Source organism: Microbacterium songi, assembly GCF_042747925.1.
In the GTDB taxonomy this organism is placed as follows: domain Bacteria; phylum Actinomycetota; class Actinomycetes; order Actinomycetales; family Microbacteriaceae; genus Microbacterium.
The window spans coordinates 1-57,289 of the sequence record NZ_JBHZIE010000013.1; the positions used below are offsets into that span (position 1 = coordinate 1).

Consider the following 57,289-nt stretch of genomic DNA (forward strand, 5'->3'; position numbering starts at 1 on the left):
TACAAACGCCCCATCACCATCCCCCCCACCACCACCCGCTACATCCGCATCACCCAAACCAGCACCACCACACACTGGTGGAACATCAACAACATCACCCTCCACACCAGCTACTAACCCCCACAGCGAGAGTGTCCACTGGCCGCGGGTCCGACGTGCGAGCCGGTCGGGCGCAATTTCTAGCTGGGTGTCAGGCGGGTGAATTCGTGTCGGCCGGGGCCGACGCGGTGCTGCTCGCCCTGGGGGAGACGGACCTCGGCGACCGTGTTCGCGGGCACTGTCACCGTGTAGTGAACTTCTGTACCCGTTCGCTTCCAGGCGCTGCTGACTTCCCCATAGGGACTTGCGAACGTCGCCCGCGCCGACGTCAGCGTTCCTCCCGGCACCGGTGCGATGAGGAACTGATTCTCACCGTCGACGCGGATGCCTGCGACGGTGTCGAAGAGCCATTGGCAGACCGCTCCGGGTGAGTAGTGATTGTGGCTCTCCTTGCCTTCCCAGTCCTCCCAGACCGTGGTCGCACCGGCCTTCACCTCCGCGAGCCAGCTGGGTGCATCGGTGTTCTCGATCATTCGGTACGCGACGTCGGCGCGGCCCGCGTCCGTCAGGGCCGGCAGGACGAACGGGGTGGACAGGAACCCCGTGCCGATGCGGTACCCGCGGGCTTGCACCGCATCCACCAGCCGTTCTTCGAGACGTTCCGCGGTGGCGCCGTCGACGAGCCCGAGAGCCAGCGGTCGCACGAGTTTCGCCTGGCGATCACTGTCGATCGCACCGCCGCTGACGAAGAGGTGGTTGTAGGCCCGCTTCGCCCCGTCCGCGTACTCGCGGTAGAGCGCAGCATCCTCGCTCTCGTCGAGGGTGGTAGCGATCTCGGCGAGATGCGCCATCGTGTAATGCAGGTACGCGGTGGCCTCTTCCGCTCGGGACGGGCGCGACCGTGCAGACACCTCGTCACGGATGTCTTCGGGCTCGAGCCACTCCCCGAGGTGGAAGCCCTTCTCGTAGACGTACTCATCGAAGGGGTTGGATGCTGCGGCGGCACGGTTCTTGTGGCCGGTGCGGTCGATCATGAATCGCGCGTATGCGCGCATCATCGGATAGAACTCCCGGATGATGTCCTCATCGCCGTAGCGTTTCCAGAACCGGTACGGCACGAGCACCATGGCGTCCGCCCACCCCACCGAGCCGCCCGTGGCGTCGTACATCATGGCGATGCCGTTGTAGGGCACGACCGCCGACACTTTGCCGGACTTCGCCTGGGCGTCTCGAAGGTCGCGGAGCCATTTTCGGTAGAAACTCGCGACGTCCATCAGGTACGCGGCCGTGTCGAAGAAGACCTGCGCGTCGCCGGTCCACCCGAGTCGCTCGCGCGTGGGGCAGTCGGTGGGAACGTCGAGGAAGTTGCCCTTCATGCTCCACCGCGTGTTCTCGAGGAAACGATTGAGGTCGAGGTTCGAGCACTCGAAGTCGCCGACCTGCTCCATGTCGGAGTACACGGCGATCGCTCGGAAATCCGCGGGGTCGACGTCGATGTCAGTCTCGATCAGCGCGTACCGGAAGCCGAAGACGGCGAACGCGGTCTGGTAGGTGGTCTCGCCTTCCACGCAGACCACCTCGACCTCCTGCTTCGGGGTCGGCTGCAGTTCCCCACGGAGCAGGCCGGGCTTCTGCGTCATCAGCAGCACTTCGCTCACGCGCCCGAATTCTCTGACGGGCTTCTGCACCTGAAAGTTGGACTGGGTGAATTCACCGCGCTCGTCGAGGATCTCGCCCATGCGGAGGTGGATCCGTTGACCCGCGTGAGCGGTCACGGTGAACCCGACGAAGCCGGCGATGTTCTGGCCGAAGTCCAGGACACGCGCGCCGCTCGGGGTGGTGAGCAGACGGGGGGTGAACTCCTCCTGCTTCCGAGGAACGACGTTATCGGCCGCTGTGGGTGTGGGGCCGGCGGTGGCGAGACGAGCGCGCCCGTCGTATGTGGGAGCGAGGCGGGCGTCGAAGATCTCGCCGTCTTTGAGGTCGGCGAAGCGCAAGGGACCGTCGTTGCTCCAGGAGAAGGACTCATCGCTGGAGACCGTCTCTCGGGTGCCGTCGGCGTGCGTGATCTCGAGTTGCGCGGAGAGCGTGGTGCGACGGCCGAAGACATTGGTCGGCCCGAAGCATCCGATCGATCCTCGGTACCACCCGTCGGCGAGCCGCAGGTCGAGCGTGTTGTCTGCAGTGATCAGGTCGGTGACGTCGTAGGTCTGGTACTGCAGGCGGTGCCGGTAGTCGGTGCTGCCGGGTGCGAGCTCGACGTCGCCCACGCGGCTGCCGTTGAGGTGCGCGTCGTAGACGCCGCAGGCGGTCACGTACAGCCGGGCCCTCGTCACCTGGCCTCGGACGCGGAACCGCTTGCGGAAGCAATCCGCGGGGTAGCGGTGGTTCCTCCGGGGTGCGTAGTCCCCGGTGATCCATTGCGCGATCCAGTCACCGGGCTCGAGCAGGCCGAGCTCGAATCGCGAACTGCTCGGCGGCCCCGGGGTGTCAGTTTCATCCCACAGCGTGAGGCTCCACTCCACGAGGTCGCGACTCTGCAGCGGCGAGCCCGCGTACTCAAGGTGAAGCATGCGCGAGGACAGCACTTTCCCGCTGTCCCACACGGTCTCACCATCACGCTCGGCGACCACGCGGTAGGCGCTCTGCACCAACCCTCCTTCGCAGTTCCACGAGAAGCGCGGCGTGCGAGTACCGAGTCCGAGAGGTGCGTTCAGGTATTCGGTGCGCAGGCGGATCGCTCTCATGAGACCAGCGGCCGAAGCACAGCCGACCACGCGCGGTAGCCCGCGCCGTTGAGGTGGAGGCCATCGAGCGTGAAGTGCGAAGTCAGCGCGCCGTCGGAGTCGGCGAGCGCCGGCCACAAGTCGAGATAGGTCACGTGCTGTTCTTGAGCCAGGTGGCGGTATCGCCGGTTGAGGTCGGTGATCCGGTCGTGGAACTTGGCGTTACGCGGCATGACACTCTGCAAGAAGATTTCGGCAGCAGGAGACGCACCCCGGATCCCGTCGAGGATCTGCGTGACGCGACCGACGATGACGTCGGGGCTCACCTTCCAGCTCAGATCATTCGTGCCGATGAGGATGAACACGCGAGCGGGTGCGCCCGCGACCGCGCTGGACAGTCGCGCGAGCACACCTTCCGTGGTGTCGCCGTCGATGCCGCGGTTGGCGACCGAGACCTCGGGGAACCACTCATGCCACAGACCACCCGCGGTGATGCTGTCGCCGATGAAGACGACCTCCGCTGGTGATGGCGCCAGTTCTGCGAACTGCGATGCACGCATGTCATGCGCAGGTTGGATGAACCGTCTCACGATGAGTTTGCCGATCAGTGACATGGTCCGCTCAGCCTTCCCGCAGCGACTCGAAGTCCTCGGGACTCCATTCGTCGATCCAGTCGATGAAGGGGCGGTCCCCGTCGAACCGGATCGGCAGCCAGACGTAGTCGGCGATCGCGGTGTTCTCGCCGTTCGCCAACGCCATCATTTCGGCAAGGTCGGCACCTCCGCTGACTTCCGGCATCGGCCGGCCCTGAATCCGGGCGGCGACCGCGTCGAACACATTCGAGATGTCATCCGGCAGCTGAGGAAGCCACCGATCCGCGAGCGCGATGTAGAGATCCTTCTTCGTCGGATGCTGGAACACCGAGCTGATCTGCGAATGGAAGGAAGTGCGCGATGGGTCGCCAGAATGGGCGTCGCCGAGGACCGTCCAGGGGCCGTGGAAATCTGTGGCGCTCGCGAACTCGGAGGGGTTCGGGAAGTAGCCGGTGGTGCTCGACGTGACGAGGTAGTGCCGTCCATCGCGGGTGAAGTACGCGGGGGCCTCGCGGTTGAACGGCGGCCCCGGGTGCGGGAAATGCACGCTGTGCTCTCCGGTGACATCCGTGTAGTCGTCGGTGAGGTTGGCGCAGATCGTGTCGGTGTGCACTTTTTCGAAGTAGTAGTACGCCTTCTTCGTGGCGGGGTCCACGACGAGGTCGAAGTCTCCCGCATCCATTCCCAGCGGTCGCAGGCCGGTTCGCACGATGTCGTAGGGCCCGAGGAGGGTGTCGGCGGTGAGCACGGTGGAGGCCTGCGTGTCGTCCTTGTTCATGATCTTCAGCCAGCACACGTATTTGCCCGTGAGCTCGTTGTAGATGATGTGGGGTCGATCCATGCTCTGCGCCGGGTGCAGCGGTGAGTCGGGATCGTCGAGCACGGGCGGGATGATGAGGCCGCGGTCTTCCCAGTTCACGAGATCGGACGAGGTGTAGGCGCGCACTCCCCAGTGCCAGTTGCCGCTGCCCGGAGTCGTGTGTTCCTTGTTCTCGCCGTACCAGGTGAAGACGCCGTCCTGGTGGAAGATCGAGCCTCCGTGTGCCTGAATGCGGTTGCCGTTCGTGTCGAGCCAGGTCTGACCCGGTCGGATGGTGCGTGCGGTCATGGTGTTCTCTTTCGAAATGGTCAGAAGACCGACTCGCCGCCGTCGGAGGCCAACAGTGCTCCGCTGACGTTCACCCCGTCGTCGCTGAGAAGGAAGGTGATCGACGCGGCAAGCGCCTCGGGAAGAGCGAGCGGGGCATCGGCGATGTGCTCGTTGAGCCGGGCTTGGCCGAACTGGCTGGTGGCGCCGGGGCGCATTCCGGTGAGCGTGCCGCCGGGAGCGACCGAATTGACCCGGATGCCGAACTTCTCGTACATGTAGGCGGTGCTGCGGGTGATGCCGAGGACCGCGGTCTTGGACGCGGTGTACGCGAGGCCGGCGGATGACCCTCGGAGCGCCGCTTCGGAGGCGATGTTCACGATCGAGCCGCGTCGCGCTTCGATCATCAGGGGGATGACGGCTCGCGTGAGGCGGATGACGCCGAAGACGTTCACGTTGAAGACCCGCTCGAGCACGATGTCACTCACCTCGTGGATGGGTGAGAAGTCGTCGATGATGCCCGCGACGTTGGCCAGCGCGTCCGCGCGTCCGTGTGCGGAATCGATGATCCGGGCGATGTCTCCGGAGTTCGTGATGTCTGCGGCGACTGCGGTGATGTCGGCGTCGGGGAGCGATGAGGCGAACGCGTCGAGGCGATCCTGGAAGAGATCGACGGCGATCACGCGGCCTCCCTCACGCGCGACACGTGAGGCGACCGCCCGTCCGATTCCGGATGCTGCGCCCGTGACGATCACCGTCTTGCCGGTGAAGCGACCGGGTGTGATGACTTCGGTCCAGCCCAGACCGGTGACGGCGTCCGGTTCGGGAACCTCGCCACCGTTGACCTTGCTCTCAAGGGATTCGACGAGACCCGCGGGTGGTTCGCCCCCGGCGGAGAGGAGCCGTTCGAGGGGAATGTTCCGCATGAGTCCCAGGGCGGAATCGTCGATTCCCGCCTGGCCGGCGATTCCCGCGACGATCTGCGATCCGACCGGGTGCGCGAGCCACGCGCCGATCGTGCTGCGGGCGGAGAGAAGAGGCGTTGTATCGGTCACGAGATGGTCTCCTCGAGGTCGGCGGGTTCGGTCTGGCGCGACGGATCGACAGGCGTCGGCGTGTGGACGGGATCCTCCGGTTCGCTCTTCAGCCGGAGCGTCGCGGTGCCGTGGTGGGCGGATCGGACGGTGACGGTGACGTCACCGGACGCGATCCCACCTCGGATGATCGCGAGGGCGCGGCCGCCGGAGGTGGTGTGCTGGTCGTCTGCGAAGGACTCCTCCGTCGATGTCGCGGCGTTACCGAGCCCCGCGAGGGTTGCCGGGCCGGCGATCGACACGGTGACCTCGTCGGCGGCGCTGATGTCGACCACGCCGGCCTCGTCCGCGAGTTCGATCCAGACGTAGGCGAGGTCGTCGGGCCCGGCCATCGTCGTGGTCTCGGGCCGGAGTGTCAGAGAAGGGGTGAGCGAGCTGCGCAGCGAGCTGCGACCCGACTCGACACCCCGGACGTAGCCGACGGCGACCAGCTCACCGGGCTCGTAGGTCGTTCGGAACCTTGTCAAGAAGTCCACACGCGATCCGGCCTTCTTCCGGCCGATGGACCGGCCGTTCAGGAGCAGTTCGACCTCGTCGGCCGCCGAGTAGACCTCGATGTCGGCCGCACCGGTGAAGCCCCGCCACGACCAGCTGCTGACCGCATCCGACGTGCGCCACGGAGATCTGTTGGCTCGCTGACCCTGACGATCCATGGGCCGGACGGCGATTCCGGGTGTGTTCGAAGTTCCCCACACGGCCTGAGCGAGCAGCGCCGGCACCCCGGGGAGTCCCGTGATGTCGAATGCCCCCGGCCCGGCCACGAGCGCGGGGTACGGCTTGTTGATGCTGCCGGGGTCGTCGCCGTAGCTCCACGCACCGATGCCCGCTTCGCCGAGGTAGTCCCATCCCGTCCACATGAAATCGCCGATGACGCCGGGTACCGAGGTGACGCGCTTCCAGATGGCGGGCAGGTCGCCGGGCATCGATTCGCTGCCCACGATCACGCGCTCGGGGTAGCGCTTGCGGTCGGCCTTGTATCGCCCGAACGCGTAGTTGTACCCCGCGACGTCGACGACGGCGAACGAGTCGCGGCTCGCCTTGTCTGCTGCGGGCAGGCGTGACGCCAGTTCCATGATGCGTCCGAGCTTCGCCGTCACGAGGTTGGCGGCGGTGCTGGTCGCGTCCTTCTTCGGCCTCTTCTTGCTCTTCTTCTTCTCTCCTCCGGCGTCCCCGGCGTAGTTCTCGCTCTCGAAAGGAGAGGAACCCCGGCTGGCCATCATGTTGAGGAGCAGGTTGACCGCGAGCGTCGTCGGCCGAGCGGGGTCCTCCTGTGAGAAGAAGGCGTCGATGTTGCGCGCGGCGGTCACTCCGGTATCCGTCGCCGTCTCCGCGATCTCGTTGCCGATCGAATACATGATCACCGACGCGCGGTTGCGGTCCTTCGCAATCAAGGCCGCGGCATCCGCCCGCCACGTCTGCGCGAACCGGTCGGCGCCGTCGTGAGAGGTCTTGTGCTTCAGCCAGACGTCCGTCAGTTCATCCATCACGTAGAGGCCGAGCTCGTCGCAGGCATCAAGGAATGACCGCGACAACGGGTTGTGCGCGCTGCGCACAGCGTTGTATCCGGTCTCCTTGAGCAGTCGCGCGCGACGGCGCTCCGAGGCCGCGAACGTGGCCGCACCGAGGATGCCGTTGTCGTGGTGCACGCACGCCCCCCGCAGCAGCACGGTCTCTCCATTGACACGCAGCCCGTGGCGCGCGTCAACCTGCACCGTCCGCAGCCCGGTACGGATTCGCCTCTCATCGACCGGGTCGCCGTCGACCGACAGGTCGACCCGGACGTCGTAGAGGTCGGGATGATCCGCCGACCAGAGCTGCGTGTTCCGGATCGTCACGGGGAAGGTGATCTTCCCTCCCGCGGGCACGGAGGTCTGTTCGTGCGCGACGACGACACCGTCACGGGAGATGGTGACCGCCGCGGCCGCACCGGCCGGAACCTCTCCGTCAATGTGCACGGTGACGTCGACCGCAGCACCCGATGGTGCGATCGATCGCGTGACCACGTGCACGCCATCGCGGGCGATCCGGGTCGCGCCGACGGATTCGAGCCACACCGGACGGTAGATGCCGGAGCCGGTGTACCAGCGGCTGTTCGGCACGTCGGTGTTGTCGACATGCACTTCGATCGTGACCCGATCGCCGGGGACGATGTCGCCGAGAGTGACGGCGAACTCGCGGTATCCACTGTCGGAGGTTCCGACCTCGAGGCCGTCGAGTGTCACGCTCGTGATGCCGTAGACACCCTCGAAGAGCAGGCTGTGGGTACGATGCCCGGCGTCGTCGGGAACCAGCCACTCCTTGGCGTAGACATAGCGCCCGCCGGGGAAGAAGCCACCATGGTTGCCGGTCGCGGCGTCCGGTGAGCGTGTCTCGGCGATCATGGCGTCGTGCGGCAGCCGAACGGGCGCGGGCACTGCCGCTGGAGCTTTCCGGAAGGTCCAGCCGTCGGTGAACAGGGTGGTGGTCATGCTTGACCTTCCGGTATCGCGCGGTCGGCGGCCACGGTGATCGTCGTGGCGAGGTCCGCCGTGGAGTCACCGCCCACCCAGATGTCGATCGTGGTCGCGTCCTGGATCCAGCCGCGCGTCGCGGCGCTCCAGTAGCGCAGCTCGGCGGGCCCGAGATCGAAGGTGACGGTACGGGTCTCCCCTGCCGTCAACGGCACCCGTTCGAACCCCTTCAGCTCGCGGACGGGACGTGACGAGGTGCCGTAGCGCTGGTGGATGTAGAGCTGCACGACGTCGTCGGCGTCACGGTCGGAGCTGTTGGTGACGTCGACCGAAACGACGACCGTTTCTCCGACGTCGATGTGGTCGCGGTCGACGCGCAGCGCCTCGTAGCGGAACGTTCCGTAGCTCATTCCGTGCCCGAACGAATAAAGAGGAGTGGATGCCTCGTCCCAGTACCGTTCGCCCTGCGCATCGGGCGCGAAACTGCGCAGGTGGGAATAGATCATCGGCACGTGGCCGACGTGGCGAGGCCAGGTGAAGGGAAGCCGTCCGGCGGGCGAGACGTCGCCGAAAAGGAGGGCGGCCACTGCCTCACCACCACGGGATCCGGGATACCAGGCCTGGAGGATCGCGGGCACGTGCTCGTCGGCCCAGCGGAGATCGAGCGGTCGACCCGACATGACGACGAGCACGACGGGGGTGCCGGTCTGGACGATCTTCTGCAGCTGTTCGAGTTGACGTCCCGGCAGCTCGAGGGTCGACGTCGACGCGTTCTCGCCGATCTGGTTCTGTCGTTCGCCGACGACCACGACCGCGACATCCGCCGTCGCGGCGAGCGCGACGGCGCGGGCGATCTCTGCGTCGTCGTCATAATCCACGGGGGTGTTGACGACGGTCGGGTCCTGGCGGTCGAACATCGACGGGAAGATGCGGGCGGGGATGCCGGCTCCGAGCGCGTGATCGACCGTGATGTCGTCGCCCGCGCGGATGCGGATGCCCTCGACGATCGTGACCGTCTCGGCCGTGTCGTGGTCGAACACCCACGGCCCGAGGGCGTCACGCTTGCTGCCGGCGAGTTGACCGATCACGGCGATCGATCGGAGCCCCTCTTCTCGAAGCGGGAGCGCGGCATCGTTCTTCAGCAACACGGCAGAGCGCTCGGCGACAGTTCTCGCGAGATGGCGATGCGCCGGCGCGTTCAGGACGGTCGCAGTGCTGCTCTCATCCACATAGGGGTTTTCGAAGAGGCCGAGTCGGAACTTCGCCGTCAGCACGCGCCGCACCGCGGTGTCGATGACGTTCTCGTCGACCCGACCTTGGGCGACAGCATCCGGGAGCATACGGAACGCCGGGTCGAACATACACATCTCCATGTCGAGCCCCGCAGTGACGGCCCGTGCGCCGGCGTCGAGGGGGGAAGAGGCGAAGTGCTGCGTCTCCAGCGACCTGACTGCGTTGGCGTCAGAGACGACGAACCCGCCGAAGCCGAGCTCGTCCCTCAATACATCGGTCAGCAGCCAGGAGTTGCCGCTGGCAGGTACGCCGTTCAGGTCCATGTATGCGCTCATGACGGTCGCGGCCCCCGCGTCGATCGCGGCCTGAAATGGCGGAAAGTAGACGTTGCGGAGTTCGGAGTCCGAGATCTCGGCGTCGTCGTAATCGCGCCCTCCGCGTGCGGCTCCATAGCCGGCGAAGTGCTTCGGAGAGGCCAGCACGTTCTCCGGACCGAGGTCGCCCTGGAATCCCCGCACCTGCGCTGCGGCCACCGCCGAGCCGAGGAAAGGGTCCTCACCGGCACCCTCGATGATTCGTCCCCAGCGGGCGTCGCGCGCGATGTCGACCATCGGCGCGAAGGTCCAATGGATGCCCGCGGACCGCGCTTCACGTGCTGCGACGATCTGGGCTGCCGTGATGGTCGCCGGATCCCACGTCGCCGCCTGCGCGATGGGCACGGGGAAGACGGTGCGGAAACCATGGATGACGTCGAAACCGAAGATCAGCGGGATCCCGTGCCTGGTGCCTTCCACCGCCAGCTTCTGCAAGCGATTCGCGACGGAGGGCTTGGTGACGAACAGCGCCGAGCCCGCGGCTCCTGCCCCGACGGCGGCCTCGACAAGCTTCGGCTGTCGAGCGAATTCCTGCGCCTCGGGGGGGAGCGAGGTGATGTCGAAGTCCGCGGGGAGTTCTCCCATGCCTCCGAAGTAGAAGTACTGCGTCAGCTGCCCCACCTTCTCCTCGATGGACAACTGGGAAAGCAGATCTTCGACTCGCTCTGCGACCGTCCGGGTCGTGTCGCGGTAGGTGGATGCCACGTCAGCGCACCGACTTGATCCGCAGGATCAGGATGCCGCCGACGATGGTCAGCACGGCCGCCGCGATGTAAAGGATGACGTAGTTCTTCGAGTCGCCCGTCGCGCCCACGAGGAGCAGCAAGGATGCGGCGGCGGGCGCGAGCGCCTGAGGCAGGGTCGTGGCGTAGGCGAAGATGTTGACGAATCTTGCGGCGTCGGTCTCCTTGGCCGGCAGGGTGTCCAGCATGAGGGCCTGATCGACCGCACCGAAGACGCCGATCGCGAGGTTCGTGATGAGCGTGCCGACGACGAGGATCGCAACGCTTCCCGCAGAGATCATCACGACGCTTCCCGCCGCGAAGAGGATTCCCGCCACCAGGATGAAGGGCTTGCGTCGACGAAGACGGTCAGACAGGAACCCACTGAGGAGTGCGCCCACGACGACGCCGAGGATGCCGATTCCACCCACGGTCGCGACGACTGCGGGAGTTTCGTCCACCGCGATGCCGAGACGGTCGGCGTAGAAGAATGCGGTGTACGTCGTGCTGAGCGTCAGGCCGAAGAAGAAGATCGCGCGTCCGAGCCAGTTCCACCCGAAATCGGGGTAGCGCTTCGGGTTGAAGACGAAATTGGCCAGGGTGGTGCGGAGTGTCATCGGCTCCTCACCCGCCAGCGAGCGGCTGTCGATCTCGTGAGCGCCGATCAGGATCGGGATGAGCAGGACGACGCCGATGGTCGCGGGGACAAGCATCAACGCGACGGGGTTGGCCGAGACCATACCGCCGATGACGGCACCGAAGACGGGCGCGAGCCCTGTCATCGCCCCGGTCAGCCCGGAGACCTTGCCGCGCTGGCTTTCCGGCAGCTTGTCGGCCATCAGGGTGGTGAGGTTGTTGAGGACCTGGCTCCAGCCCAGCTGGGCGAGCACCCATCCGATACCCAGCACCAGGATGTTCGGGGCGAGACCCATGATCGCCAGCGCGATGAAGCCCACGACGATGCCGCCGATGATCCAGGGGCGGCGGCGACCAATGCGCGTCTTCGTGCGGTCGCTGAGCTGTCCGGCCAGCGGCCCGAAGAGCAGTGATGCGAGCGCGCCGACACTCAGGATGATGCCGAGGTACTCGGAGTTGTCGGGCGCGAGATTGTCCACGCGAAGTGCCAAGGAGATCGCGATCGGGGTGACGAACGCGATGTAAGCGCCGAACACGCCGACCACAAGGGCGGTGATCCACCGGGCCTTCGCTTTGGGCAGTGCCGGAGCCCCGGTCTCAGAGCCTTCGAGCAGCTCACCGACTCCGCGGGCGGTCTCAGCGGCCGGAACGATGGGCGATTGGTCGGGCGTGCTCATGAAGACTCCTTTGTCGGCGACGGCGGGCTATCCATCGAAAATAGGCAAGACCCACCAATTGGTGATCACGCTAGCCTTGAATTGTCCGAGGTGCCAGAGTCGCTCGCCGCCAATACTGTATCTAACTGCAACATTGGGGTAAAGTGCTTCATATGTCCACTCCATCAACACGTGGTCCTTACGCGAAGTCAGCTGCGCGCCGAGTAGAGATCGCCGGCGCCGCGCTGCGCCTCATTCAGCGCCACGGCCACAGCCAGCTGACCGTCTCGCAGGTGGCGGCTGACGCCGCTGTGAGCGAACGCGCACTCTTCTACCACTTCCCGACGCGCGACCATCTTCTGGTCGCGGCACTCGAGCTGTCCGATCGGGCCACGAGCGATGACATCGGAAGCCGCGACGACGCACAGCTGGGTGATGTGGACCAGGTGGTCGCCGCCCTCGCCCGCCTCGACGCCGGTCACGTCTGGAAAGTGCGCCTCATCACGTATCTCAGCGCCCGTGCGCAAGAAATAGGCCACCCGGCTCATGACTACTTCGTTCAGCACAACGCGCAGGCGATTGAAGGCTTTGCCAACATGCTCCGCCACCGCCAGCACCGTGGCCTCGCGCATCCTGACCTCGAACCGGAGGCCGTCGCCCGAAGGCTTGTCGCGGTGTGGGACGGCCTGCAGGCGCAGTGGCTCGTTGCGCCGTCGTTCGACCTTGCCGAAGAGATCACTGCGGCGTTCCGCCAGCTCAGCGGCCAGAACGTGATGGAGGCCCGACAGGTGCTGGAACGGGCCTTCGCGACACCCTGATCTACTGCGAACGCGGTAGTCCTGGCGGTCTGGATGCACGATTCGCTGACGTCAGGTCCTCGAGATCCTGGAGTTCGACCTTGCTTCTCGAACTCGAAGGATTCCTCATGTCAACTTTTCTGTCCCATGTCGGGCGGTTCAGCGCCCGGTTCCGGTGGGTGGTGGTGGTCGCCTGGTTGGTGATCTTCGCTGCGCTCATCGGTGTCTTCGCCATCGGCAGCAACTCAAGCTCTGGTGAGAAGGCGGACTCCTCGATCCCCGACTCCCCGGCATCGCTCGCCCTCGAGCGTATGAACCACGAGTTCCCCGGCGGCGCCGGCGCCGACGGTGCCGCCTTAAAGCTGGTGTTCCACCCCGACAGCGGCGACGTCACTGACCCGGGAACCGCCACAGAGATCGGGTCGGTTCTCGCCGACGCCGAGAGTCTTCCGGGCGTGGCATCGGTCAGCAACCCGCTGGATGCCGCTCATCCCTCCATCTCCCAAGACCGTTCCCTGGCTGTTTCCGCCGTCTCCTACGGCGACCTGACAGCCGACCAACAGAAGGAGTATTACGACGCGGCCCTCGACCTGCAGGAGAACGCCCCACCCGCTCTCGGTGTCGAGCTGGGCGGGAACCTCGTCCCCATCGGCGCTCCCGCACCGGGCATCGGTGAAGGGGTGGGCGTGCTCATCGCGTTCGTGGTTCTCGCTCTCACGTTCGGTTCACTTTTGGCCGCAGGCGCCAATCTGCTCATCGCCGCGTTCGGTGTCGGCGTCGGTTTGATGGGCATCCTCGCCTTCGGCTCCATCGTCCCGATCAGCGACAACAGCATCATCCTGGCTTCCATGCTCGGCCTCGCCGTCGGCATCGACTACAGCCTGTTCATCCTGTCCCGCTTCCGCAATGAGCTCCGCAGCGGCAAAAGTGTGGACGATGCGATCGCCCGGGCGACCGGTACCGCCGGGACAGCCGTTGTGTTCGCCGGACTCACCGTGATCGTCGCGCTGGTCGCCCTTCTTGTCGCGAACCTCAGCTTCATCACAGAGATGGGGATGGCCGCCGCTTTCGGTGTACTCATCGCCGTACTGCTCGCCCTCACGCTGCTACCCGCCCTCATGAGGTTCCTCGGCATTCACGCGCTGTCGAAAAAGCACCGTACAGCTCTGCAACGCGGTGAACTGTGGTCCGAAGGCGAAAAGCAGAGGCGCGGCGTCATGCGTGGATGGGGCAGCTTCGTCGTGAACCGCCCGATCATCTCGCTGCTCGCCGGCGTTCTGATCCTCGTGATCGCGGCCCTGCCGATGCTCAGCATGAAGACGGCGTTCAACGTCCCCGGAGGTGCGGACCCCTCCTCTACGGAACGCGCCGCCTACAACCTCGTGCTCGACGAATTCGGTGGTGTGCAGAGCCCGCTGATCGTGCTCGCAGAAGGCGATGACATCGCCGCTCAGACCACGACCATCGAAGGGGACCTCGCTGCCCTCGACGGCGTGCAGCAGATCACCCCCGCAGAGATCAGCGCGGACGGCACCTTCGCCCGCATCATCGTGATCCCCGAAGGCGGCCCGATCGACCAGTCGACGAAGGACATCGTGCACAGCATCCGAGACGATGCCGACGCCACGGCCGGCGTCCACCTGGAGGTCACGGGCGAGACGGCGATCGGTATCGATCAGGATGCCCAGCTGATGCAGGCGCTGATCAAGTACATCATCGTGATCGTCGTGATCTCGATCGTTCTGATGATCGTGCTGTTCCGATCGCTCCTCATCCCGCTCGTGGCAACGATCGGGTTCCTTCTCTCCGTCGGCGCCTCCTTCGGCGCCAGCGTGGCCGTCTTCCAATGGGGATGGCTTGACCCGCTCATCGCCGCCCCACAGGGCGACCCGATGCTGTCTCTGCTCCCACTCCTCCTGGTCGGCGTGCTGTTCGGCCTCGCGATGGACTACCAGGTGTTCCTCGTCTCGCGGATACAGGAGATGCACCGCAAGGGCATGGATCCGAAGGGCGCGATCCGTGAAGGGTTCGCGCGCTCCGGCCCCGTCCTGGTCGCGGCCGCCACCATCATGATCGTGGTGTTCGCCGGATTCGCGACCAGCACATTCGCGATCGGAGCCTCGATCGCCTTCGGCCTGATGGTCGGAGTCGCCGCGGATGCATTCATCGTGCGGCTCGTGCTGATGCCCGCACTGTTGTCATTGCTGGGAAAGTCCGCCTGGTACCTGCCGAAATGGCTCGACAAGATCCTCCCGGACGTTGACGTCGAGGGTCACTCCCTCGAAGCCACAGCACGAGAAGAGGAGAAGCAGCCAGCCCTCGTCGGTTGAGCTGCCCGTCCTCGAGCGGGGCCGCTGCCCACACGGCAGCGGCCCCGCCGTCCGTCAACGAACATCCACGCGACCGCGTGGGCAGGCCCGCCGCCGCACTACTGCGGATGGACGATAACGGTCGATCCGACGAGACGACGAGCGTATCGAGCACTCGAATCAAGATGGATACAAGCAGCCGGTGAAGGTCACTCGGCTCGTAGGAAGGGACACCCCATGAACACTTCGACCACCACCCGCCAGATCCTCGCCGCCTCGTTCGACACCTCCGATGGCAGCACCCGAGCCGCATCGGCCGTGCTCGGCGCCTACCCCGGACGAATCGCCAACACTGCTGTTCTTCAGGTGAAGGCCGACGGCACACCGCACTTCGTCGAATCCAAGGACTGGGGCCCCGGCCGCGGTGCGCTGCTGGGTGGCGCGATCGGCCTCATCGGCGGCCCCCTCGGGGTTCTGGCCGGCGGCGGAATCGGTGTGCTCGCCAGCAAACTCCGCGACATGGGCTTCAAGGATGCGCAGTTGAAGACGCTGGGAGAGTCACTCTCGCAGAACGAATCCGCGGTCATCTTTGAGATCGCGACCGAGAGCACTGCCGCGGCGCAGGCGCTGCTCGCGACGCTCGGCGCTCGACAGATCGTGACCGAGCCCGTCGGCGCGGACGTCGCCGCACTGTTCGCCACCGCTCCCGAGCCGATGGTCGTGGACGAGACCGCCATCTAGTGGGGCGGGTTGACTCCCCCAACGAAGAAGACCTGGCCGAACCGGCCAGGTCTTCTTCGTCTTCGACCCAGTCCCTTGTCCGGAAAGGCTCAGCTTTCGGCGGCCAGGCCGGCCCGGTACGCGAAAGCGACCAGCTGCGCGCGGTCGCGTGCGGCGACCTTCGCCATGGCGCGGTTCGCGTGCGTTTTGACGGTGAAGGGTGAGACGAACATCTCCGCGGCGATCTCATCGTTCGACAGACCTCGCGTGACGGCGACCACCACGTCGCGTTCACGGGGCGTGAGTGCCTCGAATCGTCGAGCGATCGACTCGTCGATACGTTGCGCGGGGGATTCGGCGACTCGTGCGATCGCGGCGGCGGCGGCGCTGGCGGACAGTGCTCCGCCCCCCGTCATCACGTCGGTGATCGCGGCGATGAGCTCCGTCGGTCCCACGCCTTTGCCGAGGAATCCGTTCGCGCCGGCGCTGAGAGCGGCGTACACGTTCTCGTCGTGCTCGAACGTGGTGAGGATGATGATCCTGATCTGGTCGGCGGTGTGGGTACGACGGATCCGGGCAGTGGCCTCGACACCGTCGATTCCCGGCATCCGGATGTCCATCAGGATGACGTCCACCGAGGTCGTCTTCAGGAGGTCGATCGCGGCGAACGCGTCGCCGACGTCGGCGACGACCTCGATCTGCGGACTTGTGGAGATGATGGTCCGAAGCCCTGTCCGGATCATCTCCTGATCGTCGACGATCAGTACCCGGATCATGTTGTGCTCCTTATGGTCGGCAATTCGACGTGGACCCTGAACGTCTCGCCGGAGTGCGTGATGTTGATCGTGCCACCCGCAGATTGTGTTCTCTCCCGCATGCCGACGATGCCGTACCCGATCCGGCTGACGTGGGTACCCATCGAGCTCACCGACGTCTCATTCTTCACGTCTATGAGCAGGCGCTCGTCCGTGGAGCTGATGCCCATACGAACTGGTCCGGTGCTGTATTTGCCCGCGTTGGTCAGTGCCTCCTGCACGATCCGGTACGCCGCGGCGGACACATCCGGATCCAGCCCGGGAAGCACCGTATCGATATGCGCCTCGATCAGGGCGCCAGCGGCGATCATGCGCCCGACCAGGGACGGAACGTTTTCGATCAGAGGAAGCTCAGACCGCTGATCGGGCTCCGCGCCACTCTCACGGAGAAGATCAAGGATCTGCTGAGTCTCCTTCAACGTGCGTTGCAGCCCCTCGCGAGCTGACCGCAGAGCCCGGCGAGCGGCGTCAGCCTCGGCGGGGAGGCTGACCTCGGCAACCCCGACGTTGATGTTCACGACGGCCAGTTCGTGTCCGACGACGTCGTGCAGATCTCGCGCGATCCGCAGACGTTCGTCGGTCACCGCCTGCCGCAGTTCGACGGCCTGAGCTGCGGCGAGATCCGTCGCGCGCTGACGCGCTGCGTTCCATGACTCCGTCTGCAGCCGGACGACGCTGCCCGCGGCGGCCGCCGCGACGACGAAGGTCGCCGCCACCAGAGCTGTCGGCGCTGTGAACTGTCCGCCATCGCGGTAGACCAGGGCGAGATAGAGAGTCGATGCTGCCGCCGCCGTTGCGGGGAGGACGTGCCGACCCTGCTTGGCGAACAAGAAGATGGAAAAGACCGTCACGGTCCAGATGCCGACGTACTCCGCAGCGAAGAGCGCGCTGGCGACTCCTCCGGCTGTCGTAAGGGCCAAACCCACCCAACGGGCACGAAAGATGACCAGGAGTCCGAACGCGGACAGCCCGAGACCGAGGTAGCCGAGTGATTCTTCACCAGCGATCAGCATCACGCTGAGCTCGGTGATGAGAGCCGCGCTCGCCGCGATCATGACCCCGCTCGACAGAAGCGGACCGCGGAGGAACCAGGACGGCTTCGGCCACGCTACGTCGGCGGGGGCTGTCTCGGAACTCATGGTGCTCATCATCGGGCATCACCGCCCTGAACTCGTCGTCCGGACGCATCGGGGCGGCTACTGCAGCCGCAGTAGTAGCGGTTCACGTCCCGACTGACCATCCCGCCTCTACGCCGTACGGATGACATCGGTTCATCCCTGCGCATGACGTCGCCGAGAGGTCGGAACGCGAGGCTGGGAGCAACCCAGAACCACCCACCATGAAGGAATCGACATGACTGAGCATCTCCCCGTACAGACCACATCACCGAATACCCTGACGGTCGGCGACCCGGCCTACAGCCTGCTCGCCTTCGTTGCGGGCACGCTCGTCCAGGTCGGCACGCGGGCGACGACGTACATGAGCAGTCTTGCCCTCGCTCCGGCGGCCTCGACGAGCGCGGCGGTGACCTCGTGAGCGTCGCGACCGTCACCGAGCATGCCGGTGACCGCGCGCTGGCCGTCATATTCGGCATTGCCGAAGCGGGCGCCCTTCTCGTCGGCGGCGCCGGGATGGTGGCCGTCGTCATCGTCTCTTAGATCGTGCGGCTCTCACAGGAGGCCGCGGAGCGGCGGCGGCACGGCCGCGCCGCTCGCCTTGCGCTGCTAAGGCCGGCGGAGGCAGCGTCTGTTTCGTCCTGACCAGTCCCGACGTGGGCGCGTAGAGGAGTGGGCGTGCGGTTCGAGGAGTTCGGCATAGCCAAGGTCGCCGATGCGCAGCCCCGCTGACGCGGACCGTCGACGCGACACGCGTGTCACCGACCCGCGATCAGCGCCGCGAGAGGGTCGTCATTGCAGCTCGGATCAGCGACTGCACGGTGCCGTCGGGCGCTGACGTGGCAACCGCCTCGCTCACGGCTCGGTCGGCGTCGCGCTTGTTCCAGCCGAGCGACTGGAGCGCGACGACCGCCTCACCCTGTCGAGAGCTCACGGTCGCATGATCGACATCCGCGTCCTCCGACGCGTTCAGGGCACCGAGCTTCGGGCGCATCGTCACGAGGATCATCGATGCTGCGCGCGCTCCGACTCCCGGTACCTTCCGCAGCGTCGGCTCGTTCCCACGTCGAATCGCATCGACGAGTCCGTCGTGTCCCAGAGTCGCCAACGCGGCGCGTGCCGTCTTCGCGCCGACTCCCGGAGTGGCGGTGAGCATCTCGAACAGGTCCAGCTCGTCCCGGCTGGCGAATCCCGATAAGTGCATATCGTCGGCCCGTTTCGTGAACACGGTGTGGAGCAACGCGCGCTCACCGACGACCAGGGTCGACGCATGGGACTCCACGAGAAAGACCTCGAGGCCGATCCCGCCGACGTCGATGACGGCGCGGTCGCGGTCGACAACCAGGACGGTACCGGCAAGAGCAGAGATCATGGCGAAGCTCCAAGTCAGATGATGACTGGAGGTTTCAAGCCTCGGATCTTCGCGCAGAACGCCCGACCGCCCCAAACCGAATCGGGCAGGGCATCAGCTTATGCGACCTTCCTCGATCTGACATGGCGCGCACCTGCGGGATGGGCCCAATACGTAGCGTGACCGCCGGCCGATGCTGGACCATCTCAATACGACCGGCGGAGGCGATCTGCGCTTGGACTGATCATCACGTTCGTTCCGTTAGCGAGGCGAGACGAGCGAGCACTTGAGCCGCAACGAGATCAAAGGTCTCGATCCGCTGTTCTGCCCGGCTCATCACCACCGCTCCCTCGGAAGCCGCAATCAGGAGTGCGGCCATCCCGGGGGCGTGTTCTTCGGGCAGCCCCCCTTCGATGAGCAGAGCCGCTAGTTCCTCGCTCCAGGTACGGAAGACCCGTGCGGTGTCGCTCCGCACGTCGTCGGACTCGGTGGATGTGGTGACGGCGAGGACTGCGCACCCTGCGCTGAAGTTCGTGGCGGTGAGGAGGAGTCTCCATGCGGCAAGAAATCGCTGAGCGATCACCTCAGCCGTCTCACCGCGCCACGCGTGAATCATCGCGATGGAACGAGCCCCCGTGGCGGCGACGGCCTCCGACACCATCTGATCCTTTCCTTCGGGAAAGTGGTGGTAAATCGACCCACGAGGAGCGCCGGTGTGTTCGAGGACAGTCGCGAATGACGTCTGCTGCATGCCGCCACGGGCGAGGAGGTGGACGGTGCCATCAATCATGTGCTGACGCGTATTTTTCGCCACGAGGCCACCTTCATCGCTCCTGTTGCCGCTGCACCAGCGCGGTATGAAGTTGATCATAATTTATCTTGACTATGACGACCTACATAGTTCAGGCTGAGCAGAACCGAAGGAGAACCTCATGCCCATGATCGACGTCTACGCCACCGCCGGCACGTTCGCAGACACGCATCAGCTCGCAATCGACATCGCTACGGCCGTCAAGGAAATCGAAGAAGTCCCTGACATCCCGATGTTCCACAAGAACACCGCCGCGTTCATCCACGAACTTGCCGAGGGTGATCTGTCCAATGTCGATGGCGACACGAACTACGTGCGGGTGCAGGTGCTGACGAACGCGGGCGCTCTGGATCGCGACAAGCAGATTGCGGCCGTTTCGCGGCTCACCGCGATCGTCGCGGCAGCCGCGGGCGACCCGGGATTGTCGGACCGCACCTGGGTTCTGCTCACGGAGGCGGTCCCTGGCGGGTGGGGCCTATGGGGGCACGCTCACACCAACGACGAGATCGTCACTGCCGCCCGCACGGAGATCGGCCGACTCCAGGCCGGTAGCTGACATCCGGCTCTCCTCGATGACCTCGGCCGACGAAAAGAATGTCTTGTGTCTGAGACCCACACGATCGGCTTTCTCGTTTTCGAGGGCGCCAAGATGCTCGACATCGCCGGGCCGTCGGAGGTGTTCGCGGAAGCGAACCTCTCAGGAACCGATTACCGCATCTCCATGCTCACTGCAGACGGTGGCGGCGTACAGACTTCTATCGGAGTGCGGATTTCCGCGGATGAGTCCGCGTTCAGCGACTCCCGCTGGGACACGGTTCTGATCGCAGGGGGCGAGCCTTTCCCCTCGAAGCCAGTGCCGGCCGAACTTGCGTCAGCAGCAGAGCATCTTGCCCAGCGGGCCGGGCGCGTGGCCTCGATCTGCACGGGGGCCTTCGTACTCGGCGCGGCCGGCCTGCTCGACGGTCGGCGATCCACCACTCACTGGAAGCACGCGGGCGAATTGGCCCGCCGCTACCCCAAGTCAACCGTCGAACCTGACCTGATATTCGTCAGAGACCGCGAAATTTACTCATCGGCCGGCGTGACGGCCGGCATCGATCTCGCGCTATCACTGCTCGAAGAAGACCACGGCTCGAACCTGGCCCGTACAGTCGCCCGATCGCTGGTGGTCTACATGCAGCGGGCCGGGGGGCAGTCTCAATTCTCGGTGGCTCTGGACGGCCCGAGCCCAAGAACTCCGGCGCTCCGAGCCGTCATAGATCAGGTGAAGGCCGATCCCACTGCGGAGTACTCACTCGAATCTCTCGCAAGGATCGCGCTGGTGAGCCCTCGGCATCTGACGCGGCTTTTCCACGAGAACCTCGACACGACCCCCGGCCGGTATGTGGAACTGATCCGTTTCGAGCTCGCCAAAGCTCACCTCGATGCGGGCCACTCCGTCACCATGGCCGCCGAACTCGCAGGCTTTGGCTCCTCCGAATCCTTGCGAAGAGTGTTCGTGCACAGACTCGGAATGTCTCCGGGCCGGTATCAGCGACGCTTCCTTTCCACGGACCCCGCCCGCGCCGCGAGCTCGTCCGAATCTGTGGCATTGACGACTATCTCAGCGGTTCGGCAAGAGGTGGTCGACGAGCACTCTTGAACCTGTCGCCGCTACGGCACGACACCTCCGCAATCCTCACGAAAGGCACCAAAATGGCATCCACGACTGGAATGGTCGGGACTCCGATCGCGTATCTGGAGGCGGCGAATGGCGTGACTTACGCCTACCGCCGCTTCGGCACCGGAACGGGCATCCCGCTGGTGTTCCTTCAGCACTTCCGCGGCAACATCGACAACTGGGACCCGAAGCTCGTCGATCAGATCGCCGAGCAGCGCGATGTGATCCTTTTCGACAACACCGGCGTCGGCTCGACATCGGGAACGACTCCGAACACGGTGGAGCAGATGGCTGACGATGCTATTGCCTTCATTCTCGCCCTCGGTCCGGCCGAAGTCGACCTCTTCGGCTTCTCCCTCGGTGGCTTCGTCGCGCAGGACATCGCGCTCTCGCAGCCTGAACTCGTGCGCCGCGTCATCTTGGCCGGCACCGGCCCTAAAGGAGCGCCGGGCATGGAGCGCTGGAGCAAGGACGTCGAGGATGCCGTGGTTGTTGATGAGACCGGCCCCGCAGGCGTGCTGTACGTCTTCTACGCCCATACCGACACAAGTCAGGCGGCGGGCCAGGAGTCACTCGGGCGAATCTACGGCTGGGCCGACGGACGCGATGAGCAGCCGTCGCTGGAAGCGAAGAACGCACAGTACGAGGCGGTGCTCAGGTGGGGCATTCGTGACTGGGACGCCGTCGCCCGGCTCGCTGAAATGCAGCAGCCCGCCCTCATCCTGCAGGGCGACGACGACATCATGATCCCCACCAGAGCGAGCTACACGCTGGCAGGGCTGCTGCCGAACGCCACCCTCCACATCTACCCGGACGCCTCGCACGGCTCGATCTTTCAGCACGCCGACGAAGCCGCCCGCCACACCCTCGCCTTTCTCGGCGAGTAGCCACTCACCCCCGTCATCCCCATCAGGAAGAAGCGCAAGAACCATGCCTTACATCACAACCACCGACGGCGTCGACATCTATTACATCGAACAGGGAGAGGGGCAGCCCATCATCTTGAGCCACGGCTGGCCGCTCAACTCCGATGCCTGGGCGCTCGAGCTCAAACTCTTCGCCGACGCGGGCTACCGGGCCATCGCCCATGACCGTCGCGGCCACGGCCGCTCGAGCAAGACCTACACCGGGAACGACATGGACCACTATGCCGCCGACCTCAAGGACCTGGTCGAGGCCCTCGACCTCAAAGACCTCATCTTGATCGGCCACTCGACCGGCGGCGGTGAGGTCATCCGGTATGCAGCGCAGTACGGCAAAGACCGGGTAGCCAAAGTGATCACGGCCGGTGCGGTTCCGCCGCTGATGCTGAAAACCTCGGCCAACCCCGAAGGGGCCCCCATCGAGGTGTTCGACGCGATCCGCGAGGGCGTGGTCTCTGACCGTTCGCAGTACTACAAGGACCTCGCCGTCCCCTTCTTCGGAGATAATCGAGAGGGCGCGGAAGTGTCCCAAGGCCTCATTGACGACTTCTGGCGCCAGGGCATGGAGGTGAGCATCGCGGCAGCCTACGACTGCATCGCAGCGTTCTCCGAGACCGACTTCACGGAAGACCTCAAGGCGATCGACGCACCGGTCTTGATCGCTCACGGCGATGACGACCAGATCGTCCCGATCGCCGCAGCAGCGGAAAAGGCGATCCGGCTACTCAAAAACGGCACCCTGAAGGTCTACCCGGGGCGCCCACACGGCATCTACGGCGACTACCAGAAGGAACTGGACCAGGACATCCTCGAGTTCATCAAGAGGTAATCGGCCCCCGCGACCCGGCGAACCCACAACCTGAGGAGCAGATGATGCGCCGAACTTTGTGGGTTCGCCGGGCCCGGTTCATAGCTACTTCTGTGCTTGTCGGACTGATCGTCGCGTTCCTCACATACGAGCTGTCGGTGGAGCCGGGAGCCGCGATCGTCAAGGCGGTGTTCGAAGCGAAGCCCGAAGTGACACCCCCAGACGATTTCAGCGCAATCGAAGCGGCCGTCTCTTCCACTGAACCAATCGCTATCACTGCCACCAACGCACCGCCGGCAAGCATCACGATCTCGCGGCCGACGGCGACCGGGGAGGCCCTCCTGCCGGTTGTGCTTTGGATCCACGGTGGTGGATTCATCTCCAGCTCTGCCGATACCGTGGCCGACTACACCTCGATCCTGGCGAGTCACGGTTACGTCGTAGCCAACCTCGACTACTCCCTAGCGCCCGGATCGCAGCATCCGGTGCCCGTCCTGCAGGCGGACGCAGCGCTGGGCTTCCTGGCAAAGCACGCCACGGAGTATGGCGGTGACCCCGACAAGATCGTGCTCGGAGGCGACTCGGCGGGCGCGCAGATCGCCAGCGAGGTGGCTGCGCTGGAGACGAATACGCAGGTGGCGGCCCCGCTCCAGACGACGCCGGCACTCCATTCGACGGCTACAGGGATGGCCGGACCGCTCCGCGGGGTCGTGCTCTTCTGCGGCCTCTACAACATGCAGACGGTCGCCGACACGGGATTCCCGGCGTTGCGCACCTACCTCTGGGCTTACACCGGCCACCGTGAATGGACCACCGCTCCCGGGATAGACAACCTGTCGACCACGAGCACCGCGACGACCGACTACCCGCCGACATTTCTCAGCGTGGGCGACGCGGACCCCTTCCGCAGCCAAGCCGCCGAGCTCGCATCCGCGCTCGCCCAGAAAGAGGTCGCCGTGACAACGCTGTTCTGGGACGGGACCGGAGACGGCCTCGGCCACGAATACCAATTCGACTTCTCACTTCCCCAGGCTCACACAGCCCTCGACGCCACCCTCGATTTTCTGACCAGCGCCACCACAGGGAACTCTTGAAGGACTGATCATGACGGTTACCCCGGACCACCCAAGACAACGTCGTCAACATACGCGACGCGCCTCGATGGCGATCGGATGGGTCGCAGTCGCAACAGTGACGGCCTCCATCGCTTACGCTCTGCTGGTTTTCGGAGGCCACTGAGATGGCCATCGCTCGCGGTAGCGCGTACGTCGCGATGGGAAGCTCGTTTGCAGCGGGGCCGGGCCTGAAACCCCGGGCCGCTGGGGCGCCCCGCGCATCTGGGCGCTCCGCCAACAACTACGCGCATCTCGTCGCTTCGCGGCTGGGCCTGACGTTGCGCGATGTCACGTTCTCAGGCGCGACCACCGACGACATTCTTCACGGGACAAAAGGCCGCGCGGCTCAACTCCACGCGGTGACCTCTGACACACGACTGGTGACAATCACAGCCGGAGGTAACGACGTCGGCTACCTGCCGGCGCTGACGTTCTCGAGCCTGCCCTGGCCGCTGCGAGCGCTCCCCGGCATCCGGAGACGGGTGGCCGAGTTCACCGACCCGGCGAAGACGGACGAAAGATTCCGAGCCCTCTCGGCAAACCTCGCGAGCATCCTGAGAGAACTCCATTCGCGTGCACCCGAGGCGGAAATAGTGCTGGTCGACTATCTCACCATCCTCCCGCCACAGGCGAATAGCGATCACCGGCTGAACGTGCTGCGAGCGTCACCCCGGGGTGACCTGACCCGGTGGGGAGGTGACGTGGCTCTGCGCTTGACAGAGACGTTCGCGTCGGTCGCCGCGGCCGAGGGCGGTGTTTTCTTGAACGTGGGCGAGCTCTCGCGAGAACATCACGCATGGTCGAACGCCGCGTGGACGCGCCGCTTTCACCTATCGCTCCGCGGGGGGGCGCCATACCACCCGGATAGCGCGGGGATGGCGGCCGTCGCCGACATGCTCGTGCAGCGGCTCGAGTGACGACCGCTCTACGAGCGTCGGGAAGAAATCGGGAAGCAAATGTTCCCGATTTGTTCCCAAAATGCCGAAAAGCGACACTCGAAAGTGCCGCTGATCAGGGGTTTAGATGGCGGTGACGGTGGGATTTGAACCCACGGTAGGGGTGAACCTACACAACATTTCGAGTGTTGCACCTTCGGCCGCTCGGACACGTCACCGTCGTCGAGTTTACGACACGCGCGGGGATGCGGCGAATCGGCGTCAGGTCCGCACACCTCACAGCGCGCACGCGATCCGGATCATCCCCCAGGATGACCCGGATCACCCTTCCGCCCGACGCGCCGCGACAGGCCCGCGCGAAGACTTGACCCATGACCGTTCCGCTCCTCCACGCCCGCGCCCTCACCAAGACCTATGGGCAGACCGTCGCCCTCGCCGGGGTCGACCTCGACGTCTTCGCCGGCCAGGCCGTCGCCATCATGGGCGCGTCCGGCTCGGGCAAGACGACGCTCCTGCACGTCCTCGCCGGCATCGTGCTCCCCGACTCGGGCGCCGTGCACCTGGCGGCGAACGGGGTGACGACCGACGTCACCACCCTCGACGACGCCGATCGCACTCGACTGCGCGGCGAATCGTTCGGCTTCGTCTTCCAGCAGCGCATGCTCGTGCCCGAGCTCACCGCGATCGAGAACGTCGCACTCGCCCTCATGATCACCGGGATGCCGCGGCCCGAGGCCGAACGGAAGGCCGCGCCGTGGCTGCAGTACCTGGGCCTGGCCGGCATGGAGGACCGCCGTATCGGACAGCTCTCCGGCGGCCAGGCGCAGCGCGTCGCGATCGCCCGCGCGCAGGTCACCGGAGCCGGGATCGTCTTCGCCGATGAGCCGACGGGAGCCCTCGACTCCCGCACGTCCGACGAGGTGATGGCGGCCCTCCTCGCCTCCACGACCGGCCGGGGCTCCACTCTGGTCCTCGTCACCCACTCCGACCAGATCGCCCGGCAGTGCGACCGCATCGTCGACATGCGCGACGGCCGCGTCGTCGGCGAGCGCGCGGGTCGGGCGGTGTCGGCATGACCTCAGGCGTCCTCACATCGGTCCGGCCTCGACGCCGTGGCGCAGCATCCGCCCTCGCCCTCACGCGCCTGTTCCTGCGACCCGGCGTCACCCGGAAGGGCACCGTGCTGCTGCCGGTCGTCGCCTTCGCAGCCGTCACCGCTCTGGTGCTTATCGTGGTCGGGGGCGCGCAGACGTTCTGGACGACGACCGACGACCTCGCCGGGCTCTACCAGCTGCTCGCCGTGGTCGCCCTCGCACTGCTTCTGGTGCCGCTCGTCACCGTGGGCGGGGCCGCCGCCCGCCTGTCGGCACGTCGACGCGACGACCGCCTCGCCACGCTGCGACTGCTCGGAGCCTCGAGCACCACGGTCCGCTCGATCGCCGTGCTCGAAGCGACGACCCTGGCCGGGTCAGGCTCGCTCGCCGGCACCGTCGTGTTCCTGGCGACATCGCCGCTCGTGGGGCTCATCCGATTCCGGGGTGCCGCGCTGACCGCCGGCGGCGTGCTCCTGCCGGTGTGGGCGATCGTCGTCGTCTGTGCGGGCATCGTGCTTCTGGCCGCGGTCAGCGCGATCGCGAGCCTGCGGCGCGTCGTCGTCTCGCCGCTCGGTGTGCGAACTCGCGACGCGGCACCGCACGTCGCCGCGATCCGTGCCGTGATCGCGGTCGTCGCCATCGGCCTCGGCTACGCGGTGATGAGCCTCCTCGGCGCGGCCACGTCGATGATCGCCCTCGTGGTCGTCCTCGGCGCGGTCTGCGCGGGCATCCTCGGCGCGCTCTCGGTGATCGGCCCTTGGCTCGTCCGCGTGCTGGCGCGGCTCGAGGTGCGTCGGGCCCGCACCCCGGAGCGCCTCCTTGCCGCGCGCGCCATGCTCGAGAGCCCCCACGCGATATGGCGCCAGGTCGCGCCGCTGGCGATGGCGTCGTTCGTGGCCGTGTTCGCCGGCGTCGGCGCGGCACTGATGGATGTCGCGACCGGCGGCGCCTCATCCGCCGACGCCGCTCTGGTCACCGACATCCGCACGGGGCTCGCCATCACGGTCATCGGAACGTTCGTCATGGTGGCGTGCGCGACGGCGATCGGTCAGGCCACCGGCATCCTCGACCGCACCGAGCTGTATCGCGGGCTCAGCCTGCTCGGCGTCCCCTCACGGACGATGGATGCTGCGCGCCGACGAGAGACGATGCTTCCGGTGCGGGTGGCCGTGGTCGGTTCCGCCGTCGCGGCAGCCGTCGTGCTGCTGCCGCTGACGGGGATCGCCCTGATCGTCAGCCCCGTCTCGATCGTGGTGATCGTAGCGACCATCGGGATCGGCGTGCTCATCGTCTGGGCGGCCCTCGCCGTCACTCGGCCGCTGCTGCGCGCCGTCGCCACCGGCCCGGCCTGAGCCGGGCCGGCCACGGCATCCGTCACTCGCCCAGCGCCGCCGCTCCGGCGATGACGTCGACGACCTGCGAGGGCTCGGGCATGCCCACGGCGAAGACGTACGTCGCGGTGAAGCCGACCTCCGCGATCTCGCGCACGGTCGCGGCGACGGTCTCGGGCGTCGACTCGGGCGTGATCGGGATCATCGCGGTCTTCTCGATCTCGTCGTAGTCCCGGCCGACCGCGTCGCAGTGCCCGCGCAGCACGTCGAGCTTGCGCGCCGACTCGGGGCTGAACGAGATGTTGCAGGCATCCGCGTACTGGGCGACCATGCGCAGCGTCTTCTTCTCGCCGCTGCCGCCGATCATCAGGTACGGATGCGGCCGCGCGATGCTCTGCGGAGAGTTCAGCGTGCGACCGAGCTGATAGATCGCACCCTCGTACGGCTCCTCCGAGTCCGACCACATCTGCAGGCAGATCTGGATCGTCTCCTCGAGCTGCCGGAAGCGTTCGGCGACCGGCGGGAACTCGAAGCCCATCCCGGCGGACTCCTCCTCGTTCCATGCCGCGCCGATGCCGAGGCCGACCCGGCCGCCCGACAGCACGTCGAGCGTCGTGACGGCCTTGGCGAGCAGCGCCGGCTCGCGGTAGATCACTCCGGTGACCAGCGTGTGCAGCAGCGCCTTCTCGGTGTTCGCCACGATGAAGCCGAGGGTGGCATAGGCCTCGAGCATCTCGTGCTCGACGGGTCCGATGCCGGGCAGCTGCCAGAAATGGTCCATCACGGTGATGCGCTGGATGCCCGAGGCCTCCGCATTGCGCACGTGGGCCGCCAGCATCGGGCCGAGCTTCGACGGGCCGGTGTTCCAGGTGAAATCTGCGATGTGCAGTCCGAATTCCATGACGTCGTCCCGTCCGGTGGGGGTGTCGGATGCCGCATCCGACCGCACTCCTCAGGCTAAGCCCGTCAGCCTCCGGCGCACGCACCCTCCCGTCACCCCGGCGGGGCTAAGTTGGCACCGTGAGCCAGAGCACCCTCGCCCCGCAGCAGCGGCTCGTCGTCGCGATCGCCGCACTCGCCTCCTTCGTCGCGTTCCTCGACGGCACCGTCGTCAACGTCGCCCTGCCGGCGATCGGCCGCGACCTCGGCGGCGGCCTGACGACCCAGCAGTGGGTGGTCGACGCCTACCTCATCACCCTCGGGGCGCTGATCCTGCTCGCGGGGTCGGTGAGCGACGCTTTCGGCCGCATCCTCGTCATGCGGATCGGGCTGATCGGGTTCGGCGTCGCCTCGATCGCGGTCGCCCTGTCGCTCGATCCCCTGTTCCTCGTCATCGCCCGGGCTCTGCAGGGCGCCGCCGGGGCGTTCCTCGTGCCGAGCTCACTCGCCCTCATCACCTCGACCATCCGCGGTCCGCTGCAGGGCAAGGCGATCGGAACCTGGACGGCCCTCACCACGAGCGCGATGATCGCCGGGCCGCTCATCGGCGGGCTCTTCGTGGACTACCTGTCATGGCGGTGGGTATTCCTCATCAACGTCGTCCCGATCGCGATCACGCTCTGGCTCCTCACCCGGCTCACCGCGCACGACGAGCGGCGGCCGGACACCCGCATCGACTGGCTCGGCGGCGCCATGTGCACGCTCGGGCTCGGCGCCGCCGTCTTCGCGCTGATCGAGCAGCCCAACCTCGGCTGGACCGACCCCGGTATCTGGATTCCGCTGGTCTGCGGCATCCTGCTATTCACCGCGTTCCTCCTCCGGCAGCGCACCTCGTCGTCGCCGATCCTGCCGCTCGGACTCTTCCGCATCCGTAACTTCTGGACCGGCAACGTCGCGACGTTCTTCATCTACGCGGCCCTGTCGCTGAACGGGTTCGTGGTGGCCGTCTACCTGCAGCAGGGCGCGGGACTGCCCGCGACCCTCGCGGGTCTCGCGAGCCTTCCGACGACGATCCTCATGATCGTCCTCAGCTCGCGTATGGGCACCCTCGCCGGGCGCTGGGGACCGCGCCTGTTCATGACGGTCGGGCCGTTGCTGATGGGCGTCGGCGCGCTGCTGCTGCTGACCGTCCGCACCGACTTCGACTACTGGTGGCAGGTGCTGCCCAGCATGATCGTCTTCGGCCTGGGCCTGTCGGTCACCGTCTCCCCGCTCACCGCGGCGATCCTCGGCGCGGTCGACACAGCCCGCTCGGGAATAGCCTCGGCCGTCAACAATGCGGTCTCGCGGGTCGCGGGCCTCCTCGTCATCGCCGCCCTCGCGGCGATCATCGGCGGCAGTCTCGACCTCGACGGCTTCCACCGCGCCGCCGTCGTGACGGCCCTCCTGATGGCGGCCGGAGGCGTGGCCTCGTTCCTCGGCATCCGCAACACGAAGAGAGCGGATGCCTCGGCCGACGGGTCGCGCACCCCGGCCGACACGGCCCCCGACACGTCCGCTCCGCAGAGCACCTGAACATCAGGGGTCGCCGTAGCCGCAGTACTCGCCGCCCTGCCAGACTGAGCGCATGAGCGTCATCGAGAACTCGAAACTGACCGTCGTCGGAGCCGGAAGCGTGGGCGCGAGCGTCGCCTACGCCGCACTGATCCGCGGGTCGGCCCGGCACGTGGCGCTCTACGACATCGCCACCGCGAAGGTCGAGGCCGAAGTGCTCGACCTCGCCCACGGCACGCAGTTCACCGGGTCGAGTCAGATCACCGGAGGCAGCGACCTGTCGGTGGTGGAGGGCTCGCACGTGGTCGTCATCACGGCCGGCGCGAAACAGAACCCCGGACAGACGCGCATCGAGCTCGCCGGGGTCAACGCCGGCATCATGAAGAAGATGATGCCGGCGCTGCTCGAGGCCGCGCCGAACGCGATCTACGTCATCGTGACCAACCCCTGCGACGTGCTCACCGTGCTCGCACAGGAGTCGACCGGTCTTCCACCCGAGCGCATCTTCGCGTCGGGCACCGTGCTCGACACCTCTCGGCTGCGCTGGGAGCTCGCGCGCCGTGCGGGTGTCTCGTCGTCGAGCGTGCACGCCTACATCGTCGGCGAGCACGGCGACACCGAGTTCCCCCTCTGGTCAACCGCGACGATCGGCACCGTCCCCATCCTCGACTGGCAGACCGAGCAGCACCCCCCGATGGGCGTGCACGAGCTCGACGGCATCGCGGTCGATGTGCGCGACGCCGCCTACAAGGTGATCCTCGGCAAGGGCGCGACCAACTACGCGATCGGCCTGTCGAGTGCGCGCATCGCCGAGGCGATCCTGCAGGACGAGCACGCCGTCATGCCGGTCAGCACGGTGCTCGACGGCTTCCACGGTCTCAGCGGCGTGGCCCTGTCGGTGCCGTCGATCGTGAGCGCCTCAGGGGCGTTCCCCATCCCCGAGACGCCGTTCTCTGACGACGAACTGGGGCTGCTGAGGCGCTCGGCCGACGCGCTGCGCGAGGTCGCGGATTCGCTGCGGGGCTGACGCCCGTCCGATCACGCGCGGGCTCGACGGCGTCGATTCTCGCGCCACGCCCGCCACGCGCCCGTCGACCAGAGCGCCCAGAGCACGAGCAGCGGCTGGAAGATGAGACGGATGCCGCGCGCGAGGTCCGTGTCGAGACCGAACGCGTCGCGTCCCTCGACGTACTGCGCGATGTTCCCCGGGAACACCGCGACGAAGAACAGTGCGACGACCCATCCCACCGCGACGCGATGTCTGCCGAGCAGGAGCAGCGCGAGTCCCAGGCCGACCTCGACGACTCCCGAGGCCAGGACGACGAGATCCGCATCGAGCGGCAGCCACGGCGGCACCTGCGCGCGGAACGACTCCCGCGCGAACGTCAGATGGGCGACGCCGGCGACCGTGAGGAAAGCTCCGAGCACCCACCGTCCGAGGCGCCGGGCGGTGCTCGAACCCGGGGCGCGCGAGGTCTGGCTCATGCCTCCAGTCTGCGGTCTCGAAGACCGCGGAGAGCTGCCGCAGCGATGTCGCCGGTCCCGCCTACGCTGAGACGATGGCCACCCGCAGACCCACCCAAGCCGCGCCGTACCGGTGCACGGAGTGCGGGTGGACGACCCTGAAATGGGTCGGCCGCTGCGGCGAATGCCAGCAGTGGGGCACCGTGGTCGAGGCATCCGAGTCCCCCGGCATTTCGCGCTCGGTCGCCCCGATCGCACCGGGAGCCGGTCGCGCGGCGCGTCCGATCACGACCATCGACACGACCGATGCCCCGCGGCGCACGAGCGGTGTCGGCGAATTCGACCGCGTCCTGGGGGGCGGTATCGTGCCGGGCGCGGCGATCCTCCTTTCGGGCGAACCCGGGGTCGGAAAGTCCACGCTGCTGCTCGAAGTGGCGGCCGCGAGCGCGCGGGCCGGGCGACGGGTGCTCTACGCGAGCGCAGAGGAGTCGACCGCCCAAGTGCGGCTGCGCGCCGAGCGCACCGGTGCGCTGCACGACGAGCTCTACCTCGCGGCCGAGACCGACCTCGCCACGATCCTCGGTCACATCGACCAGGTGCAGCCCGAACTCCTGATCGTCGACTCGGTGCAGACCGTGTCGTCGTCGCTGTCCGACGGCATGGCCGGGCATCCGGGGCAGGTGCGGGAGGTGGCATCCACCCTCATCCGGGTGGCGAAGGATCGGGGCCTCCCGGTCATCATCGTCGGCCACGTCACGAAAGACGGTTCGATCGCGGGGCCCCGCATCCTCGAGCATCTCGTCGACGTGGTCTGCCACTTCGAGGGCGACCGGCAGACGTCGCTGCGCTTCATCCGCGCCCTCAAGAACCGCTTCGGGCCGACCGACGAGGTCGGATGCTTCGACATGACCGGCGCCGGAATCACCGAGGTTCCCGACCCGAGCCAGCTGTTCCTCGGGCACGGGAAGATCGAGGCAGGCACGTGTGTCGCGATCGCCCTCGAGGGACGACGGGCGATGCCCGTCGAGGTGCAGGCGCTGACGATCGCCACGAAGGCGCCGAACCCCCGCCGGGTCGTGAACGGGGTCGACAGCGCCCGCGTCGCGATGGTGCTGGCGGTCCTGGAGAAGAAGGCGAAGATCGTGACCTCCGACAAGGACGTCTACGTCTCGACGGTGGGCGGGGTGCGCTTCACCGAGCCCGCCGCCGACCTCGCGATCGCACTGGCCGTCGCCGGATCGGTGAGCGAGAAGCCGATGCCCAAGGGTTTCGCCGCGATCGGCGAGCTGAGTCTGGCCGGTGAGATCCGCCCCGTCACCCAGGTGACGCAGCGACGCAGCGAGGCTGCCCGGCTCGGATACACCGAGGTCATCGACAACCGCTCCGAGACGCTGAGTGGGGCGCTCCGCGACGTGACGACCCGGGCCAGGGCCCGGCCGGGTGACCCCGCCCCGGGCTTCTGAACGCGCGCGGGCGGCTGGTGCCTCTCAGATCGAAAGTGCGGCCAGCAGGTCGGCCGGCGTGGCCTGCATCGGGTGCGGGCCCGCGATGTCGAAGAACACCGTGGTGATCTCGGCCTGGTGCGCTTCCAGAATCGCCTTCAGCGACTCCGGCGACTGCAGGGCGACCGCGGGCGGCAGCGTCTCGGGCTTGTGCGTGGCATCGCTGAACAGCAGCAGGGCGATGTCGCCGGTGTTCGGGTCGCGGTAGGTCCAGATCTCACCTGTGTCGAGCGGATTGTCGCGGGTCCCCGTTTTCATCAACGGCACCACGGTCGGCCCGTGTCGCAGTGCGAACGCGACGGCGGCCATGTCCTGCGTCTGCAGCGCATCCACGAGCGCCACGTTCCGGAACTCCAGGGGCGTCTTCTTCCTGCCGCTCTTGCCGGTCTTCCCGCTCTTCTTTCCCGATGCCACGTCCCCAGCCTAACGATCCCGTTCAGGTGAGGAATCCGCGCAGCAGCGCCTCCGACCCCGCCAGGTGATCGAGGATCGCCGCCTCCGCGGCATCCGCCCTCCCGGCCAGGATCGCGGACACCACTTCCTGGTGCTGGGCGTTCGAATGCTCGATGTTCCGGGGCAGCAGCGGGAAGGTGTCGAGCCAGCCGTTGACGCGGGCCCGATTCTCGGCGACGAGCGCGATCACCGACGGGATGCCGGCGAGCTCGGCGATCGACAGGTGCAGGAGCGTGTCGAGCCGGCGGTACTGATCTTCGCCCGCGCTCTGGGCGTTCGCGTGCAGCGCCCAGAGCGCCTCGCGCTCGGGAGCGCTAAGCGTACGCTCGGCCGCCGCGCGCGCGGCTCCCGCCTCGAGCACCCGGCGGAGGCCGAGCACGTCGTCGAGCTCACCGGGATCGACCGGGCCGAGGTCGACCGGTCGCGGAAGCGGGTCGGCGACGAACGTCCCGCCGTAGCGCCCGCGGCGCGGCACGAGGTAGCCGGTGTCGGTCAGCTCGCGGGTGGCCTCGCGCACGGTGTCACGGCTGACGCCGTAGAGCCCGGCGAGGTCGCGCTCGGAGGGCAGCGATTCCCCGGGCGCGACGACCCCGAGGCGGATGGTCTGCGCGAGGCGCGCGACCGTGTGCTCGAGGGCGTTCCCTTGCCGCACCGGACGGTAGACCGCGCGGTGCACCTCCGTGAGCTGCGGCGGCGGCTCCCCCTCCGGCGTCACCACCGCACCGTCTGCCCGTGATGTCATCGCTCCGCCCTCCCGCCGTGATCTGACCCGCCTGTGCGCAACTCCTCAAAAAACGGTGCGCCGCGTGCTCGTGGCCACCAGAACGCCGATCTCGCTGCATTCTTGAGGAGTCCGCGGCACGAGACGATTCACAGCGGCGTCACATAGGCGCTGCTGATGCCGCCGTCCACGACGAAGGTCGACGCCGTGATGAACGACGCATCGTCTGAGGCCAGGAAGGCGACGGCCGCGGCGAGTTCCTCCGGCTGCGCGAACCGTCCCATCGGCACGTGCACGAGCCGCCGCTGCGCGCGCTCCGGGTCCGAGGCGAAAAGCTCCTGCAGGAGCGGCGTGTTCACCGGGCCGGGGCAAAGTGCGTTCACGCGGATCCCCTGCCGCGCGAACTGCACCCCGAGCTCACGGGTCATCGCCAGCACCCCGCCCTTCGACGCGGTGTAGCTGATCTGCGACGTCGCCGAGCCGAGCAGCGCGACGAACGATGCCGTGTTGATGATCGATCCGCGACCCTGCGGCACCATATGCCGCAGCGCAGCGCGCGAGCAGAGATACACGCTCTTCAGGTTCACATCCTGCACGCGGTCCCATGCGGGGAGCTCGGTCGTCTCGATCGAATCGTCGTCGGGCGGGGAGATCCCCGCGTTGTTGAACGCGATGTCCAGCCGTCCGAGATCTCCGGCGACCGAGTCGAAGAGCATGTTGACGGATGCCTCGTCCGCGACGTCCACCGGCCGGAAGAGTCCGTCGACCTCGGCTGCCGCCGCCTCGCCCGACGCGGGATCGAGGTCGGCGATCACCACCCGCGCGCCCTCGGCCGCGAACCGTCGTGCCGTCGCCAGGCCGATCCCCGACGCGCCGCCGGTGATGATTGCGACCCTGTCCTTGAGCCTCTGCGTCAGATCCATCTCATGCCTTCCCGTTCCACGCCGTGCCGTGCCATCTCATGCCTTCCCGTCCCCGCGGATCCGCGCCACGAGCGTGCCGTGCCCACGTTGCGCGGCTTCCGGCCCGGCGAACCCGCCCCGCCCGGACACGCAGCTCCGGCTGCGCCGCGCCACCGCGTCGGCGGGCTCGCCGAGCCCGCTCACCGGGCATCCGTCGCGAAGAACACGTTCTTCGTCTCGGTGAAATGCTCCGCGGCATCCGGCCCGAGCTCGCGGCCGAGTCCCGACGCCTTCATGCCGCCGAAGGGCGTCCAGTAGCGCACCGAGGAATGGGAGTTGACCGACAGCACGCCGCTCTTGACCCCGCGCGAGACGCGGACGGCACGGCCGAGGTTCTCGGTCCAGAGCGATCCCGCCAAGCCGTACGCGGTGTCGTTCGCCAGACGGATCGCGTCGGCCTCATCGTCGAAGGGCAGCACGGCCACGACCGGGCCGAAGACCTCCTCCTGCGCGATCCGGTCCCCGGGGTCCGCCAGGACGACGGTCGGCGCGAACCAGAACCCGTCGCCCGACGGGGCCGAGCCGCGGAACGCCACCCGGTCATCGTCGACGAACGACGCCACCGTGTCGCGGTGCGCCGCCGAGATGAGCGGGCCCATCGACGTCGACTCCAGCGACGGATCGCCCACTTTCCAGTCCCGGACGGCGGGCTCGAGCAGCTCGAGGAACCGATCGTAGACCGACCGCTGCACGAGGATGCGGCTGCGCGCGCAGCAGTCCTGACCCGCGTTGTCGAACACGGCCCCGGGGGCGGCGGACGCGGCGGCCTCGAGATCGGCGTCGGCGAACACGATGTTGGCGCTCTTGCCTCCGAGCTCGAGCGTCACCGGCTTGAGTCCGCGTGCGCATCCCGCCGCGACCTCGACGCCGACCGGCGTCGAGCCGGTGAAGACGACCTTGCGCACGTCGGGGTGCGTCACGAAGCGCTCCCCGACCACCGACCCCGCACCGGTGATGACCTGGAAGAGTCCTTCGGGAAGGCCCGCCTCGAGGGCGAGCTCACCCAATCGCACCGCGGTCAGCGGCGTCAGTTCGGCGGGCTTCATCACCACCGCGTTGCCGGCGGCGAGCGCCGGTGCGAACCCCCACGACGCGATCGTCATCGGGAAGTTCCACGGCACGATGATGCCGACGACGCCGTACGGCTCGTGGAACGTGACGTTCAACCCCCCGGCGACCGGGATCTGCTGCCCGGACAACCGCTCCGGCGCCCCGGCGGAGAAGTTGAGCACCTGCGCGACGTGCGACGCCTCCCACCGAGCAGACGAGATCGGATGCCCAGAATTCTGCACCTCGAGGGCCGCGAGCTCTTCGACATGCTGTTCGACGATGCGCGCGAAGGCGCGCAGAGCGTCGGACCGGGCGACCGGAGCCGCATCTGCCCACCCGCGCTGAGCGGTCACCGCGCGGGCGACGGCGGCGTCGACCTCGTCCACCGTGGCGCGCGGCATCTCCTGGAACGCCCGGCCCGTGGCCGGATTGATCAGGGTGTAGGTGTCGCTCACGCGAGAATCCCTTCGTTTCGCGTCGTCCGCTCGCCGACCGGCGCGCTCCGGTGCTGCGGGAGGACGGACGGAGAGGCGTGCTTACGCGCGGCGAACTCGGCGGCCGCGTCGACGAGGCCGGCGAACAGCCGCCGATCCTCGGGGTTCTCCTCGGGGTGCCATTGGACGCCGACCAGGTACGCAGCATCCGGATCCTCGAACGCCTGCACCAGACCGTCGTCCGTGCGTCCGCTCACGACGAGACCTTCGCCCACGCGGTCCACGCCCTGGTGGTGGTAGCTGTGCACATCGAGGTCGCCGTCTCCGACGAGCCGCGCCAGGGTCGAGTTCGGCGCGACGGCGACGGCGTTCGTGGCGAAGACTCCGCCTCCGATCCGGTACCGCTCCGTGCCGAGCGCCTCGGGCAGGTGCTGGTGCAGGGTCCCACCCCGCGCGACGTTGACGAGCTGCAGTCCGCGGCAGATGGCGAACACGGGCAGCCGCCGCACCTCGGCGCCGCGGAACAGGGCCAGCTCCCACGCGTCGCGATCGCTGCGCGCAGGATCGGTGGTGGGGTGACGCTCGGCGCCGTACAGTTCGGGAGCGACGTCGAGTCCCCCGGTGAGGATGAGCCCGTCGATGCCGTCGAGGACGACCTCGGCCGCGGCATCCGGATTCGGCTGCGGTGGCAGCAGCACCGCGGCACCGCCCGACGCGGTCACGGCGTCGAAGTACTGCTGGGGGAGGAACGAGGCACGCACGTCCCACACACCCTGCTTCGCCTGCTCAAGGTAGGTCGTGAGTCCGACGACCGGCGGGCGCTCAGAGGCGCTCAAAACCGCGCACCCTCTCCCACTCGGTGACGACGGAGTCGTAGGCCTCGACCTCGATCCGCGCCTGGTTGAGGTAGTGCTCGACCATGTCGTCACCGAAGGCCTCGCGCGCGATCGTCGACTCGCCGAAGAGTCGAGCGGCGTCGCGCAGGGTGGTCGGCAGCTGGTCGACCCCCGCGGCGTAGGCGTTCCCCGTCATCGGCGGGGGCAGCTCGAGTTCGTTCTGCACGCCGTGGAGTCCGCCGGCCATGATCGCGGCGATCGCGAGGTAGGGGTTCACGTCACCGCCGGGCACCCGGTTCTCCACGCGCAGGCCGGCTCCGCGCCCGACGACGCGCAGCGCGCACGTCCGGTTGTCGACGCCCCACGCGATGCCGGTCGGCGCGAACGAGCCCTTGGCGAAGCGCTTGTACGAATTGATGTTGGGTGCGTACAGGAGGGTGAATTCCCGCAGGGTGGCCAGCACGCCGGCGATCCAGTGACCCATGAACGGGCTGAAGCCGTACTCGCCGTCTCCGGCCATCACCGCGTCGCCGTCCTCACCCTGCACCGAGAGGTGAATGTGGCAGCTGTTGCCTTCGCGCTCGTTGAATTTGGCCATGAACGTCAGCGACTTGCCGTGCTTGTCGGCGATCTCCTTCGCACCGTTCTTGTAGATCGCGTGCTGGTCGGCGGTCTCGAGAACCTCGGCGTAGCGGAACCCGATCTCCTGCTGACCGAGGTTGCACTCGCCCTTGACCCCCTCGCAGTACATGCCCGCGCCCTCCATGCCGACACGGATGTCGCGCAGCAGCGGCTCCATGCGCGTCGAGGCGAGCAGGTTGTAGTCGATGTTGTAGTCGGTGGCCGGCTGGAGGTCGCGGTACCCCTTGCTCCAGGCCTCGCGATAGGAGTCGTCGAAGACGATGAACTCGAGCTCGGTGGCGGCGTAGCCGACGAGGCCCCGGTCTGCGAGGCGTTCGCGCTGTCGTTTCAGGATGTCGCGGGGCGACTGCGTCACGCGATCACCGCTTTCCCAGCCGAGGTCGGCCATGACGAGCGCCGTGCCCGGCAGCCAGGGGATCGTTCGCAACGTCTCGAGATCGCTCAGCAGCATCATGTCGCCGTAGCCGGTCTCCCAGCTCGACATCGGGTAGCCCTCGACGGTGTTCATGTCGACGTCCACCGACAGCAGGTAGTTGCACGCCTCCGCACCGTGCGGCAGGACGACGTCGGTGAAGAAGCGCGCCGAGGTGCGCTTTCCCACGAGGCGGCCCTGCGCATCCGCGAAGGCGACGATCACCGTGTCGATCTCGCCCTGTGCGATCCGACTCTGCAGCTCCGCGACACTGAGGTTTCCCGGCATCCGTCCCTCTCCTCTTCCGCGTCCCCCTGCGCATGCGGCGGGATGCCCCTGCGACGTGCACCAACTGTAACGAGGAACTTACATCCAAAGGTAGACACATCCTGCCAATAGGCATCACAATCGGGGCCAGGGCGCGGCCGCGCGCTCACCCGAAGCGCACGGAGGACTGATGTCTCAAGCGAGCAACGACGCGCGGAAGGTCGCAGGAGCGACCTATACCCGTGCAGGCACCGACTATTTCGAGAAGCGGACCCTGAAACGATCGGCCGGCATCTGGGGCCTGTGGGGCCTGGCCGTGGCCGCGGTCATCTCGGGCGACTTCTCGGGCTGGAACTTCGGCATCGACTTCGCCGGTTTCGGCGGGATGCTGATCGCCTTCGTGATCCTGATCGCGATGTACTACGGGATGATCTTCTCGATCGGGGAGATGGCGGCCGCGATGCCGCACACGGGCGGGGCCTACTCGTTCGCACGGTCGGCCATGGGACCGTGGGGAGGCCTCATCACCGGCGCCGCGGAGACCATCGAGTACGTCGCGACAACTGCGGTGATCGTCTACTTCTCGGCGTCCTACGCCGATGCGATCACCAGTAATCTGCTGGGGATCTCCCTGCCCGCGTGGGTCTGGTGGATCATCCTGTACGCCTTGTTCATCGCCCTGAATGCGGCGGGCGCCGCCATCTCCTTCAGATTCGCGATCGTGGTCTCGATCATCTCCATCGCGATCATCCTGGTCTTCTCGGCGATGGCGGTCTTCTCGGGGGCCTTCTCCTGGGCCGCGCTGTGGGACATCGCGCCCGATCCCGGGCAGACGGAGTTCCTCCCGCACGGGGTGTTCCCGATCCTGTTCGCCCTCCCCTTCGCGATGTGGTTCTTCCTCGGCATCGAGGAGCTGCCCCTGGCCGCAGAGGAATCACACAACCCGGTGCGCGACATCCCGAAGGCCGGCTTCTGGGCCCGCGGCACCCTGATCGTCACGGGCCTGCTCGTGCTGTTCCTGAACACCGGTGTCATCGGCGCCGAAGCGACGGGCACAGCCGGCGAGCCGCTGCTCGACGGCTTCCGCGCCATCGTGGGCGATGAAGCGGCCGCCGTGCTCGCGCTGTTCGCGCTGGTCGGCCTGCTGGCGTCGCTCCAGGGCATCATGTTCGCCTACGGACGCAACATGTACTCCCTTTCGCGGGCCGGCTACTATCCGCGCTTCCTCTCGCTCACGGGCAAGCGGCAGACGCCCTGGGTCGCGCTCGTCGTCGGAGCCGTGATCGGGTTCATCGCGCTGGTCGTACTGGATGTGCTGGCCAGCGTCGACGCCGAGGGCGCGGGCGCCGTCGCCGGGGCGATCGTCCTGAACATCGCGGTGTGGGGCGCCGTGCTGGCGTACCTGCTGCAGATGGTGTCGTTCATCATCCTGCGGCGGAAGTACCCGAACGCCGAGCGTCCGTACCGCAGCCCGTGGGGCATCCCCGGTGCGGTCATCGCCGCCGTCATCGCCGCGCTCATCTTCGTCGGATTCCTGCTCAACCCGACATTCGGACCGGCGATCATCGCCATCGTGGTCGTGTACGCGATCATCCTGATCGGCTTCGCGGTGTTCTACCGCCACCGGCTGATCCTCTCGCCGGAGGAGGAATACGCCCTGTCGGGCGGCTCGCACGGTGACCCCATGTCGGAGGGCTACGACCAGATGGACTCGGAGGTCTTCGGCGACAAGCCCTGACGCGGGGCGACCGGCCGCGAGGAGCCGGAGAAGAGGCCGGCGGGATCGAGACGACGAATGTCGCTCGATCCCGCCTTCCGCGCGTGCCCCCCGGTACGCGCAGGACCCCCTCGAGTCATCCGCTGCGCGGCGGCCGACTCGAGAGGGCCCTCGGCTCTCCACATCGAAGTTCGTGATCCGGTTCGCTGGGGGCGAATTCGGCGACGCCACTGGGGAGGCGACGAACCCATATCGGTGGGAGCTAGCCCTAGGGTATGCCTGCCCACCGGTTCTTGTCTGTCCCCTCTTCGGGGGACAGCACGAGTCATCCCGATCGACGACGCGCGAGTGCTCCGCGGCCGAGCATCTGAGGCCTCAGTAGAGCAGGATCTGCGTCGACTGGGTCGACGAGATCCCGCCGATCGCCACCGACAGGTGGTACGACGCCCCACCGCCAGGCGCCTTCTGCCGATCGGTCGCGTCACAGGATCCGACCGCTGAGCGCGTGCGGTCCCAGGTGAGAGGCGCCGCACTCGTCACCGTCTGACCGGCGGCGAGCAACACGACCATGTCGCTCGGCTCGCTCTGGCAGTCGGTGGAGCGCCACCAGATGTCGCTGCCGCTCATCACGGTGAACGTCTGGGTGCTGGTTCCGACGTTCATCGTGCAGTCCTTGCCGCTGCGGTTCGTCAGCGAGATCGAGAACTGGGGATTCTGACCCGCGGCATAAGTCTCGGCATCGGCCACGGGCTTGACCTGCACGTCGCTCGCGATGCACGGTGTCGCGACGACGGGGGCACCGACGGTCGTCTCCGGCGTGGGCTCAGCGGTCGGTTCGGCGCTGGGGGCGGGCTCAGGGGCGGGCTCGTCCGAGATCGAAGGGCCCTCCGATGCTTCGGGGGTGGCCGTCGGGGTTGCCCCGGTGTCCGACGGAATGACCGGCGATGCGCTCGCGCCGGCGTCGGGCTTCGGTGCGGACACCTGCGCGGCGGCGCTCCGCCACGGCTGGGCGATCAGCACCCACACCACGACCGCGACCACGACGATGGCCAGCAGCACGACCAGCCGGCGCCGCCGGTAGACGGCGGGCGTCGGGCGCTTGCGAGGAGGCTGTTCGGACACGATGGGTCCAGGCTAAGCCGGGGGCACGGAGAAGCGGGGTCGGCACGCCCGGGCGGCCGTTCTGCACTCCGCGAGAGGGGCTCAGAACACCTTGAGCATGCGGGTGTTGCCGAGGGTGTTCGGCTTCACGTGCGCGAGATCGAGGAACTCGGCCACGCCCTCGTCGGGGCTGCGGATGAGCTGCGAGTAGACGTCGGCATCGACGATCTGCTCGCCGATCGGCGAGAACCCGCGGCGGGTGAAGAAGTCGACCTCGAAGGTCAGGCAGAACAGGCGACTCAGCCCAAGCTCGGAGGCGCGTCGCTCGAGCCCTTCGACGATGCCGCGGCCGACGCCGTGGTGCAGCCAGCCGTCGGCCACGATCAGCGTGCGCACCTCGCCGAGGTCTTCCCAGATCACATGCAGCGCGCCGCATCCGATGATCTCGCCCGCCGGCGTCTCGGCGACGAGGAACTCCTGCACCGACTCGAAGAGCAGTACGACGTCCTTGCCGAGCAGGATCCGCCGTTGCACGTAGGGCTCCAGGAGACCCTGGATGGCGCGCACATCCGAGGTGCGCGCTGCCCGGACGACGAACTGATCCATTGCACCAGCCTAAAGTCCGAACGGCCGCACGGTTTCACCGACGCCGAGCAGACCCGCAGACGACGAAGAGCGGATGCCGCAGCATCCGCTCTTCGTCGTCTCGGACTACTCGCCGGTGATGGCGAGGTCGGGTGTGGCGGTGATCTCTCCGGCCACGACGCCGACGGCGACCTTCTCGCCGCGGGGGGCGTTCTCGAACAGGAAGCCGGTGCTGTCGGAATCGACCTTCACGTGATCGCCCGGGACGAGCTCGCCGTGCAGGATCTTCTCCGACAGGCGGTCCTCGATCTCGTGCTGCATCGCGCGGCGGAGGGGCCGGGCACCGAGGGCGGGGTCGAACCCGATCTCGATGAGGCGTTCCTTGGCCGGCAGTGACAGCTCGATCGTCATGTCGCGATCGAGCAGACGCTCGGCGAGACGCTTCGTGAACAGGTCCACGATCTGGATCAGCTCGGGCTTGGACAGCTGCGGGAACACGATGATGTCGTCGACGCGGTTGAGGAACTCGGGCTTGAAGTGCCGCTTGAGCTCTTCCTGCACCTTGCCCTTCATCCGGTCGTAGGACGTCGCGGAGTCACCCTCGACCTGGAATCCGACCGGGCCGCCCGCGATGTCGCGCGCACCCAGGTTGGTGGTCATGATGATGACGGTGTTCTTGAAGTCGACGACGCGACCCTGACCGTCGGTGAGCCGACCCTCCTCGAGGATCTGCAGCAGCGAGTTGAAGATGTCGGGGTGGGCCTTTTCGATCTCATCGAAGAGCACGACCGAGAACGGCTTGCGGCGCACCTTCTCGGTGAGCTGACCGCCCTCTTCGAATCCGACGAATCCGGGAGGGGCGCCGAACAGACGTGAGACGGTGTGCTTCTCCCCGAACTCCGACATGTCGAGCGAGATCAGTGCGGTCTCGTCGTCGAAGAGGAACTCCGCGAGCGCCTTGGCGAGCTCGGTCTTTCCCACACCGGTCGGACCGGCGAAGATGAACGACCCCGACGGCCGCTTGGGGTCCTTGAGCCCCGCGCGCTGACGTCGGATGGTCTTCGACAGAGCGGCGATCGCCTCTTCCTGGCCGATGACGCGCTGGTGCAGCGCCTTCTCCATGAACACGAGGCGGCTGGACTCTTCCTCGGTGAGCTTGAACACCGGGATGCCGGTGGCCTGAGCAAGCACCTCTGCGATGAGCCCTTCGTCGACGACCGCGTGGGTCGCGACATCGCCGGATCGCCACTGCTTCTCGAGGCGCAGACGCTCGGCGAGGAGCGACTTCTCCTCGTCGCGCAGCGACGCGGCCTTCTCGAAGTCCTGGTCCTCGGAGGCGCGCTCCTTGTCTTCGCGGACCTTGGCGATCTTCTCGTCGAACTCGCGCAGCTCGGGCGGGGACGACAGGATCGACAGGCGCAGGCGGGCGCCGGCCTCGTCGATCAGGTCGATCGCCTTGTCGGGCAGGAAGCGATCCGAGATGTAGCGGTCGGCGAGGTTCGCGGCCGCGACGATGGCGCCGTCGGTGATCTGCACCTTGTGGTGCGCCTCGTAGCGGTCGCGCAGCCCCTTCAGGATGTTGATCGCGTGGGGCAGGCTCGGCTCGGCGACCTGGATCGGCTGGAAACGGCGCTCGAGCGCGGCATCCTTCTCGAAGTGCTTGCGGTACTCGTCCAGCGTCGTCGCACCGATCGTCTGCAGCTCGCCGCGAGCGAGGAGCGGCTTGAGGATCGAGGCGGCGTCGATCGCACCCTCGGCGGCGCCCGCACCCACGAGGGTGTGGATCTCGTCGATGAAGACGATGATGTCGCCGCGCGTGCGGATCTCCTTCGTGACCTTCTTCAGGCGCTCCTCGAAGTCGCCGCGGTAGCGCGAACCGGCGATGAGCGAACCGAGGTCGAGCGAGTAGACCTGCTTGTCTTTCAGGGTCTCGGGCACCTCGTTCTTGACGATCGCCTGGGCGAGGCCCTCGACGACCGCGGTCTTGCCGACGCCGGGCTCGCCGATCAGGACGGGGTTGTTCTTGGAGCGGCGGGAGAGGATCTGCATGACCCGCTCGATCTCCTTCTCGCGCCCGATCACCGGGTCGAGCTTGTTGTCCCGAGCGGCCTGCGTCAGGTTGCGGCCGAACTGGTCGAGCACGGCCGAGCCGCCCTGGGCGGCCTGCGTGTTGTCGTGCGCAGAACCCGAGACGCCCGCGGGCTCCTTGCCCTGACCCTGGTAGCCGCTGAGCAGCTGGATGACCTGCTGGCGCACCTTGTTGAGGTCGGCGCCCAGCTTGACGAGCACCTGGGCGGCGACGCCCTCGCCCTCGCGGATCAGGCCGAGCAGGATGTGTTCGGTGCCGATGTAGTTGTGGCCGAGCTGCAGCGCTTCGCGCAAGGACAGCTCGAGCACCTTCTTCGCACGCGGCGTGAAGGGGATGTGGCCGGTCGGCTGCTGCTGACCCTGGCCGATGATGTCCTGCACCTGCTCACGCACGGCGTCGAGCGAGATGCCGAGCGACTCGAGCGCCTTCGCGGCGACGCCCTCGCCCTCGTGGATCAGGCCGAGCAGGATGTGCTCGGTCCCGATGTAGTTGTGATTGAGCATCTTCGCCTCTTCTTGGGCGAGCACAACCACTCGGCGGGCACGGTCTGTGAATCTTTCGAACATCGTCACTCCTTCTGCGCGGGGCAGGCAGACACGGTACGCGCGCCTTTACATCGAGGGTAACCAGGGCACGGATGCCACGGGCTCCTGTTCGCCGTGGGCATAGTGCGGCCGGGGGTTGCGGCCGGTATCGATAATCGTTACGTTATGAATATCGATAACAACGATCCTCGATAAGGAGCTGACCATCATGATCGATACTCCCCAGCTTTCCCGGAGCGACCGGACCGGCATGTACCTGTACGCCGTCCTGAGCCTTGCGGGCATCGTCGCCGTCGTCGCGTGGGTCGTCTCGCGGCTCGTCGAGGTGGCGTCGGCCCGAAGCATCCCGGTCCTGGTGCCGTTCACCGGCGAGACCGCGCCGTTGCCGATCGGCCCCGGCGGTTCGGCCGTCGACGTCTCCGTCGACCGCGCCGTCATCGACGTGGCCGATCCCGCCCCCGCGACGCTCTTCGCGATCTGGGCCCAGCCGGTCGTCGTCGGCCTGACGCTGATCGCCCTGATCGCGATCGCGGGACTCTTCTGTCTGCGGCTCGCCCGCGGCCGGGCGTTCCGGCGCGGCACGGCGCGCCTGATGTACACGGGTGCCGGTGTCGTCGCCGTCGGGTGGGTGCTCGGTTCGATCCTGTCGAACATGACGGTGAACGGTGCGCTGGCGGCGGTCAGTGACCGCTCGTACGACGGTGTGGTGTTCGAAAGCGACCTGACACCGGTCTTCGTGATCCTGGTGCTCACGGCAGTGGCGACGGCCTTCCAGATCGGCGAGCGCCTCCAGCGGGAGACCGAGGGCCTCGTATGACCCCGGGCGAGGCGGAGGACGAGGCATCCGGCGTCCATTGCCGTCTCGACGAGCTGCTCGCCGAGCGGGGCATGACCCTGACCCGGCTGAGCGAGCTCGTCGGCGTCTCGATCGTCAACCTCTCCATCCTGAAGAACGACCGCGCCCGCGCCATCCGCTATTCGACGCTGTCGGCGATCTGCCGGGCGCTGGACTGCGAGGTCGGCGAGCTCCTGGTCAGGTCCGACGCCTGATGGGTCCCGTGCTCGGCGGATCTCAGCGGGTCTCCGGGCGCGGTATCCCCGCGCGGGCTCAGGAGCCGGCGATGGGGATCGTCACGTCGTCGAACTCGCCGCCCGAGAGCACGAGCTGCGCACCGGAGTCCTCCTCGAGGCCCGTCACGTCGATGATCGTCGTCCGCGGTGCCATGTCGGCCGTGCAGATCTGGTCGGCGGGCGGGGTCTGGAAGGTGACCGTGACCTCGGATGCCCCGGTCGCCTCGGCGCTCTCCAGCACCGGGACGCACGTCGAGCTGCCCCAGGACAGGAGCACGAAGGCGCCGTCGTCGAACCAGCCCGCGCTGGGCAGGTAATCGGTGGGCTGCCCGGGGATGCCGGTGAGCGAGGCATCCCCGTCGAGGTCGGTGTCGCCGGCGTACGTGCCGGTGACGACGATCTCGAGGTTCTTGGTCGGGTCGACGCCCTCCGGAAGGGTCACCACGGAGGCACGTGGCACGAGGTCCTGGGTGCAAGCCGCAGCCTCGGGGTCGGTCAGCTCGACCGTCAGTTTTCCGTCGGCGTACATCGGCTCATCGGCGATGGGGAGACACGTCGAGCTGCCCGACGTGATGATCGCGACTGCTCGGCCGCTGTCCAACCAGGCCGCATCCAGTTCGGTGACGACCGTGCCGTCCCCCGTGGGGGGCGAGGAGGACGCGGGCGATCCCGCCGTCGGGGTGGCGCAGGCGCTGAGGGCGGCGGCGGCGGCGCCGAGGGTGAGGCAGATGGCGAGGAAACGGCGGGGGGTCGAGGTCATGATTCGATCCTGTCGGAACCCGCTGGGCGCAACCGGCGAAATGGGTCACGGACCCGTAACATCCCGCTGTGCCGTTACCGGGAGACACCTCGCCCCGTGCTCGCCGCGGCGCGCGCGGCCGAGAGGGCGCAGCATCCGCTCTTCTGCTCGCCCGACGTCACTGCAGGGCGGAGGTGAGTCGCGCGAGGTTGTCGAGCACGGTCGAGCGGAGGGGCTGCTTCAGCCATTCCTCGAGGGTCAGTTCGCGGCTGAGTCCGCGGTAGATGTCCTCGACCTCGCGCATCTCGGCGACGAACTCCTCGCCGCGCACCAGCAGCGAGATCTCCATGTTGAGGCCGAAGGAGCGCATGTCCATGTTGCTCGAGCCGATCACGGCCACTTCGTCGTCGATCGTGAAGCACTTCGTGTGCAGGATGTAGGGCTTGCGGTACATCCGGATCGTGACGCCCGCGCGCAGAAGCGTCTCGTAGTAGCTGCGCTGCGCGTGGTAGACCATCGCCTGGTCGCCCTCCTCGGAGACGAACAGCTCGACATCGACCCCGCGCTGGCACGCCGTGGTGATGGCCAGCAGCAGCGACTCGTCGGGCACGAAATACGGACTCACGACCGAGATGCGGCGCTGCGCGGCGTAGAGCAGGCCGGCGAAGAGACGCAGGTTGTTCTCGCCGTCGAACCCGGGCCCGGACGGCACGACCTGGCAGTCGAGCTCACCCGGACCCGACCCGACGTTGAACAGGTCGATCTCGTCGGTGAGCACCTCGTTCGTCTCGCTGTACCAGTCCGACAGGAAGACGGCGTTGACGGATGCCACGACCGGGCCTTCGAGCCGTGTCATGAGGTCGACCCAGTGCAGGCCGCGACGGATGTTCTTCGGCAGGTTGTAGGTGGAGTCGGTCACGTTCTGCGACCCCATGAACGCTTCGGCGCCGTCGATGACCAGGAGCTTGCGGTGGTTGCGCAGATCGGGCCGCTGGTACTTGCCCTTGAACGGCTGCACGGGGAGCATCAGATGCCATTGGGCGCCCATCGCGTCGAGGCGCTTCAGGGTCTTCCGGTAGTAGGGCTTGCCGCGGTTGGCCCAGTGGTCCAGCAGCACGCGCACGGTCACGCCGCGCGCCGCCACCTCCTCCAGTGCCCGGAAGAAGTTGTCGGTCGCGTCGTCGGTCTGCAGGATGTAGAACTCGACGTGCACGTACTGCTTCGCCGTGCGGATCGCGTCGGCCATGGTGTCGAGGCTGGTCTGGTAGTCGGAGATCAAGTGGGCGGTGTTGTCACCGGCGAGCGGCATCGCCCCGAGGTTGCGGTTCATCGTCACGAGCGACGTGAACCACTCGGGCGCCCGCGGGCGGTGCGTGCCGAAGTCGAGATGCTCGCTGGTCTCCTGGATGTAGGTGTTGATCTGGTGCTGCTGACGCCGACGCTTGCGGGGAAGACGCGGGTTGCCGATGAGGAGGAAGAGGAACACCCCGATGAGAGGGATGAAGTAGATCGCGAGCAACCACGCCATGGCGGCCGTCGGGCGACGGTTGCGCGGGACGATGATGATCGCACCGACGCGCACGATGATGTCGAACACGAAGACGACGATCAGCCACCACGTGGCATCGAAGGTGATGTTGATCACCGCACCCCCTCGCCGACACGTGCTCTCAGCGTAGCGGGCGGTGTCGACACCGCCTGTCCGGGCTAGGCGCGGTCGGCGGCGGCCGCCGCGGGCAGGCCGCGCTTGGCCCGCTCCTCCGCCTCGATCTTGGAGTAGACGCGGCGCTCGGTGCGGTCCATCCGGATGATGCTCCGCAGCACGAAGAAGAACAGCACGCTGACGACGACCGTCGGCAGGAGGGCCAGGGATGCCGCGACCCAGAAGGAGTCCATGACCCCAGGATACGCGGCGCCAGGTGACCCGCGCGGAAGTGGTTCGACACCGTCCGTTCCTCCCCCGGTCGCCGCGGAAGCGCGGACACCCACAATGCCGCCGTTCCTCCACAGATCGCGAAGCTGTTTGTGCGTCGGTCCGTTCTGCGCATCCGACTCCCCAGACGCCGGCGCGATGATCCCGGCGACGGATGCCGCGGGCCAGAGTCGCGACATGACAACCATCGTGAAGGCGGCGAGCGCCGCTCAGTTCCTGTCCCTCGTCCCGCACCTGGTCGGCTGCGTGCCGCGCGACAGCCTGGTGCTCATCCCGTTCGCCGGCGGCCGCAGCCTGGGCGGGATGCGCGTGGATCTTCCGCCGGAGGACGCCGACGTCGACCCGCTGTCGGCCACCTACGTCGGTCTGGTGTGCCGCGTGCCGGACGCCGACGCGATCGCCGCGGTCATCTACACCGACGACCCTTTCGCGTCGGCCGCGGCCGGGCGGGGTTCGACGGCCGCGGGGAGGGGCACGACGACATCGTCGTCGATGCCGCGTCAGGACCTCGCCCGCGCGCTGCTTCTCCGCGCAGACGAGTGCGGGCTGCGAGTGACGAACGTGCTCTGCGTCGCGCCCGACGGATGGGGGTCGTACCTCGACCCGGAGTGCCCGGACGAGGGCCGGTCGCTGGATGATCTCGATCGGCCGTCAGGCATTCACCCCGAGCTGCCGGCTGCGCCGGTCGGCGACCAACGGGCGGGTGCACTGCTCCCGGCGGCCGATCCGGCGGAGCGGGAGAGGGTGGCGCGCGCACTGATCTCCCTCGATGACGGAGTGAGGCTGATCTGCGGACCCGACCGCGGCCGGCCCTCCGAACCCGCGCCGCCTCCGAGTGCGCGCGTCGACCCGCGGGCGCTGGCGACCGTCTGCGCGCTGGACGACCTCCCGTCCCTCTTCGAGGACGCCCTGGATGCCGGTGCCGGGGAGCGCGACCCGTACCTGGCGGCGGCCATGATCTGGTGCCTCTCCCGACCTTCCTTGCGGGACATCGCCCTCGTGCAGTGGTGCGGCGACCTTTCGGCGGGCGACGATGCGCTCCAGGCGCAGCTGCGCTGGGAGGAGGGCGAGGAGTACCCGACCTACCTCGCCATGCACATGTGGGGCGAAGGCGGTCGGCCCGATCCTGCGCGCCTCGAGAGCGCCCTCGACGTCGCCCGCCGGGCCGCAGCCACGGCGCCCCGCGATGTCCGGCCGGGCCCGCTGGCCGCGTGCGCCTGGCTTTCCTGGGCTCTCGGCCGCTCCACGCACGCCGAGCACTACGCCGAGGAAGCGCGTTCCATCGAGCCCGAGCACGGTCTCGCCGAGATCGTCTGCTCGTTCGTCCAGGCGGGTCACCTTCCCGACTGGGCGTTCCGCGCTCCGGGCGCGCGCTGACCGATGGCCGACCCTCCGAATCCGGTGTGCACTCCCGGGCCACGCCATAGCCCCCGCATAGGCTGGCGCTATGACGATGGAGCCTGCCTCAGTCCCCACGCCCGCATCCGCCTCCTCGGCGGGCATCAGCGTCGAGGGGCTGCGTCGCTCGTTCGCCGACGTCCATGCCGTCGTCGACGTGACATTCCAGGCGCATCCCGGCGAGATCACCGCCCTCGTCGGACCCAACGGGTCGGGCAAGACCACACTGCTCCTGATGCTCGCCTCCCTGCTGGCACCCGACGCCGGGCGGATGACCGTCGGCGGCGCCGATCCCGTGGCCGATCCCTCCGCCGTCCGCTCGATCCTCGGGTGGATGCCCGACGCGCTCGGTGCCTGGCCTTCGCTCACGGCGCGCGAGACGCTGGTGACGACCGCGCGGATGTACCGGATGCCGCGGGCCGAGGCATCCGCCCGCACAGAGGAGCTGCTAGCGCTCGTGCGCCTCGAAGACCTCGCAGACAAGCCCGCGCGCGTGTTCTCGCGCGGGCAGAAGCAGCGTCTCGGGCTCGCGCGGGCCCTGGTGCACAACCCTTCGGTCCTGCTGCTGGACGAACCCGCCTCCGGACTCGACCCCCAGTCCCGCATCGATCTGCGGATCCTGCTGCGGCGACTCGCCGGCGAAGGCCGGACGATCCTCGTCTCGAGCCACATCCTCGCCGAACTCGAGGAGCTCTCCGACACCGCGGTCTTCCTCCGCGGCGGACGCACGGTCAGCGCAGACCAGATCAGCTACGCACCCGAACGGGCCCGCGCATGGCGTATCCGGACGTTGGACGTCGCCGAGATCAGCGGAGCGGATGCCGCGACAGCCGTCCTCCGCGACATGGGTGTGCCACCCGACGTGATGAGCCGCGAGCGCGATGAGATCATCGCGCCGTTCACGTCCGACCGTGCGGCGGCCGACGCCCTTGCCCGACTGACGGCGGCGGGCGTGCTCGTGACGGAGTTCGCCCCTGTGACGGGTCGGCTGGAGCAGACCTTCCTCGACCTCACGGTGGGGGATCCGGCGTGAGCGCCTTCGGCGGGGGCGTCCGGACCATGATCGGGCTCGAGCTGCGGCAGCGTGTGCGCGGCGTCGCGTGGTACGTGCTGCTCGGCGTCTTCTTCGTCGTGCTGCTCATCGTGACCGCGCTGGCGACCACGTCATCGGCGTTCTCGGGCAACAGCTCCGCACTCGTCTACTCGGTCGTGACGTACGTCGTTCTGCTCATGGTGACGCTCGTCTCGCCGGCGCTGAGCGGTGGTTCGATCAACTCCGATCGGGATGCCGCGACCCTCGCACCCGTGCAGGTGACACTGCTCAGCACCGCACAGATCGTCTGGGGCAAGTTCTTCGCCGCGTGGATCACCGGACTGGCCTTCCTCGTGACGGCCGCCCCGTTCATGATCTTCGCCGCCATCCTGGGCGCCGGGCGCGGTGCGGACTCCACCGTGCGGTACGGCACGTACGCGTCCACCGCGGCGTTGGCCGACCCGGGCAACCCGGGCATCGGAGCGCTCACGGTGCTGTGCTCCCTGGCTGTGCTCGTGATCGAGGTCGGTGTGATCGCGGCGATCGGCGTCGGCCTGTCGGGAATCATCTCTCGACCCGTGCTGTCGGTCGTGACGACCTATCTCGTGGTCGCCGCGCTCAGCATCGGCACCCTCATCGCGTTCGGGCTCGGCGGCACCGCGTTCAGTTCGACCGCCACGAGCACGAACCGCTCCATCGAGTGGGACGAGGAGACCGGTCAGCCCACGACCGATCCGCCCACCTGCGGCGAGTGGACCACGTACGAGTACCAGGCCCCACGGTTCGACCGGGTGTGGTGGGTCCTGTCCGCCAACCCGTACGTGATCCTCGCCGACGCGACTCCGCTCAAGTTCGACGCCAACGGGCAGCCGGTCGACCTCTTCTCGCAGATCTCGTCGGGGGTCCGGCTGACGCAGAAGGCGCCGGAGCTCGCGCAGACGTACGACGACTGCGCGAATTACAACGACTTCAGCGCGCAGGACTACCCGACGACCGAGGAGCAGGTGGCCGGCACCGTCCCGAGCTGGTTCCTCGGCCTCGGCATCCATGTCCTCCTCGCCCTCGGCGCGCTGTGGTGGGCGATCACCCGCACCCGCACGCCCGCGAGGCGACTGCCGAAGGGCACCCGTATCGCCTGACCCGGGTCGGTCGAGCGAGCGCAGCGGAACGAACTGCTCCCATTGCGCCCCGGTCGTCGAGCGAGCGCCGCGAGACGAACCGCCCCGCGACGCCGCTACTTGACGAGCGGGAAGAGGATCGTCTCGCGGATGCCGAGTCCCGTGATCGCCATGAGCAGCCGGTCGATGCCCATGCCCATGCCGCCCGACGGCGGCATGCCGTGCTCGAGCGCGCGCAGGAACTCGTCGTCGATCCGCATCGCCTCGACGTCGCCGCGGGCGGCGAGGATCGCCTGTTCCACGAAACGCTCGCGCTGGATGACCGGGTCGACGAGCTCGGAGTAGCCGGTCGCCAGCTCGAAGCCGCGCACGTACAGGTCCCACTTCTCGACGACGCCGGGTATCGAGCGGTGCTCGCGCACGAGCGGGCTCGTGTCGACCGGGAAGTCCATCACGAAGGTCGGCCGGGTGAGGCCGCCCTTCACGAAGTGCTCCCACAGTTCCTCGACGTACTTGCCGTGCGTCGGGTGCGGGGGCTCGGGCACGCCGACCTCGTCCGCGAACGCGCGAAGCTCGTCGAGCGACGTCTCGGTCGTGATCGAACGGCCGGATGCCTCGGACAGCGAGTCGTACATCGAGATGCGATCCCACTGGCCGCCGAGGTCGTACTCGGTCCCGTCGGCCCAGGTCACGGTGGTCGAACCCGAGACGGCGATCGCCGCCTTCTGGATCAACTCCTGCGTCATGTCGGCGATGCCGTTGTAGTCGCTGTACGCCTGATAGGCCTCGAGCATCGCGAACTCGGGGCTGTGGGTCGAGTCGGCGCCCTCGTTGCGGAAGTTCCGGTTGATCTCGAACACCCGATCGATGCCGCCGACGACCGCCCGCTTGAGGAAGAGCTCGGGTGCGATGCGCAGGTACAGGTCGGTGTCGAAGGCGTTGGAGTGCGTGACGAACGGACGAGCGGACGCTCCCCCATGCTGCACCTGCAGCATGGGGGTCTCGACCTCGAGGTACTCGTGCTCGGCGAACGTCGCCCGCAGGCTCGCGTTCACCTTTGCTCGTGCGCGCACGGTCTCGCGGGCCTGGTCGCGAAGGATCAGGTCGAGGTAACGGCTGCGGACGCGGCTCTCCTCGTTGAGTTCGGAGTAGACGTTGGGCAGCGGCAGGATCGCCTTGGAGGCGATCGCCCACTCACCCACCATGATCGACAGTTCGCCACGGCGACTGGAGATGACCTCACCGCTGACGAACACGTGGTCGCCGAGGTCGACGAGCTCCTTCCACGCCTGCAGCGAGTCTTCGCCGACGGCCGCGAGCGAGACCATGGCCTGGATGCGGCTCCCGTCGCCGGACTGCAGCGACGCGAAGCAGAGCTTGCCGGTGTTTCGGCTGAAGACGACGCGTCCCGCGACCGCCGCGGTCACACCGGTCTCGGCGCCGGCTTCGAGGTCGCCGTACTCGGCGCGGAGCGCCGGGATCGTGGTCGTGATGGGCAGGCTGACGGGGTACGCGCCCCCCGCGGCATCCGCTCGCTCAGCGATCAGCCGTTCGCGCTTGGCCAGCCGCACGGCCTTCTGCTCGAAGACCTCGGCCTCTGCGGCCTCGGTGTCGACGGCGGGCGGGGTGGCGGGCGCGGCGGTCGTGTCGGCCGCGGGCGTGTCAGTCATGGGGGAAGCTCCTCGGAAGTCGGCCTCAGTCTATCGACGGAGCCCGAACAGCCTCTGGCCCCGGTCGACCGCCGACCGGCCGACCGCCGACCGCCGACCGGCCGCACCGAGGGGCACTGCAGGGGGCGTCGGCCGCACTGCGCGTCCCTTCCGACGTCAGAGCAGCGGCGGCACCACCGGCGGGCCGGCGTCCTGCAGAGCCTGGTCGATCGCCGAGTGCACGAGCGCCGAAAGGTACAGCCCGGGGTTCTCGACCCCGGCGCCCGTCAGCAGCGCGGCCGCCTGCTGGACGATCGAACGGGAGAACGCCGTCGCCGTCGAGATCGCCTCGGCGTAGGCAGGGCGATCGGCCTCGGCGATCACCACCGGCTCGCACCCCAGTTCGACCGCGAGCGCCTGCGCGATTGGCAGCACCGGCGCGGGTGCGGTGACCGCGGCGTAGGTGTGGTGCAGCTGACGGAGGTCCATCGAGGTGCCGGTGAAGATCATCGCCGGGTGCACCGCGAGGGGGATCACTCCACGCCCGACGGCGGGGGCGAGCACGTCCACGCCGTACGCCGGATCGGTATGCAGAACGAGCTGCCCGGGCTGCCAGGCCGACACTTCGGCGAGGCCCGCGACGAGGCCGGGCAGCTGATCGTGCGGCACCGCCACCACGACGAGCTCACTGCGTCGCACCACTTCGAGGGCATCCAGCACCGGCACGCCCGGCAGGATCGCCTCGACGCGCTCGTCGTCGGACCCGTGCGTGACGCCCGTGAGAGCATGGCCGGCGCCGGCGAGCGCCGCCCCGATGACCGGTCCCACACGGCCTGCGCCGACGATTCCCACGCCCAGTCGGCCGTCCCTGCTCATTCGCGCACTCCACTCATGTCGGGCTCCACCGGCACCTGGTCACTCCCCGCCCACCGGTGGCTGCGGTCGGTCGCCGCGGCCGAGATCGCGCGCTGCGACGTGTCGGCGAAGAGGTCGACGGCGGTGTCGCGGTCGATGGCTCCGAGTCCCCCGTGCACGCGCCCGGTGATCGTGTGGATACGAGCGGATGCCACGCCCAGCGCGCGATCGAGAGGACCCTGTTCGAGCGCCACGCTCTGCATGCGCGCGAGCGGGAAGACCGCGAGCGCCCGCCAGATCAGGCCGCGCCGCAGGAACATCGCGTCCCTGGCCAGGAGGAAGCCGTTGCGCCGCCAGGAGAGCGGCCGCAGGATGCGGGCTCGACGAGGGGTGTTCGTGTAGGGGTCGTCCTGCTGCGGTCCGAGGATGCCGTGCTCGAACACGAGCGGCCATTCCGACTCGGGCAGGTCGGTCAGCAGCAGTCGCAGGACGCGCTCGACGTCGGCGCGGGTGCCCACCGGCAGCACGGTGGTGAACTGATCCTGCCCGCTCTCGACGGACCTGCCCGACAGGCGGTTGACGGTGACCGACCACCAGCCGGCGGGGCGCCAGAGGATGGACTGCGTCACTTCGACCGCGTGCACACGGCCCGGCGGGAGGATCTCGGTGATCGTGGTGAACAGGCCGAACGTGATGCGCACCCCGCTCGGCGTCGGGGCGATGGAGTATCGCAGAGCACGGGTGATGCCGCGCACCCAGTACGCGCCGAAGCCGAGCAGCGCGGGGATGAAGGCGAACAGCACCCAGGGCGAGCCCATGGTCGATCCCACGACGATCGCCACCAGCAGCACGAGCAGCGAAACAGTCGAACCACTCAGGAGATGGGATGCCACGAGCCGGAGCACCGGGATGTGGACGACCGATTCGGGTTCGGCGACGGGTTCTTCTGCTCCGACGATGATCCCGGTGATGCCGGCGCTCACCGTGCCGGCCACGCGGCGCGCCCGCGCGGCGCTGGTCTCGCCGGGCAGGGCCGGAGTCTCTGCGGCGAGGCGCATGCCCGACGCCAGGCGCAGGATGTCGGCGCGGACGGCCTCGGCGCTCTGGGTGGACAGGTACTCGAGCGACACGTTGGCGTCGAGACCGGCACCGACCACCTCGAGCTTCGCGGTGCCGAGCAGGCGCGCGATCATCGGGCGGGTGAGGTTGACGCCCTGCACGCGGTCGAGGGGCGCGCGGCGGTGGGTGCGGAACAGCACACCGCTGCGCACCTCGACCTCGTGGCCGGTGATGCGGAAGGTGTGGAAGCGCCACGACAGCCAGAAGATCCCGACGACGATCGCCGCGATCCCGAGCACCGCCAGGAGTCCGATCAGGATCAGGTTGTGCTCGAGCACGTAGTCGAGCGGGTCGGGCGGGAGCTCTCCGTCGGGCAGATCGGGCACGAGCGCGGGGAGGAACCAGTCGATGAGACGCTCGCGCAGGTTGGCGATCACGATGCCGATCACGACGACGAGGAACAGACCACCCCGCAGCAGGGGCGTCAACGGGTGCAGCCGGTGCCATTCGCCGTCGCTGAGGGGCGACCGCGTGGTGGACCGCGCCGGATTCACCGGAGCGGCGGGCACTTCCGGCAGGCCGGGAGGGATGCTCGTCACAAGCCGGTCCGGCGGGTCTCGGCGACGTCGATCAGGGTGTCCCGCAGCTGTTCGGCGGCCAGCTGGGTGACCCCCGGGATGACGACGCCCGAGTTGGCGGCGGCCGTCACGAGCTTGAGCTGCGCGATGCCGAAGCCCCGATCGAGCGGCCCGTGCGTGATGTCGACGAGCTGCATCCGGCCGTAGGGCACCGCGACCATGCGCTGCCACAGGATGCCCCGACGGAAGACGAGGTCGTCGTGGCGCAGCTGATAGCCGATCGATCGCGCCTGGCGCGGCGTGATGATGATCGTCCACGCGAGGATCACGATCAGGATGCCGCCGGGGATCCATACCCACGTCTGGTGCAGCAGCAGCCACAGCGCGAGGACGATGGCCGTGACGACGAGGAGCGAGACGGCCGTCGAGATGATGCGCACCCACACGTAGGCACGGGCGATCTGGTGCCACGTACCGTCACCCAACGGCAGGCGGGCTGCCGATCGGGGTTCGCGGATGTGGTCGAAGGTCGAGGCATCCAGCACCGCGTCGTCGCCGAGGTGCGACCCATGGATCGCCGCGTCATCGCCGGGGCGCACGAACGCCGGATCCTGCGACGAGGTGGGATCCTGCGACGAGGTGGGAACCGGCCTCGAGGTGGGAACCGGCGACGAGGACGAGGCCGGGTCAGTGACCGTAGCCTCCGGCGTCCCGGTCTCCGGAGTCCGGGTCTCGGGGCTCGCGCCCTCCGGCGTCGCGGCGGCGGCCGGGGTCGGTGCCTCCGGGCTGTTCGTCATCGTCGTCCTTCCGGATGGTGCACAGGTGTTCGGCGACGAGCCCGGCTGCTACGAGGAGCACGCCGGCCACGATCGTCGCGATGAGCATGCTCAACGAGCCTACCGACGGCATGACGGGTCGGGTCAGGAGGAAGACCGCCAGCCCCGCCGCCATCCCGCCGACGACGGCACCCACGATGCTCGACGCTTTGGCGAGCATCGCGATGCGCAGCGCCCGGAACGGGTTGACGGGGGCGGCTATCACGCGGTCGCGCAGCGCTCCCCCGGCGGCATCCTGCCGCGCACCGCGCGTGGCCCGGCGGATGGGGATCGCGAGGATCACGACGAGGGCGCCCAGCAGAACCAGCAGGATCGGCAGCGTGACGACCGGGGTGAAGGTCGGACGACCGAGCGATGTGAGGGTCAGATCGGCGAGGAAGCCGAGCACGACGCCGATGACGGCGGCGATGATCAGGATGCCGGGACTCGTGCGTCTCACGATGCGCCTCTCA

General features: G+C 67.7%; 53 protein-coding genes and 1 tRNA gene (1 of these 54 cut by a window edge). 22 read left to right on the plus strand and 32 right to left on the minus strand.

Translation table 11 applies throughout. From position 1 onward, the window contains the following. Positions 1–179: 179 nt before the first annotated feature. Genes ACFM35_RS15485 through ACFM35_RS15515 form a run of 7 tightly spaced genes read right to left on the minus strand, consistent with a single transcriptional unit; the run spans position 180 to position 11,631 of the window. A complete protein-coding gene (locus ACFM35_RS15485; RefSeq protein WP_378843685.1) occupies positions 180–2,786 on the minus strand; it encodes a family 78 glycoside hydrolase catalytic domain in 2,607 nt (868 codons plus the stop codon). Next, positions 2,783–3,379 carry a GDSL-type esterase/lipase family protein gene (locus tag ACFM35_RS15490; RefSeq protein ID WP_378843687.1) on the minus strand — a complete coding sequence of 199 codons (597 nt, stop codon included), beginning with the start codon at positions 3,377–3,379 and terminating at the stop codon, positions 2,783–2,785. The genes ACFM35_RS15485 and ACFM35_RS15490 overlap by 4 nt, the downstream gene beginning before the upstream one ends. A gap of 7 nt (positions 3,380–3,386) precedes the next feature. Then, on the minus strand, positions 3,387–4,466 hold the full coding sequence (locus ACFM35_RS15495) for a family 43 glycosylhydrolase (RefSeq protein WP_378843689.1): 1,080 nt from the start codon (positions 4,464–4,466) through the stop codon (positions 3,387–3,389). A 20-nt stretch (positions 4,467–4,486) separates the two neighbouring features. After that, entirely contained in the window at positions 4,487–5,500 is a 1,014-nt protein-coding gene (locus ACFM35_RS15500; RefSeq protein ID WP_378843691.1) for an SDR family NAD(P)-dependent oxidoreductase, read from the minus strand. After that, positions 5,497–8,007: a glycoside hydrolase family 2 TIM barrel-domain containing protein gene (locus ACFM35_RS15505; RefSeq protein WP_378843693.1), complete on the minus strand. Its 2,511-nt coding sequence runs from the start codon at positions 8,005–8,007 to the stop codon at positions 5,497–5,499. The genes ACFM35_RS15500 and ACFM35_RS15505 overlap by 4 nt, the downstream gene beginning before the upstream one ends. Then, positions 8,004–10,301, minus strand: coding sequence for a glycoside hydrolase family 3 N-terminal domain-containing protein (locus tag ACFM35_RS15510; RefSeq protein WP_378843695.1), 2,298 nt, complete (start codon positions 10,299–10,301; stop codon positions 8,004–8,006). Before ACFM35_RS15510 ends, ACFM35_RS15505 begins: the two co-directional genes overlap by 4 nt. Before the next feature lies 1 nt (position 10,302). Then, positions 10,303–11,631: an MFS transporter gene (locus ACFM35_RS15515; RefSeq protein WP_378843697.1), complete on the minus strand. Its 1,329-nt coding sequence runs from the start codon at positions 11,629–11,631 to the stop codon at positions 10,303–10,305. Between the two features lie 152 nt (positions 11,632–11,783). Here ACFM35_RS15515 and ACFM35_RS15520 point away from each other — a divergent pair, with 152 nt between their 5' ends. The 3 genes from ACFM35_RS15520 (at position 11,784) to ACFM35_RS15530 (ending at position 15,457) form a co-directional block, all read left to right on the plus strand. Next, positions 11,784–12,428 (plus strand): TetR/AcrR family transcriptional regulator, encoded by a 645-nt coding sequence (locus ACFM35_RS15520; RefSeq protein WP_378843699.1) that lies wholly within the window; start codon positions 11,784–11,786, stop codon positions 12,426–12,428. Between the two features lie 107 nt (positions 12,429–12,535). After that, complete coding sequence (locus ACFM35_RS15525) at positions 12,536–14,737, plus strand: MMPL family transporter (RefSeq protein WP_378843701.1); 2,202 nt, start codon at positions 12,536–12,538, stop codon at positions 14,735–14,737. Positions 14,738–14,953: 216 nt separating this feature from the next. Further along, on the plus strand, positions 14,954–15,457 hold the full coding sequence (locus ACFM35_RS15530; protein WP_378843703.1) for a DUF1269 domain-containing protein: 504 nt from the start codon (positions 14,954–14,956) through the stop codon (positions 15,455–15,457). A gap of 89 nt (positions 15,458–15,546) precedes the next feature. On the opposite strand, the gene ACFM35_RS15535 is transcribed toward ACFM35_RS15530, so the two are convergent. After that, complete coding sequence (locus ACFM35_RS15535) at positions 15,547–16,212, minus strand: response regulator transcription factor (RefSeq protein WP_378843705.1); 666 nt, start codon at positions 16,210–16,212, stop codon at positions 15,547–15,549. Beyond that, on the minus strand, positions 16,209–17,390 hold the full coding sequence (locus tag ACFM35_RS15540; RefSeq protein WP_378843707.1) for a sensor histidine kinase: 1,182 nt from the start codon (positions 17,388–17,390) through the stop codon (positions 16,209–16,211). Before ACFM35_RS15540 ends, ACFM35_RS15535 begins: the two co-directional genes overlap by 4 nt. A 214-nt stretch (positions 17,391–17,604) precedes the next feature. Between ACFM35_RS15540 and ACFM35_RS15545 the strand changes: the two genes are divergently transcribed. Together ACFM35_RS15545 and ACFM35_RS15550 are read left to right on the plus strand one after the other, a co-directional pair. Continuing rightward, positions 17,605–17,787 carry a hypothetical protein gene (locus ACFM35_RS15545; RefSeq protein WP_378843709.1) on the plus strand — a complete coding sequence of 61 codons (183 nt, stop codon included), beginning with the start codon at positions 17,605–17,607 and terminating at the stop codon, positions 17,785–17,787. Further along, a complete protein-coding gene (locus tag ACFM35_RS15550; RefSeq protein ID WP_378843711.1) occupies positions 17,784–17,909 on the plus strand; it encodes a hypothetical protein in 126 nt (41 codons plus the stop codon). Before ACFM35_RS15545 ends, ACFM35_RS15550 begins: the two co-directional genes overlap by 4 nt. 229 nt (positions 17,910–18,138) lie before the next feature. On the opposite strand, the gene ruvA is transcribed toward ACFM35_RS15550, so the two are convergent. Further along, positions 18,139–18,738 carry a Holliday junction branch migration protein RuvA gene (gene ruvA / locus ACFM35_RS15555; protein ID WP_378843713.1) on the minus strand — a complete coding sequence of 200 codons (600 nt, stop codon included), beginning with the start codon at positions 18,736–18,738 and terminating at the stop codon, positions 18,139–18,141. Between the two features lie 226 nt (positions 18,739–18,964). After that, positions 18,965–19,588 carry a TetR/AcrR family transcriptional regulator gene (locus ACFM35_RS15560; RefSeq protein WP_378843714.1) on the minus strand — a complete coding sequence of 208 codons (624 nt, stop codon included), beginning with the start codon at positions 19,586–19,588 and terminating at the stop codon, positions 18,965–18,967. 61 nt (positions 19,589–19,649) lie between these two features. Between ACFM35_RS15560 and ACFM35_RS15565 the strand changes: the two genes are divergently transcribed. The 6 genes from ACFM35_RS15565 (at position 19,650) to ACFM35_RS15590 (ending at position 24,951) form a co-directional block, all read left to right on the plus strand. Then, the gene (locus ACFM35_RS15565; RefSeq protein ID WP_378843716.1) at positions 19,650–20,084 is read left to right on the plus strand and encodes a hypothetical protein; all 435 of its coding nucleotides are present in this window, start codon (positions 19,650–19,652) and stop codon (positions 20,082–20,084) included. Between the two features lie 45 nt (positions 20,085–20,129). Continuing rightward, positions 20,130–21,170 (plus strand): GlxA family transcriptional regulator, encoded by a 1,041-nt coding sequence (locus ACFM35_RS15570; protein WP_378843718.1) that lies wholly within the window; start codon positions 20,130–20,132, stop codon positions 21,168–21,170. Further along, a complete protein-coding gene (locus ACFM35_RS15575; protein ID WP_378843720.1) occupies positions 21,167–22,075 on the plus strand; it encodes an alpha/beta fold hydrolase in 909 nt (302 codons plus the stop codon). Before ACFM35_RS15570 ends, ACFM35_RS15575 begins: the two co-directional genes overlap by 4 nt. A 43-nt stretch (positions 22,076–22,118) precedes the next feature. Then, positions 22,119–22,940: an alpha/beta fold hydrolase gene (locus ACFM35_RS15580; protein WP_378843722.1), complete on the plus strand. Its 822-nt coding sequence runs from the start codon at positions 22,119–22,121 to the stop codon at positions 22,938–22,940. Between the two features lie 92 nt (positions 22,941–23,032). Continuing rightward, complete coding sequence (locus ACFM35_RS15585) at positions 23,033–24,013, plus strand: alpha/beta hydrolase (protein ID WP_378843724.1); 981 nt, start codon at positions 23,033–23,035, stop codon at positions 24,011–24,013. A gap of 146 nt (positions 24,014–24,159) precedes the next feature. Next, positions 24,160–24,951 (plus strand): SGNH/GDSL hydrolase family protein, encoded by a 792-nt coding sequence (locus ACFM35_RS15590; RefSeq protein WP_378843726.1) that lies wholly within the window; start codon positions 24,160–24,162, stop codon positions 24,949–24,951. Between the two features lie 107 nt (positions 24,952–25,058). On the opposite strand, the gene ACFM35_RS15595 is transcribed toward ACFM35_RS15590, so the two are convergent. Continuing rightward, positions 25,059–25,148: transfer RNA gene (locus ACFM35_RS15595), tRNA-Ser, on the minus strand. A 153-nt stretch (positions 25,149–25,301) separates the two neighbouring features. Here ACFM35_RS15595 and ACFM35_RS15600 point away from each other — a divergent pair. Then, positions 25,302–26,006: an ABC transporter ATP-binding protein gene (locus tag ACFM35_RS15600; RefSeq protein WP_378843728.1), complete on the plus strand. Its 705-nt coding sequence runs from the start codon at positions 25,302–25,304 to the stop codon at positions 26,004–26,006. Continuing rightward, positions 26,003–27,376: an FtsX-like permease family protein gene (locus ACFM35_RS15605; RefSeq protein ID WP_378843730.1), complete on the plus strand. Its 1,374-nt coding sequence runs from the start codon at positions 26,003–26,005 to the stop codon at positions 27,374–27,376. The genes ACFM35_RS15600 and ACFM35_RS15605 overlap by 4 nt, the downstream gene beginning before the upstream one ends. Before the next feature lie 22 nt (positions 27,377–27,398). Here ACFM35_RS15605 and ACFM35_RS15610 read toward each other — a convergent pair whose 3' ends face one another. Beyond that, positions 27,399–28,304, minus strand: a complete 906-nt coding sequence (locus tag ACFM35_RS15610) for an LLM class F420-dependent oxidoreductase (RefSeq protein WP_378843732.1) — start codon at positions 28,302–28,304, stop codon at positions 27,399–27,401. Between the two features lie 71 nt (positions 28,305–28,375). Here ACFM35_RS15610 and ACFM35_RS15615 point away from each other — a divergent pair, with 71 nt between their 5' ends. Then, positions 28,376–29,809: an MFS transporter gene (locus ACFM35_RS15615; RefSeq protein ID WP_378843734.1), complete on the plus strand. Its 1,434-nt coding sequence runs from the start codon at positions 28,376–28,378 to the stop codon at positions 29,807–29,809. Positions 29,810–29,861: 52 nt separating this feature from the next. Further along, entirely contained in the window at positions 29,862–30,815 is a 954-nt protein-coding gene (locus tag ACFM35_RS15620; RefSeq protein ID WP_378843736.1) for an L-lactate dehydrogenase, read from the plus strand. Between the two features lie 11 nt (positions 30,816–30,826). On the opposite strand, the gene ACFM35_RS15625 is transcribed toward ACFM35_RS15620, so the two are convergent. After that, the gene (locus ACFM35_RS15625) at positions 30,827–31,273 is read right to left on the minus strand and encodes a DoxX family protein (protein ID WP_378843738.1); all 447 of its coding nucleotides are present in this window, start codon (positions 31,271–31,273) and stop codon (positions 30,827–30,829) included. 74 nt (positions 31,274–31,347) lie between these two features. Between ACFM35_RS15625 and radA the strand changes: the two genes are divergently transcribed. Further along, positions 31,348–32,715, plus strand: coding sequence for a DNA repair protein RadA (gene radA, locus ACFM35_RS15630; RefSeq protein ID WP_378843740.1), 1,368 nt, complete (start codon positions 31,348–31,350; stop codon positions 32,713–32,715). Positions 32,716–32,739: 24 nt separating this feature from the next. Here the strand turns inward: radA and ACFM35_RS15635 are convergent, their stop codons facing one another. The 6 genes from ACFM35_RS15635 to ACFM35_RS15660 form a co-directional block, all read right to left on the minus strand. Then, positions 32,740–33,168, minus strand: coding sequence for a dehydrogenase (locus ACFM35_RS15635; RefSeq protein WP_378843742.1), 429 nt, complete (start codon positions 33,166–33,168; stop codon positions 32,740–32,742). 22 nt (positions 33,169–33,190) lie between these two features. Next, complete coding sequence (locus tag ACFM35_RS15640) at positions 33,191–33,949, minus strand: FadR/GntR family transcriptional regulator (RefSeq protein WP_378843744.1); 759 nt, start codon at positions 33,947–33,949, stop codon at positions 33,191–33,193. A 128-nt stretch (positions 33,950–34,077) separates the two neighbouring features. After that, positions 34,078–34,851, minus strand: coding sequence for a 3-oxoacyl-ACP reductase (locus ACFM35_RS15645; RefSeq protein WP_378843746.1), 774 nt, complete (start codon positions 34,849–34,851; stop codon positions 34,078–34,080). Positions 34,852–35,030: 179 nt separating this feature from the next. Next, a complete protein-coding gene (locus ACFM35_RS15650; RefSeq protein WP_378843748.1) occupies positions 35,031–36,395 on the minus strand; it encodes an aldehyde dehydrogenase family protein in 1,365 nt (454 codons plus the stop codon). Next, positions 36,392–37,210, minus strand: a complete 819-nt coding sequence (locus ACFM35_RS15655; protein WP_378843750.1) for a gamma-glutamyl-gamma-aminobutyrate hydrolase family protein — start codon at positions 37,208–37,210, stop codon at positions 36,392–36,394. Before ACFM35_RS15655 ends, ACFM35_RS15650 begins: the two co-directional genes overlap by 4 nt. Then, positions 37,197–38,552: a glutamine synthetase family protein gene (locus ACFM35_RS15660; RefSeq protein WP_378843752.1), complete on the minus strand. Its 1,356-nt coding sequence runs from the start codon at positions 38,550–38,552 to the stop codon at positions 37,197–37,199. The genes ACFM35_RS15655 and ACFM35_RS15660 overlap by 14 nt, the downstream gene beginning before the upstream one ends. A 169-nt stretch (positions 38,553–38,721) precedes the next feature. On the opposite strand from ACFM35_RS15660, the gene ACFM35_RS15665 reads away from it, so the two are divergent. Then, positions 38,722–40,269, plus strand: coding sequence for an amino acid permease (locus ACFM35_RS15665; protein WP_378843754.1), 1,548 nt, complete (start codon positions 38,722–38,724; stop codon positions 40,267–40,269). Positions 40,270–40,623: 354 nt separating this feature from the next. Here the strand turns inward: ACFM35_RS15665 and ACFM35_RS15670 are convergent, their stop codons facing one another. From ACFM35_RS15670 to ACFM35_RS15680, 3 genes are all read right to left on the minus strand, one after another. Further along, positions 40,624–41,370 carry a hypothetical protein gene (locus ACFM35_RS15670; RefSeq protein WP_378843756.1) on the minus strand — a complete coding sequence of 249 codons (747 nt, stop codon included), beginning with the start codon at positions 41,368–41,370 and terminating at the stop codon, positions 40,624–40,626. Between the two features lie 81 nt (positions 41,371–41,451). Beyond that, entirely contained in the window at positions 41,452–41,955 is a 504-nt protein-coding gene (locus ACFM35_RS15675) for an amino-acid N-acetyltransferase (RefSeq protein WP_378843758.1), read from the minus strand. Positions 41,956–42,060: 105 nt separating this feature from the next. After that, positions 42,061–44,589 (minus strand): ATP-dependent Clp protease ATP-binding subunit, encoded by a 2,529-nt coding sequence (locus tag ACFM35_RS15680; RefSeq protein ID WP_378843760.1) that lies wholly within the window; start codon positions 44,587–44,589, stop codon positions 42,061–42,063. A 187-nt stretch (positions 44,590–44,776) separates the two neighbouring features. Between ACFM35_RS15680 and ACFM35_RS15685 the strand changes: the two genes are divergently transcribed. Then, positions 44,777–45,385 (plus strand): hypothetical protein, encoded by a 609-nt coding sequence (locus ACFM35_RS15685; protein WP_378843762.1) that lies wholly within the window; start codon positions 44,777–44,779, stop codon positions 45,383–45,385. Next, entirely contained in the window at positions 45,382–45,618 is a 237-nt protein-coding gene (locus tag ACFM35_RS15690) for a helix-turn-helix domain-containing protein (RefSeq protein WP_378843764.1), read from the plus strand. The genes ACFM35_RS15685 and ACFM35_RS15690 overlap by 4 nt, the downstream gene beginning before the upstream one ends. 58 nt (positions 45,619–45,676) lie before the next feature. Here ACFM35_RS15690 and ACFM35_RS15695 read toward each other — a convergent pair whose 3' ends face one another. The 3 genes from ACFM35_RS15695 to ACFM35_RS15705 all read right to left on the minus strand — a co-directional run bounded on the left by ACFM35_RS15695 (position 45,677) and on the right by ACFM35_RS15705 (position 48,274). Further along, entirely contained in the window at positions 45,677–46,399 is a 723-nt protein-coding gene (locus ACFM35_RS15695) for a hypothetical protein (protein ID WP_378843766.1), read from the minus strand. 157 nt (positions 46,400–46,556) lie between these two features. Further along, complete coding sequence (cls, locus tag ACFM35_RS15700) at positions 46,557–48,023, minus strand: cardiolipin synthase (protein WP_378843768.1); 1,467 nt, start codon at positions 48,021–48,023, stop codon at positions 46,557–46,559. A gap of 62 nt (positions 48,024–48,085) precedes the next feature. Continuing rightward, positions 48,086–48,274: a hypothetical protein gene (locus ACFM35_RS15705; RefSeq protein ID WP_378843769.1), complete on the minus strand. Its 189-nt coding sequence runs from the start codon at positions 48,272–48,274 to the stop codon at positions 48,086–48,088. A 214-nt stretch (positions 48,275–48,488) separates the two neighbouring features. Here ACFM35_RS15705 and ACFM35_RS15710 point away from each other — a divergent pair, with 214 nt between their 5' ends. From ACFM35_RS15710 to ACFM35_RS15720, 3 genes are all read left to right on the plus strand, one after another. Continuing rightward, the gene (locus tag ACFM35_RS15710; protein ID WP_378843771.1) at positions 48,489–49,688 is read left to right on the plus strand and encodes a DUF4192 family protein; all 1,200 of its coding nucleotides are present in this window, start codon (positions 48,489–48,491) and stop codon (positions 49,686–49,688) included. Between the two features lie 70 nt (positions 49,689–49,758). Beyond that, positions 49,759–50,742 carry an ABC transporter ATP-binding protein gene (locus ACFM35_RS15715; RefSeq protein ID WP_378843773.1) on the plus strand — a complete coding sequence of 328 codons (984 nt, stop codon included), beginning with the start codon at positions 49,759–49,761 and terminating at the stop codon, positions 50,740–50,742. Continuing rightward, positions 50,739–51,881, plus strand: a complete 1,143-nt coding sequence (locus tag ACFM35_RS15720; protein ID WP_378843775.1) for an ABC transporter permease — start codon at positions 50,739–50,741, stop codon at positions 51,879–51,881. The genes ACFM35_RS15715 and ACFM35_RS15720 overlap by 4 nt, the downstream gene beginning before the upstream one ends. Before the next feature lie 95 nt (positions 51,882–51,976). On the opposite strand, the gene lysS is transcribed toward ACFM35_RS15720, so the two are convergent. The 6 genes from lysS to folK form a co-directional block, all read right to left on the minus strand. After that, entirely contained in the window at positions 51,977–53,530 is a 1,554-nt protein-coding gene (gene lysS, locus ACFM35_RS15725; protein ID WP_378843777.1) for a lysine--tRNA ligase, read from the minus strand. A gap of 156 nt (positions 53,531–53,686) precedes the next feature. Then, entirely contained in the window at positions 53,687–54,385 is a 699-nt protein-coding gene (locus tag ACFM35_RS15730; RefSeq protein ID WP_378843779.1) for a DUF2520 domain-containing protein, read from the minus strand. After that, complete coding sequence (locus ACFM35_RS15735) at positions 54,382–56,022, minus strand: PH domain-containing protein (RefSeq protein ID WP_378843781.1); 1,641 nt, start codon at positions 56,020–56,022, stop codon at positions 54,382–54,384. Before ACFM35_RS15735 ends, ACFM35_RS15730 begins: the two co-directional genes overlap by 4 nt. Next, positions 56,019–56,600 (minus strand): PH domain-containing protein, encoded by a 582-nt coding sequence (locus ACFM35_RS15740; protein ID WP_378843783.1) that lies wholly within the window; start codon positions 56,598–56,600, stop codon positions 56,019–56,021. Before ACFM35_RS15740 ends, ACFM35_RS15735 begins: the two co-directional genes overlap by 4 nt. 88 nt (positions 56,601–56,688) lie before the next feature. Next, positions 56,689–57,276, minus strand: a complete 588-nt coding sequence (locus tag ACFM35_RS15745; protein ID WP_378843785.1) for a DUF3180 domain-containing protein — start codon at positions 57,274–57,276, stop codon at positions 56,689–56,691. Next, on the minus strand, positions 57,273–57,289 hold the 3' portion of the coding sequence (gene folK / locus ACFM35_RS15750) for a 2-amino-4-hydroxy-6-hydroxymethyldihydropteridine diphosphokinase (protein WP_378843787.1). The gene runs 517 nt beyond the window's last position; 17 of the gene's 534 nt are visible here — the last part of the coding sequence; its start codon lies beyond the right edge, outside the window; it ends in the stop codon at positions 57,273–57,275. Before folK ends, ACFM35_RS15745 begins: the two co-directional genes overlap by 4 nt.

Coding starts and splice junctions, on each gene's coding strand:
- ACFM35_RS15715 (WP_378843773.1), top strand. CDS start 49,759: ATGACGATGGAGCCTGCCTCAGTCCCCACGCCCGCATCCGCCTCCTCG.
- ACFM35_RS15605 (WP_378843730.1), top strand. CDS start 26,003: ATGACCTCAGGCGTCCTCACATCGGTCCGGCCTCGACGCCGTGGCGCA.
- ACFM35_RS15515 (WP_378843697.1), bottom strand. CDS start 11,631: ATGAGCACGCCCGACCAATCGCCCATCGTTCCGGCCGCTGAGACCGCC.
- ACFM35_RS15590 (WP_378843726.1), top strand. CDS start 24,160: ATGGCCATCGCTCGCGGTAGCGCGTACGTCGCGATGGGAAGCTCGTTT.
- lysS (WP_378843777.1), bottom strand. CDS start 53,530: ATGACTGACACGCCCGCGGCCGACACGACCGCCGCGCCCGCCACCCCG.
- ACFM35_RS15505 (WP_378843693.1), bottom strand. CDS start 8,007: ATGACCACCACCCTGTTCACCGACGGCTGGACCTTCCGGAAAGCTCCA.
- ACFM35_RS15535 (WP_378843705.1), bottom strand. CDS start 16,212: ATGATCCGGGTACTGATCGTCGACGATCAGGAGATGATCCGGACAGGG.
- ACFM35_RS15640 (WP_378843744.1), bottom strand. CDS start 33,949: ATGACATCACGGGCAGACGGTGCGGTGGTGACGCCGGAGGGGGAGCCG.
- ACFM35_RS15560 (WP_378843714.1), bottom strand. CDS start 19,588: ATGATCAACTTCATACCGCGCTGGTGCAGCGGCAACAGGAGCGATGAA.
- ACFM35_RS15660 (WP_378843752.1), bottom strand. CDS start 38,552: ATGCCGGGAAACCTCAGTGTCGCGGAGCTGCAGAGTCGGATCGCACAG.
- ACFM35_RS15695 (WP_378843766.1), bottom strand. CDS start 46,399: ATGACCTCGACCCCCCGCCGTTTCCTCGCCATCTGCCTCACCCTCGGC.
- ruvA (WP_378843713.1), bottom strand. CDS start 18,738: ATGATCTCTGCTCTTGCCGGTACCGTCCTGGTTGTCGACCGCGACCGC.
- ACFM35_RS15625 (WP_378843738.1), bottom strand. CDS start 31,273: ATGAGCCAGACCTCGCGCGCCCCGGGTTCGAGCACCGCCCGGCGCCTC.
- ACFM35_RS15690 (WP_378843764.1), top strand. CDS start 45,382: ATGACCCCGGGCGAGGCGGAGGACGAGGCATCCGGCGTCCATTGCCGT.
- ACFM35_RS15490 (WP_378843687.1), bottom strand. CDS start 3,379: ATGTCACTGATCGGCAAACTCATCGTGAGACGGTTCATCCAACCTGCG.
- ACFM35_RS15525 (WP_378843701.1), top strand. CDS start 12,536: ATGTCAACTTTTCTGTCCCATGTCGGGCGGTTCAGCGCCCGGTTCCGG.
- ACFM35_RS15710 (WP_378843771.1), top strand. CDS start 48,489: ATGACAACCATCGTGAAGGCGGCGAGCGCCGCTCAGTTCCTGTCCCTC.
- ACFM35_RS15530 (WP_378843703.1), top strand. CDS start 14,954: ATGAACACTTCGACCACCACCCGCCAGATCCTCGCCGCCTCGTTCGAC.
- ACFM35_RS15680 (WP_378843760.1), bottom strand. CDS start 44,589: ATGTTCGAAAGATTCACAGACCGTGCCCGCCGAGTGGTTGTGCTCGCC.
- ACFM35_RS15495 (WP_378843689.1), bottom strand. CDS start 4,466: ATGACCGCACGCACCATCCGACCGGGTCAGACCTGGCTCGACACGAAC.
- ACFM35_RS15520 (WP_378843699.1), top strand. CDS start 11,784: ATGTCCACTCCATCAACACGTGGTCCTTACGCGAAGTCAGCTGCGCGC.
- ACFM35_RS15545 (WP_378843709.1), top strand. CDS start 17,605: ATGACTGAGCATCTCCCCGTACAGACCACATCACCGAATACCCTGACG.
- ACFM35_RS15645 (WP_378843746.1), bottom strand. CDS start 34,851: ATGGATCTGACGCAGAGGCTCAAGGACAGGGTCGCAATCATCACCGGC.
- ACFM35_RS15705 (WP_378843769.1), bottom strand. CDS start 48,274: ATGGACTCCTTCTGGGTCGCGGCATCCCTGGCCCTCCTGCCGACGGTC.
- ACFM35_RS15685 (WP_378843762.1), top strand. CDS start 44,777: ATGATCGATACTCCCCAGCTTTCCCGGAGCGACCGGACCGGCATGTAC.
- ACFM35_RS15600 (WP_378843728.1), top strand. CDS start 25,302: ATGACCGTTCCGCTCCTCCACGCCCGCGCCCTCACCAAGACCTATGGG.
- radA (WP_378843740.1), top strand. CDS start 31,348: ATGGCCACCCGCAGACCCACCCAAGCCGCGCCGTACCGGTGCACGGAG.
- ACFM35_RS15540 (WP_378843707.1), bottom strand. CDS start 17,390: ATGAGTTCCGAGACAGCCCCCGCCGACGTAGCGTGGCCGAAGCCGTCC.
- ACFM35_RS15665 (WP_378843754.1), top strand. CDS start 38,722: ATGTCTCAAGCGAGCAACGACGCGCGGAAGGTCGCAGGAGCGACCTAT.
- ACFM35_RS15675 (WP_378843758.1), bottom strand. CDS start 41,955: ATGGATCAGTTCGTCGTCCGGGCAGCGCGCACCTCGGATGTGCGCGCC.
- ACFM35_RS15730 (WP_378843779.1), bottom strand. CDS start 54,385: ATGAGCAGGGACGGCCGACTGGGCGTGGGAATCGTCGGCGCAGGCCGT.
- ACFM35_RS15485 (WP_378843685.1), bottom strand. CDS start 2,786: ATGAGAGCGATCCGCCTGCGCACCGAATACCTGAACGCACCTCTCGGA.
- ACFM35_RS15565 (WP_378843716.1), top strand. CDS start 19,650: ATGCCCATGATCGACGTCTACGCCACCGCCGGCACGTTCGCAGACACG.
- ACFM35_RS15580 (WP_378843722.1), top strand. CDS start 22,119: ATGCCTTACATCACAACCACCGACGGCGTCGACATCTATTACATCGAA.
- ACFM35_RS15620 (WP_378843736.1), top strand. CDS start 29,862: ATGAGCGTCATCGAGAACTCGAAACTGACCGTCGTCGGAGCCGGAAGC.